This is a genomic window from Brevibacterium aurantiacum (genome assembly GCF_900169065.1).
Classification (GTDB): domain Bacteria; phylum Actinomycetota; class Actinomycetes; order Actinomycetales; family Brevibacteriaceae; genus Brevibacterium; species Brevibacterium aurantiacum.
The window spans coordinates 55,947-113,357 of the sequence record NZ_FXZB01000017.1; the positions used below are offsets into that span (position 1 = coordinate 55,947).

Here is a 57,411-nt window from a genome sequence, read left to right on the forward strand (position 1 = left end):
CGACCTCATGACCGGCCATCAGCCCTTCGTCGACGTCTCCGGCCTGGACAAACGTCGGTTTGCCACCTCGGGACTGCGCAAGGAGCTCAACATCGTCTGACGCCCCGCACCCCCTTCCCATCGACCGTTGCTCACTCCCATCGACCGTGACTTACGCACATCATCAGATTCCCGCTCACCAGGAGCACCAGCGAAAGGACTGCAATGACCGCATTGCCCACCGACCAGACCATCACCGACCTGCTCACCGGCGGCCTCAAGGCCTGCGGGGTCGACGCCACCGTGCTCACCGCCGGGTCCTCCGCCGCGGCGAGTCTGCCGGCCCGCTCCCCCATCACCGGGCAGAGCTTGGGCACGCTGGCCGCGGACACCAAGGAATCCGCCTCGGAGAAGATCGGCGCAGCCGCCGAAGCGTTCGCCGCCTGGCGAGATGTCCCTGCACCCGTGCGCGGTCAGCTGGTCCAGCGCTGGGGACAGCTGCTGGGCGAGCACAAGGAGGACCTCGCGAAGATCATCACGGTCGAGGCGGGCAAGACCCCGTCCGAGGCCGCCGGTGAGGTGCAGGAGATGATCGACATCTGCGAGTTCGCACTCGGCCAGTCCCGTCAGCTGTGGGGCAAGACCATGCCCAGTGAGCGCCCCGGTCACCGACTCATGGAGACCTGGCATCCGCTCGGGGTCGTCGGTGTCATCTCCGCCTTCAACTTCCCCGTCGCCGTGTATTCCTGGAATACGGCCTTGGCCCTGGTCGCCGGGGACGCCGTGGTGTGGAAGCCGTCGGAGAACGCGGTGCTCGCAGCCCTGGGCGCGCAGTCCCTGCTGGCTCGTGCCGCCGCCGAGGTGGGGGCTCCGGAAGGACTCGTCCCTGTCCTCGTCGGCGGCCGGGACATCGGCGATGCCATGGTCCGCGATGAGCGAGTGGCTCTGGTCTCTGCCACCGGTTCGGTGCGCATGGGCCGTGAGGTCGGTCCGGTCGTGGCCGAACGCTTCGGCCGGGTTCTGTTGGAACTCGGCGGCAACAATGGTGCGATCGTGGCCCCGAGTGCCGACATCGACCTGGCGCTGCGGGGCGTAGTCTTCGCGGCTGCGGGTACGGCCGGTCAGCGCTGCACAACCCTGCGCCGCCTCATCGTCCACGAGTCCATCGCCGATGACTTCGTGGACAAGATCGTCGCGGCCTACAAGACGCTGAGCATCGGGTCTCCCACCGAGGACGGCGTGCTGGTGGGACCGCTCATCAATGAGGGCTCCTATGAGGCGATGCAGGCGGCACTCAAGCAGGCCGAGTCCGAGGGCGGCACCGTCCTGACCGGCGGTGCTCGCGTCCTCGACGACGAACGACCCGATGCACACTATGTGGAGCCGGCGGTCGTGCGGATGCCCACCCAAACCTCGGTGATGGAGTCGGAGACCTTCGCTCCGATCCTCTACGTCGTCACCTACTCCGATCTCGACGAAGCACTTGAGATCCACAACGGAGTGCCGCAGGGCCTGTCCTCGGCGATCTTCACCTCGGAGCTTGCCGAGTCCGAGAAGTTCCTGTCCCGCTCCGACTGCGGCATCGCCAACGTCAACATCGGCACCTCAGGTGCAGAGATCGGCGGGGCCTTCGGCGGTGAGAAGGAAACCGGCGGCGGCCGCGAGTCCGGCACCGATTCGTGGAAGGCCTATATGCGCCAGGCGACGAACACGGTCAACTACTCAGGTGAGCTGCCGCTGGCGCAGGGCGTGGAGTTCCTCTGAAGGTCACTTGTCAGATGGGATAGTCTGCTGTCATGTCTGGGAACCCACTGCTGCCTGCCTGGTACGACTTCGCTTGGACTGCGATCGTCATCGTCGTCATCGGTCTGGCTATCTGGTCATTGGTGTCACTGACTCGGTCGAAAGTCGATGCCCCGACCAAATTGGCTTGGGCAGTCTTCATCATCGTCGCGCCAATTCTCGGATCGGTCGTCTGGCTCGTCCATCGCCGCAATCGCCGCGCAGAGTTGGCGCGATAGTCAGCGAGACTGTGCTGGCAGTTGATCAGTGTCGTGAGAATCCGGGCGTCGGCTTTTGGCCGACGCCCGTTTTCTATGCTCCAGCAGCATTGCACCAATTCCAACCAATGCGAAGAGCGGGAAGACGATGAGCTCCAAGATCCACGCCTGCCCACCCTCGCTGAGCGACTCCTCACCCATGAGCAAGGAGTTCGTAAATGCCACGCCCAGGAAGAACGCCATGATGATTTCCCTCATGATGCGGAATCTACCTGCCCACAAGACGCCTTGCAATCATATTCGCTCGCAGCTGTCTGCTTGATCACGGAAGGACAGTGCGACCGCGACGGAAGGGACCAGAACGACTAAAGTTGCGATTGAGACCGTGAATACTGAAGGAGAACACCTGTGATTGAGCTGAAGACACCCGCCGAGATCGACAAGATGGCGGTCACCGGCCGATTCGTCGCGAAGACATTGGCTGAACTGTCTGAGCTCGCAGAACCGGGCATGAACATCATGCAATTGGAGAAGCGGGCACGAAAGCTCATCGAAGAGGCCGGCGCGAAGTCCTGCTACTGGGACTACGCTCCTTCCTTCGGGGAAGGCCCCTTCCGCAACGTCATCTGCCTCTCGGTCAACGACGGAGTCCTCCACGGCAAGCCCCACGACTACGTGATGAAGGACGGCGACCTGCTCACCTTGGACTTTGCTGTGTCCATCGACGGCTGGGTCGCCGATGCCGCACGCTCCGTCATCGTCGGGAACGGCAGCGAAGAGGACCAGCGCCTCATCGACTCCACCTGGTCCGGACTGGAAGCCGGCATCTCCGCTGCGCAGCCAGGCAACCGCCTCGGCGATATCTCGAAGGCCATCGGCGATGTCGCCGATGAACAGCGCATCCCGGTCAACCTCGACTTCGGCGGACACGGCCTGGGCCACACAATGCACGAAGATCCACACGTGGCCAACCGCGGCAAGGGTGGACGCGGCTTGGTGCTCAAGCCCGGTCTGACGCTGGCGATCGAACCGTGGTGGTCATTCACCTCGAAGAAGCTCTCCGTCGACAAGGACGGCTGGACCCTGCGCTTGGCCGACGGTTCGAACGGTGCGCATTCGGAGAACACGATCGCCATCACCGAGGATGGTCCGAGGATCCTCACCACACTGGACTGATGTCTGCGAGCAGTGCAATCGGGCTTCCGGCGAATCGTTCGTCGGAGGCCCGTTTGCGTGTGCGGTGCTGAGTACATAGCTGTGTCAGTGGCCCGTGTCAGAATTGTCCTATGTCTTTCACCTGCACTGAATGCGGCTATTCAACCGTCAAGTGGCTGGGCCGTTGCCCCGAATGCCAGGCCTGGGGAACGCTCGAGGAGAAGGGCGCAGGCAAGTCCTCGGTAAAGACGAAGGTGAAGAAGTCCAGCGGTGCGAAGTCGATCAACCAGATCGATTCCACTCTCGCCCAGGCGAAGACCACCTACGTCAGCGAATTCGACCGTGTCCTCGGCGGCGGCATCGTCCCCGGCGCCGTCGTTCTCCTCTCCGGCGAGCCGGGCGTCGGGAAGTCAACGCTCCTGCTCGATGTCGCCTCCCGTGTCGCGAAGTTCGGAGCCAAGGTTCTCTACGTCACTGGCGAGGAATCAGCCGGGCAGGTGCGGCTGCGGGCCGAACGCATCAATGCCCTTGAAGACACCCTTCTGCTGGCGGCAGAGACCGACCTCGGCGCAGTCCTTGGCATGATCGAGGCAGAAGAGCCTGAAATGCTCATCGTCGACTCCATCCAGACACTCGCCTCTTCCGAGATCGACGGAGTCCCTGGCGGAGTCACCCAGGTCAGAGAGGTGGCTGCGGCCCTGATCCGTGAGGCCAAAGCCCGGTCTCTGCCGACCGTGCTCGTCGGCCATATCACGAAGGACGGCACCATCGCCGGCCCCCGGCTCCTCGAGCACCTCGTCGACGTCGTGTGCAACTTCGAAGGTGAACGGCATTCGCGCCTACGTTTGCTGCGTGCCGTGAAGAACCGATTCGGTCCGACCGATGACGTCGGCTGCTTCGATATGGAGGAAAACGGCATCAAGAGCCTCGAAGACCCATCGGGCCTCTTCCTCTCCCGCAGCGGCAGCAATCCTCCAGGAACCTGTCTGACAGTGACTCAGGAGGGCAAACGTCCGCTTTTGGTCGAGGTGCAGTCGCTGATCACCGAATCCGCTGGCGGACAGTCACGCAGGTCGGTCTCCGGCGTCGATTCCTCCCGCGTGGCCATGATGCTCGCCGTCCTCAGCCAGAAGATCGGGAACATCAGCCTGGCCAAGTCCGATGTCTTCACCGCCACCGTCGGCGGGGCGAAACTGGCGGAACCTGCCAGCGACTTGGCAATCTGTCTCTCGCTGGCCTCAGCCGCGATCGGAAAGCCGATGGCCGCGAAATTCGTAGCGATCGGAGAGATCAGCCTCTCGGGCGAGATTCGCAATGTTCCCAACCTGGGCCAAAGGCTCAATGAGGCCTCTCGTCTGGGAATCACCCATGCGATCGTCGCCCATGGCGCACTGCGCAATGTCTCCACTCCCCAGGGGATGCGAGTCAAAGAATGCGAGCACGTTTCCGAAGCCGTCGAGATCCTTTTGGGAAGCAATCAGTGAAAATTCCGGGACATCTGCGCGAAAATGGCGCATCCTGGAAGCATGACCACGACAGTTTTTCCCGCGATGAGGACCACGGACGCGGCCGCGACGACCGCTCTGCTGGTCACGCTCGGTTTCACCGAGCGGCTCATCATCAGGGACGAGGCTGACCCGGAGATCATCGTCCATGCCGAATACGCTCTGGGCGAGACGGGTGGAATCATGTTGGGCTCCGTCCGCAATGACGGATCGGCCCTCGACAGTGTCGGCGGGAACTCCATCTACGTCGTCGTCGACACCGAACGCGAAGTCGATCGGCTCTACGAAGAGGTCATCGACATGGGCCATGCGATCGTCCGCCCGGTGGCAACACAGCCTCACGGCGGTCGGGAGTTCGACTTCCGCGACCATGACGGCAATTCCTGGGGAGTCGGCTCCTACCGCGGAGCCTGAGAACTCACGAGTTAATCCGCGCGCTGACTTGAGCGTCACGGCGCCGTCAGCAGACCGGCCGTCTCTGGTCAGGCACCAGGCTTCTATTCGTCAGGTGACTTCTCGTCCGAGGGCTTCTCCGTGGGCGCTTCGGACTTCTCGTCTTCTGCCTTCTTGTCCTCGGCTTCTTTCTTCTCTTTGGCCTTAGTGGCAGCGTCCTTCTCAAGTTTGAACTTTGCCGGCTTGCTCTCCTCATCGCCGAGTTTGACGATGAGCTCATAGTCTCCGGCACCGAATTCCTGGTTCGTCCGGTTGCAGTTCTTGTCGACCTGCACCCGGTTCCATTCGAACTGTGCAGTCTTCTCCGATTCGGGCGCGAACTCGGTCGAGACTTCAGCGTTCTCGTCCTCATCGGCGGCGCAGAACTTCGACGACCAGACGACGTCACCGTTCTTCTCGACCAGGAACTCCTGATCCTTGGTGCCCACTTCGATCAGGCAGGTGGCCGTGTGGTTGTTCTCGATGACCATTTCGAACTTGGGTTTGGCGTCTTCTTTGAAGCTCTTCTTGTTGACCTTGGCCTTGAGACCGACCTGCTCCTCGGGGCACTTACCACTTGCGGCCTTCTCATCTGGGACTGGCGCCGCCGTCGTCTCGCTCGCAGACGGAGTCTCCTCGGCAACAGGGTCCTTCTCATCGCCGCCGCCAAGTCCCTTGACGATTCCGACGACCCCGAGCACCAGCAGAGCGATGACCACAAGGCTGGCGACCAGCAGCGCGTAGCGACGCCGACGGTACACGTGCGCTGGCAGCTTCCCGCTAGACTGGCGGGGCTGCCTGGCACCGTTCTTCGGCTGAGAACCACGATTGGAAGGAGTCATCGCTTTGAGCCTAGGCCGAAGCGTTTGAGCATCCAAATGACACACCGAGCCTCTGCCGAATCGAGATCTTCGCGCCCCGATTCCCCGTTCCCCGCAGTTGCGAACACGGACATCCATCGGGTTCGCGAGACGATCATCACCTGGTTCGAATCCGCGGCGCGTCCCCTGCCGTGGAGAGATGCCGACACCACAGCCTGGGCCGTCCTCGTCAGCGAGATCATGTCTCAGCAGACCCCTGTGTCCCGGGTCGAACCCCGTTGGCGGGAGTGGATGCAGAAGTGGCCGACACCCGCAGATCTGGCACAGGCACCCACCGCCGAGGTTCTCCACCGTTGGGACCGTCTCGGTTACCCAAGGAGGGCACTGCGACTCCAGGAAGCCGCACGTGTCATCACTGAGGAGCTCGACGGTCACGTGCCACAGACCGCCAAGGAGCTCGAACGTCTGCCCGGCATCGGCTCCTATACCGCAGCAGCAGTAACATCCTTCGCCCACGGGGAGCGCACCACCGTCCTCGACACGAACGTGCGCCGTGTCCTCATCCGCCTGTTCGCAGGTCGCGATCGCCCCTCCCCTTCACCTGGTCGTGCAGAGACCGAATGGGCCGGCCAGTTCGTTCCGGAGACAGAGCACAAGCAGTGGAACGCCGGGGTCATGGAGTTCGGTGCGCTCGTGTGCACGGCCAGGAACCCTCAGTGCGAGACCTGCCCGCTCAATGACATCTGCGCCTGGCAGAAGGCGGGACGTCCCACCTCGGCGGTGAAGCCGAAGACCCAGAAATGGGCGGGCACAGACAGGCAGCTGCGCGGAGCCATCATGGATGTACTCAAATCCGCGCATGAGAATGCCGACGGTGCTCACACCGGCGGATCGGTTCCCATTGATCTCTTCACTACGACGACTGCCAAGATTGATCCCGACATGCTCGATGAGCTCTCCGGGCACACCGCGACGAAACTCGACCGAGTTCGAGACCTCAGCGCGGATTCACAGAGGATCACACGCCTGATCGATGACCTCGTCTCAGACGGTTTGGCTGCACGAACGAAGAACGTGCTGCAACTCCCCAGCTGATCGTCTCAAGCTGCCTGATCCGCGGCTGCAGGATCCGCGGCTGCAGGATCCGCTGAGCCGCGACGGTGATTCACAGAAACTTGATCATGCGGGCGTTGCCCAAGGTGTTGGGCTTGACTCGGGCCAAGTCCAGGAACTCTGCCACGCCCTCATCGGCGGAGTGCAGAAGCTCGACGTAGACCTCCGGAGAGACGGGGATGCCCTTGATCGGCTCAAATCCGAGCGAACCGAAGAACCCGGTCTCAAAGGTCAGGCAGAAGACCCTGTCGACGCCGATGGCCACAGCATCTGCCAGGAGCTGTCTGATGAGCGCCTTGCCTACTCCGCGGCCCCGATAGGCCGGGGATGTGGCTACCGTGCGTGCTTCTGCAAGATCGGCCCAGATGACGTGCAGTGCCGCGCAACCGGCCAGAATCTCAGTTCCGTCGGGCTGCGGGTCGACCACCAACCAGAACTCCTGCAGAGTTTCGAAGTAGGTGACGGTGTCCTTGGCCAGCAGAATGCGCTCTTCGGCCAGCGGGGCGACCAAGGCCTCGATTCCCTTGACGTCGGATGTGCGAGCCCTGCGCAGGTAGAGCCCACCGGGAAGCGAATGGTTGAAGTGGTGATCCGTGGAGACCTGATCATGGTCGAAGTCGACTGGGGCTGAGCTCATATCCTCATTCAACACCATCGGCCGCAGGCATGAAAAAGCCCGGGGACTCAGCTGCTGCTGTGTCCCCGGGCTCCTTCAGTGCTCCAGGAGAAGATCAGGAAGTAGAGCTTCCCGATCCGCTGCCACCGGACGAACCGGCACCAGCGAGTTCTCCACCGGAACCGGAGTCATCCGGACCGCTGGCGGCAATGCTTTCGGTCTCCACGCCTTCGAACGTGAATTCCGCTTCCTTGCCTTCTCCCTTGACGTCGACCTTGATGGTCTGACCGCTGCCGATCTCCTTGAACAGGATCTTCTCGGACAGGTGGTCTTCGATCTCGAGCTGGATCGTCCGACGCAGCGGACGAGCACCCAAGACCGGATCGTAGCCACGGTCGGCCAGCAGGCTCTTCGCCGCATCGCTGACTTCGACCTTCATGCCCTGATCGGCCAGACGGGCGTCCAGACGTGCCAGGAACTGGTCGACGATCTGCAGAATCTCTTCCTTGTTCAGCTGAGGGAAGACGATCGTGTCATCGACACGGTTGAGGAACTCGGGGCGGAAGTGCTGCTTGAGCTCCTCGTTGACCTTCTGCTTCATGCGCTCGTAATTGTTGTTCGTGTTGCCCTCAACCTGGAAGCCCAGCTGCAGGCCACTCGAGATGTCTCGAGTACCCAGGTTGGTGGTCATGATGATGATGGTGTTCTTGAAGTCCACCTCACGACCCTGCGAGTCGGTCAGACGGCCATCCTCGAGAATCTGCAACAGGGAGTTGAAGATGTCCGAGTGAGCCTTCTCCACCTCGTCGAAGAGGACCACTGAGAAAGGTTTGCGACGGACCTTCTCCGTCAGCTGGCCGCCCTCTTCGTAGCCCACATAGCCGGGCGGAGAACCGAAGAGTCGGGACACGGTGTGCTTCTCCGAGTACTCCGACATGTCCAGGCTGATGAGCGAATCCTCGTCACCGAACAGGAACTCCGACAGAGCCTTCGCCAGCTCGGTCTTGCCGACGCCTGTGGGGCCAGCGAAGATGAACGAGCCGGAGGGGCGCTTCGGATCCTTCAGACCCGCACGGGTCCGCCGGATCGCACGGGAGATCGACTTGACTGCGTCGTCCTGACCGATGATGCGCTTGTGCAGTTCGTCTTCCATCCGCAGCAGACGCGAGGACTCTTCCTCGGTGAGCTTGAAGATCGGAATGCCTGTGGCAGCTGCCAGCACCTCGGCGATCAGTTCCGCGTCAACCACGGCAGAGGTGTCCTTGCCGCTCTTGCGCCAAGCCTCCGTCTGTTCGTCCTTGTCCTGCTGCAGCTTCATCTCGGAGTCACGCTCGGACGCTGCGAGCTCGAAGTCCTGAGCATCGATGGCAGCTTCCTTGCGATGCCGAGCCTCGAGAATCTTCTCCTCCAGGTCACGGATCTCCTGCGGCACCGACAGACGCGAGATGCGCAGTTTGGCACCTGCTTCGTCGATGAGGTCGATCGCCTTGTCCGGCAGGTACCTGTCGTTGACGTAGCGGTCGGACATGTTCACAGCGGCCGAAAGTGCACCCTCGGTGATCGTGACCTTGTGGTGCGCTTCGTACTTGTCGCGCAGTCCCTTGAGGATCTCGATCGAGTGTGCCAACGACGGTTCGGGAACCTGAATCGGCTGGAACCGACGCTCGAGGGCGGCATCCTTCTCGATGTGCTTGCGGTACTCGTCAAGAGTCGTCGCACCGATCGTCTGCAGTTCTCCACGAGCCAGCATGGGTTTGAGGATCGAAGCAGCGTCGATGGCGCCCTCTGCAGCGCCGGCACCCACGAGTGTGTGGATCTCGTCGATGAACAGGATGATGTCGCCGCGTGTGCGAATCTCCTTGAGGACCTTCTTCAGACGTTCCTCGAAGTCACCGCGGTAGCGGGAGCCTGCCACCAGTGAACCGAGGTCCAAGGTGTAGAGCTGCTTGTCCTCAAGGATCTCCGGGACCTCGCCGTTGACGATTGCCAGGGCGAGTCCCTCGACGACTGCGGTCTTGCCGACACCGGGTTCACCGATGAGGACAGGGTTGTTCTTAGTCCGTCGGGACAGAATCTGCATCACGCGCTGCATCTGCTCGTGTCGGCCGATGACCGGGTCGAGAGTGCCCTCGCGTGCGGCTGCAGTCAGGTTCGTTCCGAACTGGTCGAGGACCAGCGAACCGGAGGGGGTTCCCTCCTCGCGTCCGCCCGCAGAGACGGGCTCTTTGCCCTGGTAGCCCGACAGAAGCTTGATGACTTCCTGACGGACACGCCCCAGGTCGGCGCCCAGCTTGACGAGCACCTGTGCGGCAACGCCTTCACCCTCGCGGATCAGACCCAGCAGAATGTGCTCGGTGCCGATGTAGCTGTGTCCCAGCTGCAGAGCCTCACGGAGGCTGAGCTCAAGGACCTTCTTCGCACGCGGAGTGAACGGGATGTGCCCGCTCGGTGCCTGCTGCCCCTGTCCGATGATCTCCTGGACTTGGTCGCGCACCTGCTCGAGAGAGATGTCCATTCCCTCGAGTGCTTTGGCTGCCAGGCCTTCACCCTCGTGGATCAGGCCGAGCAGGATGTGCTCGGTTCCGATGTAGTTATGTTTGAGTAGTTTGGCTTCTTCCTGGGCAAGCACTACCACTCGGCGTGCTCGGTCAGTGAACCGCTCGAACATATTCACCCTCCTCGGTCTTGTTATTCTTTAGAGCCTAACGACCATTGGCCACGATCTATTGCACGTTTCGCCATCAGCCGAAACCGTTTGGCTGTGGGCGAAATTCCGGGTTCGCGCCTTCAGTGCTCGTCTGCCCAACTCACCATCGACCAAACCGGAGTCTCTGTGCTCTTTTCGACTGCGTGACGATGAGGTGGCTCGAGTTGCCTCAGTTCCATTGGAGAACTCCCCCGAGAAATCGAGATACTCCTCGAATACCGAGAGTTGAAATTGAGTATTCAGTCCTATCCGGCAGGCTTCACTCTGGCGACGACCTGAATGGCTGATCCTCTTTATCAATCAGCTGCGCTGAGAATTCTCTGAGAGAGACTGCATTCCTCCGGAACGATTGGAGTCTGCCTTGAAGTGACTTTCCCGGCAGGCAGGAATTGTCGGCGGAAATGCTGAAGGACCAACGGATGAACCGTTGGCCCTTCAGGAAGCGATTAGTGAATCAATGAAGTTCGATTCGCTGTACCGCCTCGTTTATCGGCTGTAACTGAATCCGATCGGTTCAGCTCTCTGCAGCTTCATATGCCTGAACGATTTCAAGCGGAATACGACCGCGATCTCCCAGCTGGTAACCGTTTGCCTGTGCCCATTCGCGAATCTTGGCGGTGTCCCGCTTCGGACCGGCAGCTGAGCTGGATCCTGCGCGACGCCCACGACCACCGGGGTTGGCTACCCGGCGAGCCTTGGCGATGAACGGAGCGAACGTTTCACGGAGCTTTTCGGCATTTTCTGTCGACAGTTCGAGTTCGTAGGTACCTTGGTCGAGGCTGAAACGCACGGTCTCCGACGCCTCCGAGCCATCGAAATCATCCGTGAGAACGAGTCGCATCTCCCTTGCCATGTTCACTCTTTTCATAATCTGATGTATTTGACGAAGTCAGCTTAACATCCGATTCATGATTATCGCCTAATTCGCTAACCTCTTGCTCTGCATAGTATTTATCGATCTGTTCGCGTTCGGTGCGGTCCGCACGCAAGATGTTTCTCATTACGTACCAGAACAGCAATGCTACGCAGATCGACGGCAATAGAGCCTTCAGCAGATCCATCATGTGCTCAACCCTCCTCAGCCATTTCCGTATTACCGGAGGCAATTGGCTTCGTGAATGGGAAGAGAATCGTTTCTCGAATTCCCAGGCCGGTCAAAGCCATGAGCAGGCGATCAAGTCCCATTCCCATACCGCCGGTCGGCGGCATTCCGTGTTCCATGGCTGTGAGGAATTCTTCGTCAAGGCCCATTGCTTCCTCGTCACCCTTGGCCGCGTCGGCTGCCTGTGCTTCGAAGCGTTCACGCTGGATGACCGGATCGACGAGCTCGGAATAGCCGGTGGCCAGTTCGAACCCGCGGACGTAGAGATCCCATTTCTCCACGACGCCCTTCTTGGTCCGGTGCTCGCGGACCAGAGGTGAGGTGTCGACGGGGAAGTCGGTGACGAAGGTCGGTGCCCACAGCTTGTCCTGGTAGAAGTGCTCCCACAGCTCTTCAACGTATTTTCCGTGTGAGCGGAAGACTCCGCCCAGATCGACGTTGTTGTCGGCAGCGATTTTGTCGAGGACGTCGAGTCCGGCCTCCGGAGTGACCTCGACTCCTGATTCTGCCGACAGCGTCTCGTACATGCTGACGACGGGCCAGTCTCCACCGAAGTCGTAGTCCTCACCGTCCTCGAGCTTCACGACGAGGGATCCGGTGGCCTCCTGTGCGGCGTTCTGGACCAGCGTCTTCGTCAGGTCTGCGATCGAGTGGTAGTCGCCGTAGGACTGGTAGGCCTCGAGCATCGCGAACTCAGGTGAGTGAGTGGAGTCGGCACCTTCGTTGCGGAAGTTGCGGTTGATCTCGAAGACGTTCTCGATGCCGCCGACGATTGCACGCTTGAGGAAGAGCTCCGGCGCGATGCGCAGGTACATATCGATGTCGTAGGCGTTCATGTGTGTCTTGAACGGTCGAGCCGCGGCCCCGCCGTGCATGAACTGGAGCATCGGAGTCTCGATCTCGACGAAGTCCTGTCCCGCGAAGGTACGACGCAGGGACGACATGACCTCGGCCCGCGTCAGCATGGTCTTCCGTGCTTCCTCGCGGGTGATCAGATCAAGGTAGCGCTGGCGCACACGAGTGTCCTCGGCGAGCTCGGTGTGCAGGCCCGGCAACGGGCGCAGCGCCTTGCTGGCCATCGACCAGGAATCGGCGAGCACAGAGAGTTCGCCGCGCTTTGACTTGATGACCTTGCCATGGATGAACAGGAAGTCGCCCAGGTCGACGTCGGTCTTGAAGTCGCCGAGGCGCTCCTCCCCCACTTCACGCAGGGACAGCATGCCCTGGAGACGGGTTCCGTCTCCTGCCTGCAGGGTCACGAAGCAGAGCTTGCCGGTGGTCCTCACAAATACGACACGGCCGACGACGCCGACGATGTCCTCGGTTTCGTCCCCGGCTTCCAGCCCGTCGTGGCTGGCATGGACCTCGGCCAGAGTATGCGTGCGCGGAATTCCGACCGGATAGGCTTCGGTGTCGGAGTCCAAGAGCCGCTGGCGCTTTTCCTTTCGGATCCGGATCTGCTCAGGATCGAGATGTTCGGGTGAAAGGTCTGCGTTTTCGGGCGTGTTCGACTCGGTATCTGCCATACCGTCAAGGTTACCGTGAGCGCGGCCCCCGGGGGAATTCGGGCCGAGCACCGACCCCGCCGATGGTCAGTCCGATCCGGCGTTCTGTCCACTCTGGCAGTCAGTCCAGCCGGGACAGGATCTCCTGCGCCTGTGAGTCCGTGATGCGTCCCAGGCCCAGAGCCTTGGCCGTGGTGGATCTGGCCAGAGCAATGTAGCTGTTGCGCGCGGACGGGTTCGACACGTTGAGACTGAACTCACTCAATGCCGCCAGGTGCGCGCTCACTGTGCCCACGTCGCCGCGGCTGACGGGCCCGGTCAGTGCCTTCGACCCGTTCTGCAGGGTGTTCGTCACGCTCGCATCAACGAGGGCTGTGAGCACACGTGAAGGGTCACTCACCCCCGCCTCGGCGAGCATCTCCATGGCTTCGCTGATGATCGTGATCGTGTGATTCGAGGCGTGGGTGATGGCCGCGTGGTACAGGGGCCTGTCTGCCTCGGCCACATCGATGGGTTCGGCTCCCATCTCGACGACCAGTGCCTGTCCGACCGGGCGGATCGGTGCCGGCGCGGTGACGGCAATCGTCGACTGTCGCAGCCGCGCCAAATCGACGGCGGTGCCGGTGAAGGACAGTGATGGGTGCAGGGCGATCGGCAGGGCGCCGAGGCTGGTCCCGGCTTCGAGGACATCGGTTCCATACCGGCCCGAGCAGTGGACGAGGATCTGTCCGGAATGGATCTTGGAGACCTTCACCAGACCGCTGACGAGGGATTCGATCTCATCGTCGGGGACGGCGAAGAGAAGAAGCTCGGCACGGTCTGCGATGTCGTCCGGGGGCAGGACCGGTACGCCTGGGAGCATCTCCTCTGCTCGCTGCAGGCTCGCCGCCGAGGTGGCACTGACACCGATGATCGCGTGACCGGCATCTCGCCAGGCGGCTCCGATGGTCGCCCCGACCTTTCCGCACCCGATGATGCCGATCCCCAGGCGAGGGGCGTCGTCCTGGTTCATTCCCGGGTGGCTCATAGTCTGCCTTCCTTGGCTGTGCGGGCTTCCTCGTCGTAGCGTTGCCGCGCAAGTCGAGTGCGTTCGGAATGTTCGCTGAAGAACTGCTTCGCCTCATCGACGCTCTGGTGGGTGACTCGGGGGTCGATGGGTCCGGCCGTGGAGTGCACGGCGACCGTGCCCAGACCCAACGAGCGCATGAGCGGGCCCTGGTGGTAGCTCATCGATTGCACCCTCACGTGGGGCACGAAGTCGACGCGACGGTCGAGTACTCCCATGCGCAGCACGAGGAGGGAACCGGTCACCGCGTAGGCTCGCCGCTTCCACACCAATGGATCGATGAGTCGTGAGGAACGCGGTTGGCCGTGGAAGAGTTCTTCTGCCCTCCCCGCCTGTGGGTCCTCGGACTTGCGGTCATACATGGCAGAGCGCACCAGGGTCGCTGCGCTGATGTCGTCCGGCAGCTGCGGCTCGGGCAGTGCGAGGCCGACCATGAGCAGTGCCTGGTCGATGTCACCGACGGGCAGGAGGATGTTGGACTCACCGGAACCGCCGGCGCTGGCGATGTTGAATTCGACCTTCCACCATCCGGCCTTCCGCCACAGCAGAGGCTGGTGGAGGCAGACGGCCTGCAGTCGGTCGAGGGGAATGACCTTGCGGGAGGTGGAGACGAGTCCGTGGTTGACGGCCAGTCCGTTCTCTCCCAGCTTGACCACGAAGTTCGCGTTGTCCAGGTTCTTCCTGAAGGCCGAGAACGCCGTGAAGAGGCCGGGGATGACTGCGACGATCATCGGGATGAATGCCTCGGTCAGGCCCAAGACGAGCAAGGCGATCGACACTCCGATGACGAGGAGGACGACGAGGAGCGAGATGATCGTCTCCGACTTCAGCAATGAGGAGACCACGACCCGGTGCACTGGCACCCGGATGATCTCGCCTTCCTCGTTGACGTTGGCAGAGACCTGGTAGGGAGCCAGGAGTTCGTTGATGCTCGACTCTGCCTCGTGTGAAGCGCCATCGGCCAGGGACCCGAGGCGTTTGCTCAGGCGTACGCCGATGCTGTCATCGCGACGTTCGGGCACGGTGCGATCGAGGGCAGGCTCACCGGCGATGCCGGAGACAGCACCCGTCTCACTGGAACCAGCCGAGGGATCTGCCGAGGGATCTACCGCGGGCGCATTGACGATGCCTGGAGCGGACGTTGACGCCACCTCGGCGGACTGTCCCGCGGTTGAGGTTGTCGTACCCTGCTGGGCGCCCTGCTTCTTCGCGCGGACGGCGGAGAGGAGCTCATCGCGCAAGGTTTCCGCACGCTTCTTCGACAGGTACTTCAGGGAGATATTGGAATCGGTTCCACCGGCGACATCGAAGACGAGTTCCGCCATTCCCAGAATCCTGGGCAGAAGCTTCTGCTGCAGGTCGATCGACTGCACCCGGTCGAGTCGGGCCTTACGCAGCTTCTTCGACAGCAGACCGCGCCGATAGTAGATGGCTTCGGAATCGATTCGATAGCCCATGACCTTCCACGCCATCCAGCTGAAGAGCGCGGTGATGAGGAGGATGAGGATGAGTCCACCGACCACGCCGAGGATGACGAGGGGATGGCTGCGCAGCCAACCGGCGAACCCCAGATCCACACCATCGCCCCTGGCCAGGTCCTCGATGGCGGTCTGCATGAAGTTCTGCAGACCGTAGGCGGCGGCGATGAAGATACCCACGAGCACGCCGAGGCTCTCAAGAATCGGCGTCAGCGGATGGACCCGGTGCCACACCTCGGGTGCGGCGGCACCGTGGTCAGCTGTCACACCACCGTGGTCGGGCTCCGCAGCACCGTGGTCAGCTGGTTCGTCGTTCGATCCTTCCTCGGCCATGGTCACAGTCCTGCCAAGTTGGCCTGGCCCAGGCCGGCGAGGCTGTCGCGCAGGCGATCGGCCTCTGCCCGGGGCAGACCCGGAATGGTGGCGTCTGTGGACGCCGAGGCGGTGTGCAGCTTCACGGTGGCCAGGCCGAACATCCGATCGATGGGCCCGGCATCCACGTCGACGAACTGCAGTCGGCCATACGGGACGACCGTGGCTTTGTGGAACATGATTCCTCGCCGGATGAGGAGGTCATCTGCCCTCTCCGCGTAGCCGATGGCCTTGGCCTGGCGGAGGGTGATGACGATGAGGAAGACGGTGAATGCCACGAGCACGGCCCAGATCGCATGCAGCCATGGCACCTCGGAGGTGAAGATGATGGCGAAGACGAGTGCCACGATGATCATCGGAACGAGGATCGTCAGTGTCGCGATCGTCTCCTTTACTCCGTATTTGGGGCTGACCCTGTTGAAGTCGGCATCTGTTCCGGACAGATAGTTGAATTCGCGGCTCATGCTGCTTCAGCTCCTGGTGGGTCTTGAGGGGGCAGTGCGCAGAAGCTCTCGACGATCAGGCCGACGATCATCAACGCTGCGGCTGACACCATAGCGAAAAGCATACCTGCCGCCAAATCATTGCGGATGCCCGGTGCTGACAGGAAATAGTAGGCCGCATTTCCCATATACCATCCGGCTAATCCTGCCCCTGTCAGGGCGCTGGCCTTGGCCATGACAGCTACGCGGGCTGCTTGCAGCGAGTCGATCTCTTTGGTGCGGTCGCCTTCGTTCCACTTCTTGATCGGCCAGCCCAGGACCAGCAGGACCGCAGCGAGAATGAGCATCCCGATGATGGCGAACCAGGGCAGTCCCGGCAGGGAGAACCCTTGGCTTTCGAGCAGAACGTCGACCACCGGCGCCAGCACCGCACCGATGACGGCCCAGATGACGAGAGTGCCCGACGAAGTTCGCTGCATAGCTCCAAGTCTCTCAAACCCTGGGCACTTATGGTGCCGGGATTCGCGTGATTTCCTGGTCTCCCAGCTCGGCGAGGACCGCAGCGATCGGCTGCGGACCGGTGGGCGTGAGAATTTCCACATTCTCGTCGAGTTCGGCCCAGGGGGCGAGGACGAAGGCTCGTTCGTGTGCCCGCGGATGCGGCAGTGTCAGTGCTTCGGTGTCGAGCACGACCTCACCGTTGTCGGTGACGAAGCGAATCAGATCGATGTCGAGGGTCCGCGGCCCCCACCGCAGTTCTCGGGTCCGTCCGCAGGCGACCTCGATTCCCTGCGCCACAGCCAAGAGCTCGGCGGCGGGAAGGCTGGTGGTCACGATGAGTCCCAGGTTGAGGAAGTCGTTCTGTTCGACTCCGCCCCAAGGCGCGGTGCGGTATAGCGACGATCGCCTCCGCACCGCGATCTTGGGGTGCCGGTCGAGCGCGGCAACCGCCTGGTCGAGCGTGTCCGCAGCGTCGCCGAGGTTGGCCCCCAGATTGAGGTATGCCTCGTGCTCGCCCGGTGCGGTTCCACCGACCACTCCCCCTGGTGGGGTGGCACTGACCTCGGCATCGTTGCGGGAGCGGTTGACGGTGACGCTGACGTCGTTGAAGCTGCGTTCAATCGGGGCGCCGGGTTTGTGGACGACGACCTCGACGTATTCGGCAAGGGTCAGACAGTGATCAGCGATCGTCGACCCCAGGGTCTCGATGAGGTCGAAGGTGTTGTCCTCCACGATGTGTGCAACGTCCTCGGCCAGTTCCCCGTAGTGGATCGTGTCCACGATGTCGTCGCTGGCAGCGGCTCGGGACACCGAGGTGTGCAGGGTGACATCGATGACGAAGTCCTGACCCTCACGCTTCTCGAAGTCGAAGACCCCATGGTTGCCGCGCACGGTCAGGCCACGCAGCTCAATTCGATCCCGTTGACCGCTCATGCTCGGCCCTCGTCCAAGGAGGCCTCTGAGGCTTCTGAGGCTTCAGTCGAGGCATGTGAGTTCACGGCGTCGAGGACCTTGGCAGCGATCGCCGAGGTGGTGGGTTCGTGGACCCGTACCGCCCATGCTCCAGCTTTGGCCGACAGCGCCGAGATCGCGGCAGTGGCCTGATCCTTCGCCGATTCCTCGGCGAGTTTCGGATCCTCCGGGGAGAGCAGGGTGGAGATGAATCGTTTGCGGCTGGCCGCGACGAGGAGACGGTGATCCAGGTTCGCGAATTCGTCGAGGGCCGCGAGGATCTGCCAGTTGTGTTCGGCGTTCTTCGAAAACCCCAGGCCGGGATCGAGGATGAGGTTCTCCAGCTTCACCCCGACGGCCACGGCTTCGTCGATTCTCGTCTTCAGCTCCGCGATCACCTCGGCGACGACATCGTCGTAGTGGAAGGACGCCGATGCGCGATCGAGGTACCCGCGCCAGTGCATGAGCACGACGGGGGCAGCTGTCTCCGAGGCAACGGCCAGCATCGTCGGATCGGAGAGTCCGGCTGAGACGTCGTTGATGATGTGGGCGCCGGCATTCAGTGACGCCTCGGCGACCGTGGCTCGCATGGTGTCGACGCTGATGGTCGCCCCCGCTGCTGCCAGCTCACGGATGACGGGAACGACGCGGCGCAGCTCTTCGGCCTCATCGACGCGAACAGAGCCCGGGCGGGTGGACTCGCCGCCGACGTCGATGATGTCGGCGCCGGAATCCAGCAGTTCGAGGCCGTGGGCGATGGCCGAGTCGTGATCGAAGTAGCGACCGCCGTCTGAGAAGGAGTCGGGCGTGACATTGAGTACGCCCATGATCTTGGTACGTTCCGGTGTGGGCATGTGAGACCTCTACCTCCGGAGGATCAGACTCATGGCTTCTGCTCGCGATGCCGTCTCGCGCAGCTGCCCGCGCACCGCCGAGGTGATGGTCGAGGCGCCCGGCTTGCGGACTCCTCGCATGGTCATGCACAGATGTTCTGCCTCGACGACGACGATCGCGCCCTGCGGCTCGAGGTGTTCGACGAGCGCATCGGCGATCTGAGTCGTCAGCCGCTCCTGGACCTGGGGCCGCCGAGCATAGATCTCAACCAGCCGCGCCAGTTTGGACAGCCCGGTGACCTTGCCGTTCTTGCTCGGGATGTAGCCGATGTGAGCGACTCCGTGGAACGGCACCAGGTGGTGTTCGCACGTCGAGTACAGGTCGATGTCGCGCACGAGGACCATCTCCTCGTGACTGATGTCGAAGGTCACGCCCAGCACTTCGGATGGGTCCCGGTGGAGCCCGGCGAAGACCTCTTCATAGGCACGCGCGACCCTGTCTGGGGTTTCGACCAGACCTTCACGGTCAGGATCCTCGCCGACGGCGATGAGGATCTCTCGCACTGCGGCGGCGATCCTCGCCTGATCGACCTTGTTGCCGGTACCGGCAGGAGCCTCACCGAGGATCTCCGGTACCCCTTCGAGCTCAGACATCAGTAGCCGCTCTCCCTGCCGCCGTCGGAATTGTCCGGGCCACCTGGATTCGTCGGACCCTCAGGACCGGTGCCGGGTGCGCCGTGTGGACCGGTCGGTCCGGTCGGATCATTGGGGTTGATCGGACCCGTGGGGTTGTGCGGAACGTGAGGTCCGTTCACACCCGTCGGACCGGCGCCCGGTACGTCGGTGGTGTCGACTTCCGAGTTGCCGTGGCCCTTGCCGCTGCGGTCGCCGCTGAGCGGTGCCGGCGGATCGATCGGGCCGCGTTCGGATACCGGACGTTCATCGTTGGCCAGCCACACATCGCGTGTGGGGCGCTTGACGATGGGGGTGAAGATCTCAGCCAAAGCCGCCTGATCGAGGGTCTCTCGCTCGAGCAGCTGGTAGGCGAGGTCGTCGAGAACGTCGCGGTTGTGCGTCAGCGCCCAGTAGGCGTCGGCGTGGGCTGCGTCGATGATCTCTCGGACCTCACGGTCGATCGAGGACAGCGTTGCGTCACCGTACTCGTCTCCCCCGCCGTAGCCGCGTCCGGCAAATGGTTCGCCCTGGTCATCGCCGATCTTGACCATGCCCAGTTTGTCGCTCATGCCGTATTGGGTGACCATCTTGCGGGCGATGTTCGTCGCCTTCTCGATGTCGTTGCTGGCGCCGGTGGTGGGGTCGTGGAAAACGACTTCCTCGGCGACTCGGCCGCCCATGGCGTAGGCCAGCTGGTCGAGGAGTTCGTTGCGGGTCGTGGAGTACTTGTCCTCGCTCGGCATGACCATTGTGTAGCCCAGGGCTCGACCGCGAGGCAGGATCGTGACCTTGGTGACCGGGTCGGTCTGGTTCATCGCCGCAGCCACCAGGGCGTGTCCGCCCTCGTGGTAGGCGGTGATGAGGCGTTCTTTGTCGTTCATCAGACGGGTCCGCTTCTGCGGTCCGGCGATGACGCGGTCGATGGCCTCATCGAGGATGCGGTTGTCGATGACCTTCGAGTTCTCACGCGCGGTCAGCAGGGCTGCCTCGTTGAGGACGTTGGCCAGGTCAGCACCGGAGAAGCCGGGAGTGCGTTTGGCGATCTGTCCCAGGTCCACATCGTCCGCGAGCGGTTTGCCTTCGGAGTGGACCTCGAGGATGTGCTCACGGCCCTTCATGTCCGGGGCCTCGACAGGGATCTGACGGTCGAAGCGGCCGGGGCGCAGAAGTGCGGGGTCGAGCACGTCGGGACGGTTGGTCGCGGCGATGAGGATGACGTTGGTCTTGACGTCGAAGCCGTCCATTTCGACCAGAAGCTGGTTGAGTGTCTGCTCGCGCTCGTCGTGGCCGCCGCCCATGCCGGCACCGCGCTGGCGGCCGACGGCGTCGATCTCATCGATGAAGATGATGCAGGGGGCGTTGGTCTTGGCCTGCTCGAACAGGTCGCGCACACGTGAGGCGCCGACACCGACGTACATTTCGACGAAGTCCGAACCAGAGATCGAGTAGAAGGGAACGCCTGCTTCACCGGCCACAGCCTTCGCGAGCAGGGTCTTACCGGTACCGGGCTGACCGTAGAGGAGGACACCCTTGGGGATCTTGGCACCGACGGCTTTGAACTTCTCCGGTTCGGCCAGGAACTCCTTGATCTCTTCGAGCTCTTCGAGAGCCTCGTCGACTCCGGCGACGTCCTTGAAGGTGACGTCCGGATTCTCCTTGTTGACCAGCTTCGCCTTCGATTTGCCGAAGTTCATCATCTTCCCGCCCGACATCTGCGAGATGAGGAACCAGAAGACAACGAAGATGATGACGAAGGGGATCAGAGTTCCCAGCAGGGACATGAGCCAGCTCTGCTTGGGCACCTCGTCGGTGTAGCCCTTGCTGGGCTCGGCCGAGTCCACGGCCTTGACGATCTGCTCTCCACGCTGCTCCACGTAGAAGAACTGGACCTTCTTGCCGAAGTCCTGGTCGTCGATGGTGAGGTCGTCCTTGAGGGTCAGGTCGACGCGCTGATCCTTGTCGACGATCTTCGCCTGTTCGACCTTGTCGTCTTGGAGAAGCTCGAGACCTTTCTGGGTGTCGATCTGGCTGAATCCGACTCGGCTGAAGAGCAGAGCACCAATGGACACTACGAGGAGTGCCAGAACGATCCAGACCAATGGGCCTTTCGTCGCCTTGTTGAGCAGTGGGCGACGCTTATTCGACTCGGCCATAAGTCCTCTCAGGAAAAAGATGTGGGCAACCTGTTCAGGCTACCGAGGCTGCCTGGGAACATCCCCCACAGCCTAATACCTCGCACTGACATAGCTCGAATGCACCCGGTTTTGTTCCCGGGTGCAGCGAGCTCTCAGCCAATGCGCGGAACGCTCATGCGTTGGGTTCAGCTGTAGACGTGCTGAGCCAGAGTGGCGACGAACGGAACGTTGCGGTACTTCTCCGCGTAGTCGAGTCCGTAGCCGATGACGAATTCGTTGGGCACATCGAAGCCGATGTACTTGACGTCGATGTCGACCTTGACGGCTTCTGGTTTCCGCAGCATCGTGCAGATCTCGACGGTCGCTGCTCCACGTGAGCGCAGGTTCTGGACCAGCCAGGACAGGGTCAGGCCTGAGTCGATGATGTCCTCGACGATGAGCACGTGGCGATCCGAGAGATCCGTGTCGAGGTCCTTGAGGATGCGCACGACACCGGAGGATTTGGTTCCCGAACCGTAGGAGGAGACGGCCATCCAGTCCATGGTGACCGGCGAGTGGATCGCACGGGCCAGGTCCGCCATGACCATGACGGCACCTTTGAGGACACCGACGAGGAGAATGTCCTTGCCCTTGTAGTCTTCATCGATGGCGGTTGCCAGTTCAACGAGTCGTGCGGCTATCTGTTCTTCCGAGACAAGCACTTTTTCGATGTCATTGCCGAGATCGTTGATGTCCACTGCAGTCGTTTCTCCTCGCTTGGGGTGGGGTGTGTCTCCATTATGATTCACTTCCGCCTCGGCATGCCACCGCGAGGGTCTGTTGTGACTCCGTGGGTGCCTGTCGGGACCAGCTCGTCGTCGACCGTGCCCGGGGATGCGGCGAGGAACCCGGTGATGCCCATAAGCGTGGAGACACCGACCATGAACCACAGCGGCACCGTCCATCCGGCGCTGAGTCCCAGCAGACCGCCGACGGCCAGGGGGCCGATCGCGGCCAGCACGTAGCCCGAGGACTGCACGAATGCCGAGGTCCGCGCCGTGATCGCCACGTCGTGGGTGCGGCCGGTGATGAGGGCGAGTGCGGCGGGGAAGGCGAATCCGCCGTAGCCCAGGAGGATCGCCCACAGGATGGGCATGGTGGTCGGAATGAGGAGCAGCCCGAGGTAGCCGCACACGGCGCTGAGTGCGAAGCTGACGAGGAAGAAGCGCGGGAGGATGCTGCGCATGATGATCTGCGGGGCGAGGAATCCACCGGGGATCCCGCCGAGGGTGACGACCGTGAGCATGAGTCCGGCCAGCACCGGGTCGAGGCCCGCATCACGGTAGATCTGCGGCAGCCACCCGAATTGGACGTAGGCGTTGACCGACTGGAGACCGAAGAACATCGCCATGTACCTGGCCTTGGAAGAGGTGAAGATGTGCCGCCGAGGTGGGGCCGCCTCAGGTGCGTCTCCACCGGGTCGATCGAGGCTGGGCACAGATCGAGCGGCCCGGAGGATGATCCAGGTGACCAGTGCGCAGGCCGGTACGAGGGCCCAGATGCCGAGTCCCACCCGCCAGTTGTCGAAGTGGCCCGTGATGGGGGCGGTGAGGAAGGCGGGGAACATTGCACCCAGCCCCAGGGAGACGGTGAATGCGGTGGCGCCGAGGTTGGTTCGGTCGGGAAAGCGCGTCTTCACATAGACGGGCAGGATGACGTTTCCGATGGACATTCCGGCCAGTGCGACCACGGTCAGCCCGGCAAAGCTGAGCCAGCCGTCGACGAGAGCCCGGGCTCCCACGCCCACTGTGATGAGCACGCACGTCATCACCAGTGATCCGAACAGTCCGACCTTCTTGAGCACGGGCACGGCGATGAATCCGCAGATCGCGAAGATCAGCCCGGGAAGGGCAGTGAGCAGCCCCGTCTGCCATTCAGCCAGAGCGAAGGCACCTTGGACCTCGGAGAGGACGGGGCCCAACGACGAGGCGGCCGGACGCAGGGAGCAGGCGATGAGAATGAGGGCCGCGAGCGCCAGTACATCGAGGCCCCGCCCCGTACGATGACTGTGTTCCGGCTGAGAGGTCATTGCCTCATCCTTTCAGACGCTCGGGGAACTCGGTCTTCGGGTCCGCTGCCGTACTCGGTGGATCGTCGCCCAAGCAGGGTCGGACCAAACAAGAATACGGTATACCATTTGAAGAGCAAGGTTCCCGCCGACTCCGAGGGTTCCCACCGATATGGAAGGACGATGATGACCATTCTGAGAAATGTGCGGCTCTTCCCCCGCACCGCCGATGCCGAAGCCGTCGATGTCGAGATCAAGGACGGGCGCTTCTCCTCGTTCACCCCGCACAGCTCAGGGACCACCTCGGCGGGAGAGATCGACGGTGCCGGCCGGGCGCTGCTGCCCAGCCTCGGCGACGTCCATGCCCATCTCGATTCGAACCGCATGGGTCAGACCTTCCGCCCCCACACGGCGGACGGCACTCTGCACGGCTACATCATGAACGACCGGGAGAACTGGCGCAGCGGCGAGCGCAGCGTCCGCGACCAGGCCGCCTACGTGATCGCGAAGATCGTCGCCTCCGGAGGCACACGCATCCGTTCGCACACTCAGATCGATGCCGACTGCGGGCTCGAGCGCTTCATCGGCGTCCGCGACGCGCTGGCCGATCATGCCACGGTCCTGGACTCGCAGATCGTGGCGTTCCCGCAGGCAGGCATCGTGCGGGAGAAGGGCGTGAGGGATCTTCTCGACGCGGCCTTGAGCGAAGGTGCCGATCTGGTCGGCGGACTCGACCCACTCCAGTACGATCGCGATCCGGTGGCACATCTCGACGTGGTCTTCGGACTTGCCGAGAAGCACGGCAAGGGCATCGACATCCATCTGCATGAGCGCGGCAGTGCGGGCATCTTCACCTTTGAGGAGATCGCCAACCGCACGAAGGCCCTCGGCTTGGCCGGGCAGGTGACCATCTCCCATGCCTTCGCCCTGAGTTCGAATCCCGAGCCGGAGGTCGAACGGATCATCGAGCTGGTCGCCGAGGCAGGCATCTCTCTGACGACAGTGGCACCGCAGGGCGGCGTGCTTCCGCAACACAGCCTGCGGGAGCAGCGGGTAGCGCTCGGCCTCGGCGAGGACGGACAGCGCGACTACTGGAGCCCCTACGGCGACGGCGACCTGCTGCGCCGGACCTGGCAGCTGGCATTCACCAATGGACACCGCCGGGATGAGGACATCGAGGCCTGCCTCGACATCGCCTCACGCGGTGGAGCTCAGGTGATGGCCGGTGCCCGACCGGATGCAACGGCACTGGTCGATGATGCCCGCTTTGGTCTGGGCATCGGTGCGCCGGCGGACTTCATGTTGGTTCCCGCCGACACGGTCACCTCGGCGATCATGGACTGCCCTGCCGATCGTGACGTCTTCAAGGACGGTCGCCTCGTGGCCACCGACGGTCGACTGGTTGGCGCCGAAGCCTGAGGCAGCCGGTCTGTGGCTGGATTCAGGCGGTCTGGAGCTGGGGTCAGTCGGCCTTCGCTTCGCGTCGAAAGCGCAGGACCTGGCCGGTGATGATGACCTCGGTGTCACCGGGCAGCGACAGTCGGGTGTGTGCGCGACCCTGTGATCCGGGATCGCGGATCAGGGCGAGCAGTTCGCTGATGCGGGCGGCACCGAAGCTCTGGGCGGGTACATCGAGGGAGATCAGCCACTCGCGGAGGACGCGGGAGGCCAGCGCATCCTCGAGGTCCGCCACCTCGCTCAACGGCACCTCGGTGCGTCCGCGCACTGCGGCGGCTGAGGGCTCGGCGAGTTCGTCGAGGCAGTCGGCATCGGCGCGGCACAGCTCGGCGGTGCGCGCCAGGTTCGCGGTGATCGGCTGGCCCAGATCGGCCTCCAGGGACTCCAGCAGACTGCGGGCGCGCACCCGGGCGAAGGAGTCATCGACATTCATCGGATCGTGCCAGACCTCGATGTTCTGAGCCCGACACGAGGCGAGGGTGCTCGCTCGGTCGACATCGAGGAGGGGGCGGACCACCCGCCCGGTGCGCAGAGCCATTCCGGCCAGCGACCTCGTGCCCGAACCGCGCATGAGACCCAGCAGCACCGTCTCCGCCTGGTCGCTTCGGGTATGCGCGGTCAGCACCCAATCTGCGCCATCTGCCGACCGTGCGGCCTCAAGAGCGTCGTAGCGGGCCTCCCGGGCGGCAGCCTCGAGACCGTCGACGCCGGCCTCAACGTTCACGCTGGAGACCTCGGCGGGCACACCCCAGGATTCGGCGATCGAGATCACCCGTCGGGCCACCTCGGCGGATGTGGGCTGGAGCCCGTGATCAACGGTCACGGCACGCGCGCGCAGCTCCCCGCGGCGGTGGAGGAAGGCGCAGGCGTGCAGCAGCGCCATCGAGTCAGCTCCCCCGGAGACAGCGACGATGACGCTTGGCTGCTGTGGGGAGTCACCTACTTGGGCCAGGGCCTCACGGACGCAGTTGCGGATTGTGCCGCTGGCCGGATCGAGGCTCGGCCGCCGAGGTGGTCGCCCCTCAGCCGTGGACACGGTCCAGCCACAGGCTCGGGGTGTGGATCTCCTCGCTCTTCGGCAGGTTCTCCGGGCTGTCGTAGATGACGGAGAAGCCGGTCTGTCCGACTTCTTTGCGGATGGCGCGGACGAAGGCGGCACCGTCACGGTACTGGGCGAGTTTGAGGTTCATGCCCAACAGGTTCGACAGGAATCCGCCCTGCCCGGCGTCCCTGCGGGCCTCGAATTTGCGGCGCAGCTTTCGCACGCTGGGGATCACTTCGATGCCGACCTCATCCATGACGACGTCGGCGTGGCCTTCGAGGAGGCTGAGGATCGCCGAGGCCTCGTCGAGGGCGCTGCGCATCCCCTCGTCCTGGATCAGGTCGACCATGCTCGCATCGCCTTTGACGATCTTGCCCACGGTGGAGAACACGTCGGCTAGTCCCCGGATGCCCGGGGCCTTGAGCGGGGTCGCGACGACCTGGGAGAGCAGGGAGCGCATGTGCTCGTGCAGCCAGGGTGCGGTCGCGAACTGCACCTGGTGCGTGGCCTCGTGCAAGGCCACCCACATGCGGAAGTCGCGTGGGTTCACGTTCATGGCCTCTTCGGCAATGAGGACCGCAGGAGCCACGAACATCAGCCTGCCAGTGGACACAGCGAACGGATCGAACTGGCCCAGCACCCGTGTGGACAGGAGCGAGAGCACCCCCGCCAACTCCACGGCGGCGGCCTTCGCCGCTCCCGGGCCGACGGGTGCGGGCAGGGAGTCGACGTCGACCATTCCGTTGAGCGACTGGGCGTTGGCCTTGATCCAGCCGATCTGGTCCAGGACGAGCACGGAGCCGGCGCCCAGGCGTGTGCGCACGTCATCGGCATGGGCCGGGTCGAGGAGGAAGGAGTCGACGACGAGTTCCTGGGCTGTGAGCGCATTGTCTTTGAGCCCGGCGACCAGCTCATCGAGCTCATCGGTGTCGGGCACACGTGCTGCGGGGACGAGTTCGCGGGCTGTGCGGGCGGCGAACTTCTCATCGACGATCATCGGCAGCCGCAAATCGCGAGTGCTGCGACGATGTCGTCCACGGTCTTCCTGGCTTCCAATATTTTGTCCTTGTCCACGTCGTCGATCTGCAGGGTGAAGACGAGATAGCGTCCATCGGCATCAAGCACCCCTCCTGCCAGTGAGGTCACGGTCGACAGTGTTCCCGTCTTCGCGTGCACGGCTCCGGCTGCGTTCCTGTCCTTGGTGAATCTGTCTGTGAGCGTACCGGTCAGCCCGCCCACGGGCATCGCGGCGATGAGGTCTGAGAGCGAATCATCGGCGACGACCGAGGCCTGCAGGATGGTCGTCAGATCATGCGGACTGATCTGGTTGTCATAGGACAGACCCGAGGTGTCTTCGAGGTGCGTCTGGCCCAGGTCCACAGTGTCCGACAGGGCGTCGAGCACAGCCTGCGGGCCGGCTTCGAGGCTGCCCGGTTCGCCCTGAGCGATGGCGACCTCGTTGCCGAGGACCTCGGCGACGACGTTGTCACTGTGCACGAGGGCGTATTCGACGATCTCGGAGATCGTGGCCGACTCCACCTCTGCCAGCTCGGTGGGCTTCGCCTCATCGCCGGTGGCGTCGGTGGCATCGGCAGGCTGCGGATCCTTGGAGACCGTGATTCCGGCCGCCTTGAGTTCCTTGGTGAACACGGCGAAGGCGTCCTTGGCCGGATGCTCGCTGCGCCCGCGCCACTCTTTGTCCTTGCTGCCGACGTAGCCGGTGTCGATCATCAGCGGCTGGATGGGGGTGATCACGCCCTTGGCGATGTCGACGCGCTCCCAGCCGGGACTGAAGTCCTTGCCCGAGTACCGGGACGTATCCAGGTCAAGGGCCACCTCGGCGACGTTGTGGCTCTTCAGCGACTCCGCTGTCTGCTGGGCCAGCGTCGCCAGTCCTGCGTGTCCGTTCACTGCCCCTGGCTGGGACTCCCCCGCGCCCAGCAGCGAGTCACCACCGCCTTGCAGCGTCACCGTCGACGTCGCCGGGTCGAACTGTGTGGTCGTGGACAGTCGCTTCTCGCCGCCGATCGTCAGCAGTGCTGCGGAGCCGGTGAGGACTTTCGTCACCGAGGCAGGGGTGCGCGGTTTGTTCTCGTTCTTCGCGTAGAGAATGTCATCGCTGAGACCGTCGCGGATCTCGATGCCGAAGCCCTTGACCTTGGCGTCGGAGAGGACCTTGTCCACCTCGTCTGGGATCGCCGTGGGCACCGGTGCAGAATCATCGAGCGCCGAGGCGGGTGCGGGCACGTCCTTGCCCTGAGCGTGGGGTGAAAGGACGTCCTGGACCTCGATCGCAGGCTCGGTGGTGAGTATTCCCGGGAGTTCGGGGAAGACGTCGTAGGCGTCGAGTGCCGCGACTCCGGCCAGCAGTACAGCAAGGCTGCCTGCCGTGATTCCGGCGACGGCCTTCTTCGACCGCTTCGACTTCTTCCGCTCCGGGGTCGGGTTCAAGCGCGGGCTCTCATTCTCATTGCTGCCGTCCTCGCCGTAGCCGTTGTGGTTGTCGTTCGTGGGGACTTGTAAGCTCTATTCTAGTGATGCAACCCTAGCTTGAAGGAGCACTATGGAACTCTTGGCCACAATCGAGATCCCGCGCGGATCGCGCAACAAGTACGAGGTCGACCACGAGACCGGTCGGGTCAAGCTCGACCGCTACCTCTACACCTCGATGCAGTACCCCGCTGACTACGGCTTCTTCGAAGACACCCTGGGCAACGACGGTGACCCGCTCGACGTGCTCGTCCTGCTGCCCGAACCGCTGTTCCCCGGCGTCCTCATCGATGTGCGCCCCATCGGCATGTTCAAGATGGAAGACGAAGCAGGCGGCGACGACAAGGTCCTCGGCGTCACCGCTGGCGACCCCCGGTGGGAGAGCTACCAGGACATCGGCGACGTCGACCAGTTCACCCTGGATTCGATCGAGCACTTCTTCACCCGCTACAAGGACCTTGAGCCCGGCAAGTTCGTCAAGGGCTCCAGCTGGGTCGGCCGCGCCGAGGCCGAGGCTGAGGTCGAGGCCTCGATCAAGCGCTTCAAAGAGTCTCACTGAGTTCACCCTCGCCGAGGTGGTGTGAAGCATCCCCTCGTCCCGAGTTCAGAGACCGTCCGGACGTCATCGTCCGGGCGGTCTCTGCATTCACCAGACCCGCGGCTGTCGCACCTGGAGTGACGCACTACTTAGGTGATCCTAATGAGAAGTGTGAGCCAGGTTATGCGATTGTCGAGACATGAAACTCGATCATGTGTCCTTCGCCAGCGAACCAGACGGGTACAAAGCGACTGCCGAGAGAATCTCGGAGAAGCTCGGTGTGGTTCCCTACGACGGTGGCGTGCATCCTCGATTCGGTACCAGAAATCTGATCTTCCCCCTCGCGAACGGTCATTACCTCGAAGTCGTCGAAGCCTTGGAGCACCCGGCCGCGCTGTCAACACCCTTCGGCCAGGCAGTCCGAGCTCGTTCCGAGCTCGGCGGCGGCTGGATGGGCTGGTGCGTCTCGGTCGATGACCTCGCCGGAGTGGAGACCCGTCTCGAACGCAAGGCCGTCGACGGAAACCGCACCCCAGAATCAGGTCTGGAACTCAAGTGGCTGCAGATCGGAATCAAGGGGCTCATCGCCGACCCCCAGCTTCCGTTCTTCATCAAGTGGGCTGCCGACTCGTCCCAGCACCCTTCGTCCTACAAGACCAATGGCGACGTCGCCATCGATACCCTGCAGATCGCCGGGGATCGTGACCGACTGCGCGATTGGCTGGGGACACAGGATCCCAAGCCGATCCCGGAGATCCACATCGACTGGTCGGCGCCGCACGGGACTCCCGGCATCATGTCCATCAGTTTCGAGACCGCCAAGAACGGTCCCGTCATCATCTGAGATGCTGTAGGCCTGACCGTTCGGCACTGTTCGGCATTCGCCGGGCAGCATTCGCGGGACGGAGCCGAACAGCCGCGTCATGACTGACGCCGCACAACGTCGAGGGCAGCGCACCGAATCGGTGTGCTGCCCTCAACGTTTCTGCTTCGCGGCTCCCGAGACAGAGGAGCGGCTCCTAGGGAAGACGAGCGGCTCTCGAGACAGACGAAGAGTGGTCGTTTTGTGCTGAAATCCGAGCTGCTTTCAGCACAAAACGACCACTCAAGCGCCTGGCTTCGTCGGCTCAGACCTCTGCGGACTCCGAGGGGAGGTCGTCCTCGGTGCCCTCAACCGACTTCTTCTTGCGCATATGTGCGGCAGTTGCCATCGCACCACCCGCGGCGAGCAGACCGGCGCCTCCGCCGAGGAGCGGCAGCGTGCTGTCGTTGCCGGTGCGCGGCAGCTCACCGCCACCTCCGGAGCCCGATCCGCCGTTCGCGCCCGAACCGGACCCACCGGATCCTGAACCGCCACCACCGGATCCGCCGGAGCCCGATCCGCCGTTCGAACCGGCATCACTCGCGCCTGCAGCTCCGGCCGCCGCAGCTGCATCCTTGGCACCGTCCTGCGAGCCGCTCTTCGAGCCCTCGGACGAGCCGCCGTCAGACCCGTCGGACGAGCCGTCCTCATTGCCTTCGGCATCCGCGTCCTTGCCCGCGTCCTTCGGATCCTCGGTCGGAGGATCGGTCGGATCCTCGGTCGGAGGATCGGTGGGCTCCTCACCGCTGCCCTTGATCACCTGGACCACAGTCGGGCGGGGAAGCGCGGCCACGCCCTTGTCGACGTCCGTGGCATCAACGTAGTCGGGGAACTGCGAGTGCTGATCCGACCATTCTCCGTCCTCGCCGGGGTGCTGGACGGCCACGAACGCCGAGTTGTAGGAATCGTGGACAAGTGGTCCGCAGACCTCGCCCTCACGCGGGACGGAGAGGAACTGCTCGACGCGGCCCCGCTGTTCGCCTTCGATGGTGACCTTGAACAGTCCATCGCAGTAGCCGATGCCGTCGGGGGCACCATCGGTGGAGATCCACAGGTTGCCGGCCGAATCGAATGTGACGTTGTCGGGGCAGGAGATCGGAGAGACCTGGTCGGCGGGGAAACCTGAGAAGTAGGTCGTGTCTCCCTGTTTCGGATCACCGCACACCAGCAGCAGCGTCCAGTCGAACTCAGTGCCGGTGTGGTCCCCGCCGCGTTCGGTCAGTTCGACGATGTGTCCGTCGCGGTTCTCGGTGCGCGGGTTCGCCTCGTCGGCCACGGCCTTGCCGTCTACACCCCGGTCCGAGTTGTTCGTGCACGCGACGTAGATCTTCCCGTTGACGGGGTTGGGTTCGACGTCCTCGCAGCGGTCCATCTTCGTGGGCCCGACCTTGTCGGCCGCCAGTCGGGTGTTGACCAGCACCTCTTCGATGGCCATGCCTGAGACCTGTGATTTGCCGTCCTTGATCAGCGGCAGCCACTGCCCGCTGCCATCGAACTCACCATCGGCCGGCACCTCACCGCTGCCGTCGATCTCGCCCTTCGGGGAGTTGCCCGTGAACTTCGCGACGAAGAGATCGCCCTCCGTCAGCAGCGTCATGTTGTGGGACAGGTCGCCCTCAATGTACTTGCCCTTGGACACGAACTTGTAGAGGTAGTCGAACTTCTCGTCATCGCCCATGTACGCGACGGCCTGACCCGAATCGGCGATCGTGATGTTCGCACCCTCGTGTTTGAGGCGTCCCAGACTGGTGTGCTTGAGCGGAGTCGATTCGGGATCCCGGGGGTCGACCTCGACGATCCAGCCGAACCGGTTCGCTTCGTTGGCGTAGCCGGGGTTGTTCGTGTCGAAGCGCTTGACATCGGCTTCCCAGCCGTTGGCTGAGGCCTCGCTGGTCAGGCCGTAGCGTTTGTCGGCCGCCGAGGTGCCCTGCGCTTTGAAGTAGGAGTTGAAGTTCTCCTCGCCGGAGACCAGCGTGCCCCACGGGGTCAGACCACCCGAGCAGTTGCCCAGGGTGCCCTGAGCCTTATCGCCGCCTGGGTAGTCCTTCGTGCGCAGCAGATCGGAGCCGGCCGCCGGCCCGGTGAATGCGTATTCGGTGTCGATGAGGAAGCGGCGATTGTTGGCACCGTTGACGTCGACCTTCCACGGAGACCTCTCATCTGACCGGACCAGTTCCGCGACCGTCAGCCCGTGTGCGTCGCGGCTGATGGCCCTCTGGGTGGCCTTGTCCATGCTGTCGGGGTACATGATCGCATCGTTCGTGTACTCCTGGTTGGAGAATAGGAGAGCCCGGTTGCCGTCGCCGCTCTCGTCGACCTGGATCGCGAGGTAGTCGTTGTTGTACCCGAACTGACGGCGCTGGGATTCGACGCTCTGGTTCTCGGGGTCGAACTTCGGTGCGTCCGGGAACAGCCGGTCGCCCCACCGGACGACGGGGTGCCAGGAGTAGCCCTCGGGGACGATGAACTCGTCGACCTCGTGCTGGACCGGCTCGATCGCGGTGAAGTCGAGGGTACCTCCGGTCCCTGCTGCTGCCGCGGCCGCACGTGACGTCGGGCTCGGTGCACTCGTGACTGCGATGGCCAGTGCTCCTGCCGCCGATGCCCCCAGCGCTGCCCGACGGGACAGCTGCGTCCCGACGATGTCGCGGAAGTAGCTGTTGGACGAAGTGTTGCAGATCGCCTTCGTGCACGCGTTGTCGCATTTGAGCGCACAAGTGACGGGGCTGCGCTTGCCACGGACGTGGTCGGCCATAGGCAGAAGTTCACGTAGGGGTGCCATCGGTTCGGTTGTCTCCTCAGATCGGGTCTGTCGGCCCTGCCTCGCGAAGCGGAGTCGGGCTCACCAGGTCGAGACTTTCAGGGTCAGTTGGACCCAGCACTACTGCTCGATGAACTGCGCATGAACCAGTTCAGCCGATGTCGACGAGGGTGAGGATCCCCGGTGCCAGAAATCCGACGGCATCGATGATGAAGTGTGCCCACACCAGCGGCATCAGCCTGCCTCTGCGCATGAAGTACCACCCGAAGATGATGCCCATGGCGACGTTGCCGATGAATGGTCCGATGCCCTGATACAGGTGGTAGCTGGCGCGGAAGACTGCCAGACTGATGATGATCGGCCATGTCCCGCAGCCCAGGCGCTGGAGACGTTCGGCCCCGAAACCGAAGATGATGACCTCTTCGACGATGCCGTTCTTCGCCGCTGCCAGGATGAGCACGGGAATGGTCCACCAATGATCGCCGAGGTTGGCCGGTTGGATCTCGGCCGTGATCCCCAGTGCCCTGCCGCCCGCGTAGACGGCCAAGGTGCCGAGGCCGATGATGGCGAAGATGAGAGTTCCGCGACCGAGGTCCCTCGCCCTCTGGCCGTTCACTCCCAGCCGAATGCTCAGCGGCGGCGCGTCCGCGTCGCGGGTCAGCAGGTAGAGCGCCAGGAGCACCGGCACGAGGGTGAAGCCGATGTCGAGGATCTGGTAGACGAGGTCGAAGCCCGGGCGTGGCGATATCGAGGTGTTGAGCTTCGCCTGGGCTTCGCTGATCGGGCCACGCGTGGTGATGTCGGCCAGTCGCACAATCGCATAGACCGCTGATTGGCCCAGCGAGAGCGCCGCAACGAGAACGAGCTCGCACCACAGGCGCTTCTTGTCCTGTGGTGCGAGCTCGGTCATCATGGATCCCACTGTAATGGGCGAGGTGTCAGTGCTTCGGCTCCTCGCCCGTGTCGGGGCCCTCATCGTGGTCAGGACGCTCAACCGCGGTGTCCGAAGCCGACGATGACGCCTCGCCCCGCTCATCCTGTTCGCCGCCGGCAGTAGGCTCGGCCGTGGCCACTGACCCCGCCTCGGCTGTGGATTCCCTCTCCTTGCCTGAGTCGGCGCGGTGCGTCGTGTCCGTGCGCTCCCCGGCTCTCGCCTCGGCGACGTCGAGCACCTGGCCACGGGCCATGTTCTTCACGTGCTTCTTCTCCGCTCGTCGTTCCTTGGCTCCTTCGAGCAGGAGGTAGAGGACGGGCACGAGGATGAGCGTGAGCAGGGTCGAGCTGATGAGGCCGCCGATGACGACGATCGCCAGCGGCTTCGAGATGAACACTCCCCCGCCGGTCAGACCCAGCGCCATCGGCACGAGCGCGAAGATCGTGGCTGCCGCGGTCATCAGGATCGGACGATAACGCAACCGGGCACCGTGGACGATCGCCGCCCGCAGATCAACGCCTCGAGCCCTGAAGTGGTTGATCAGGTCGATGAGCACGATCGCGTTGGTGACCACGATGCCGATGAGCATCAGCAGACCGATCATCGAGGTCAGACCCAGCGGAGTGTCAGTCAGCAGCGACAGCGCGATGGAGCCGGTGGCCGCGAACGGAATCGAGACCAGCAGGATCAGCGGCTGCAGCAGCGACTTGAACGTGGCGACCATAATGACGAACACGATGAGGATCGCGGCGAGCATCGCAAGTCCCAGCTGGGAGAACGCTTCGTTCTGCTCCTGCGTGGCACCGCCGGTGTCGACGCTGACCGAGTCGGGGATATCAACGTCGTTGAGTGCCGACTGCACATCGGCCGACACCGTTCCCAGGTCATCGCCTGCAGGGGTCACCGATACCGTGGTCGAACGCTGCGAGTCCGTGTGACGGATCGTCGGTGCGGTCTTGACCTCTTTCACCTCGGCGACGTCACTGAGTTCGATGAACCGAGGCTCAGACGTCAGCGCCGGAGCACCTGCCATGGCGCCCGGATCACCGGCCGCGCCAGCGTCACCACCGGCACCGGCTCCACCGGCACCACCAGCACCGCCGGACGCATCCGCGCCGCCTTCGGCTCCACCGGCACCGCCCGCAGCTCCGGCACCACCGTCTGCTCCACCAGCGGCACCGGCAGCGCCACCAGCGGGCGCCGTCTCCTCCGGTTTGCCGGGGATCTTGAGGTCGCGCAGTTCATCGACTGTGTCGGCGTTGCGGTCGAAGAGGAGCACCGAGTGAGAGACGTTGTCGATGACGACTTCGCCGATGTTCTGGCCGTGCATCGCCCGCTGCACGTACTGACCGATCGAGGCCTCCGTGAGGTTCTCCTCGGCGGCCTTCTCATGATCGACCTTGACCTCGATGACGGGCTGGACGGCTTCGAGGTCGCTGGTCACCGACTGAGTCCCGGGAACGCCTTCGAGCTTGTCGGTGACGGTCTTGGTGGCGTCGTCGAGCTCTTTGACATCCGAGGCCGAAAGGGTGACGTCGATCGTCTGGGCTCCGGGCGTCGAGCTCTGGCTCTGCACCTCGACCTGCCCGACGTCGCTGAGATCGTCGAACTCCTTCTGCAGCTCGTCGGAGATCGACTGCGCCGAGACTCCCGACTTGGAGGTGATGATGTAGGTGCCCGTGATCGACGAGTCGTCAGTGAACCCGAAGGTGCTTCCACCGACGGAGAGCTGATAGGACTCGACGTCGCTGTTGTCCTCGAGGATCTTCTCGACCGGCTCGGCCTGCTGCGAGGCCTCATCGAGATCGGTGCCGGGGTCGAAGGTCTGCGAGACCTGCAGACTGTCCTGACCGGTATCGCCGAAGAGCTCGGTCTTCAGCTGCGGGACCATCGCTCCCGTCCCGATGAGGAGGAGGACGGCGACCAGGATCATCACGACAGGATGTTTGGTGGAGAACGAGATGACCGGCATGTAGGTCTTCTGCAGCCGTGTCACCGGAGAATGCATGCCGGCAAGCTCATCGACCTCGCCTGCTTCCTCATCGGTAGCACCGTAGTGGGGCTCCGCCGAGGCGGTGGCGGCACCGGCAGTGGTCGCCTCGGTGCTCGGCTCATCGTGACGGCCGGCGGTGAGGATGTCCTGCTTCTTGGAGGCCTTCTTTGCGGCCTTCTTCTCGCTGCGCCATTCGGAGAGCATCCCCTTGCGGCTGCGCCGGATCTCCTTCTTCTCCGCGCGGGTGAGCTTGACCTTGGCCTCACGTTGCCGCAGGAACCAGTAGGCGAGGACGGGCACAATGGTCAGTGCCACGAACAGGCTCGAGAGCAGGGCGATGGTCGCGGTCAGGGCGAAGGGGCGGAACATCTCGCCGGTCTGGCCGGAGACGAAGGCCAGCGGCAGGAACACGGCAACGGTCGTCAGGGTCGATGCGGTGATGGCGCCGGAGACTTCGGAGACGGCGGCAAGGATGTTCGCGAACTTCTCACCGCCCGAGGCGTGCCGTCGTCGGATGGCTTCGATGACGACGATCGAGTCGTCGACGACGCGTCCGACCGAGATCGTCAGCGCACCCAGGGTCAGCATGTTCAGGGTCTCCCCGCCCATCCACAGACCGACCATGGCGATGAGCAGAGACAGCGGGATCGAGATCGCTGTGATGATGGTGGCGCGGACCGAGAGCAGGAACACGAGGATGACGAGGACCGCGAAGAACAGTCCCAGTCCGCCTTCGACGAGCAGATCGTGGATCGACTGTTCGATGAATGGTGCCTGATCGAAGGCGGAGACGAACTCTGTGTTGTCCCCCATCGACTTCTCGAGTTCGGGCAGCTTCTCGGACACGGCAGCGGAGACGTCGACGGTGTTGGCGTCGGATTCCTTCATGATCGACACCGACAGTGAGGGCTGGCCGTTGGTGCGCGAAATCGATTCGACGGGCTGGTTCTCGATCTTGACGTCGGCGACGTCGGAGAGCTTGATCGGGTCGTCCTTGCCGCTGATGACGAGATCCTTGATGGCATCGACGGAGCGGATGCGGGTTCCGACCTCGACCGGTGCCGTGCCCTCATCGCTCTTCAGCTCGCCCGCCGAGGTGGGGATGCCGTTGGACTGGAGAATGCCGGCGATCTCGTCGAGGTTGGCTCCCTCGTCTTCGAGGTCGTCACGACGGATCGTGACCTCGACCTGTTTGGTCTTCGCACCGGCGATCATGACCTGAGAGACGCCGTCGACCTTCTTCAGCTCGGGTTCGGCGATGTCCTCGAGGTTGGCGGCGAGCTTGTCCTCATCGGCGTCCGAGGTCACGGACAGCGCGAGGACGGGAATGTCATCGGTTCCGGCCGTATTCACGGTGGGTTCGACACCCTCGGGCAGCGTGGCCTGGACCTGCGAAACCGCGCGTTGGAGGGACTTGACGACGTCGTCGGAGTCCTCGCCGTACTTGGTGCTCACGGTGATCGAGGAACTGCCCGCCGAGGACGTCGAAGTCATGTCCTCGACCTCTGGCAGCGCCGTCAGCGCACCTTCCAGGGGGTCGGTGACCTCTTGTTCGACGGCCTCCGGGGTTGCGCCCTCGTACGAGGAGGTGACCGTGGCTTGGGGGTTTTCGAGGGAGGGGAAGAGCTCCTGTTTGAGAGCTCCCGCCCCGATGATGCCGAAGATGATGGCGACGACGGAAATGAGCGCAATGAGCGCACGATTTCGCAGACTCAAACGGGTCAGAAAACTCACGTGGTGACTCTCTAGTCGGTGTGCACCCGCAGAGATCGACTGCAGGGGGATGGTGCTCCGTGAACCAATACTAGTGATTCACACTATCCAAATCACGTGAGCAGACCCTGAGTGCCTGCGTGCCGACGAGCAGCGTGTACCTGTGCAGACGAACTGATTACCCGCGCGCTGATAAGCAGCGTGTACGCGTGCCGTGAGACTCAGCTCAGATCGTCGTCGATCCGCTCGTTCTGCTCTGCTTTGCGCACCACGCGGGGCCGGGTTTCACGACCTGTGAACCAGTAGGCAGCGGCCAAGATACCGAGGATTCCGGTGAGCATGAACGCCCAGGAGTAGTCGAAGTGATCGACGACGACTCCGGCGATGATGGGTCCGAGGATGGCTCCCGCATCGAGGGCCATCTGATACTTCGCCAGGACACGGCCGCCCTTGCGATCGCGGCCGATGACATCGGCGACCGTGGCCTGCTGAGCGGGGTTGGCCAGCCCCGAACCGATGCCGGCGACGACGGAGAGGATGAAGAACAGCCAGATCGAGTCGGTGAACGCCAGGGCGGAGGTGCTCACACCGAGGACGAGCAGCCCCCATTGGATGAAGGGTTTGCGCCCATAGGTGTCGGCGAATCTGCCGACGACGGTGACTGCTGAGGCGTTGCCGATCGCGAACATGGTCAGCGCCAGACCGGCGACCGCGGTGTCTGCCCGCAGCGCTTGGATGGCGAAGAGCGGGTAGATGGCCACACGGATGCCCATGGCCGACCAGCCCTGGACGAACGCGGAGATCAGAGCAGCGCGGTAGGCAGAGTCGGCCCACGCCTGTTTGAACGTCATCACCTCCATCTGCGTCTCGTCCTTCCTCGCCTCCAGGCGAGCGCGACCGAGTTTGGTCGAGGAGCCTTCCGAGGCAGTGGAGGCGAGGAAGATGCGCACCACGATGGCGGCGATGAGGAGACCGACGGCGTAGATGATGAAGGGGATGCGCATGCCCCACCCGGCCATCGCTCCGCCGAGGACGGGGCCGGCGATATTGCCGACGAGGAAGGCCGTGGCATAGGTGCTCGAGGCCTTGGCTCTCGCGTCGATCGGTGCCAACCGGATGATCAGGGCCATGGCGGAGACGGTGAACATCGTGGACCCGATTCCACCCAGTCCGCGGAAGACGAGCAGCTGCCAGTAGCTTTGGGCGAAGGCGACGGCCGCAGTGGAGGCGGCGACGATGAGGAGGCCGGAGATGTAGATGCGGCGTTCTCCGAAGGCGTCGACGAGGCGACCGGAGGAGGGTGAGAAGACGAACCGGAAGAAGGCGAAGGAGGAGACGACGATCGTGGCGGCGGTGACTCCGAAGTTGAAGCTCGCGGCGAACTGCGGAAGCACAGGGGCGATGATGCCGTAGCCCAACGCCACGATGAAGGCCGCGGCGACGAGGACGTAGATCTCCTTCGGGAGTCTGCGTGAGGAAGCAGTCGGTTCTAACTGCGCGTCATCGTTGTCTGTCACAGGGTATCGAGGAACTGCTCGGGGTCCGGCAGCGGCCGAGTGCTGTTGGGCAGACGCTGTCGGTAGCGTTCGGGGACCGCACCGATGTAGAGCCAGCCCATGAGCAGTTCGCTCTCTTTCAGTCGGTGGAGTCTGCGCACGGCAGGTTCGTTGGTGAGGTTTCCGCTGCGCCACATGACGCCCCAGCCGGCCTGCCACAGGGCAAGCTCGAGCAGGTGACCTGCCCCGGCGGCCGTGGCGTGCTGTTCCCATTCGGGGACCTTCGGGTTGTCCTGTGGGGAGGCGACGAGGGCCAAGAGGAGTTCTGCCCGCAGCGGCTTCTCGTTGATCTCACCGGTCTTGCGCTGGACGTTTCCTGCTTCGTCGAGGGCCTCGCCGAGGCGGTTCCGATCGTGTCCGCGGATGATGATGAACCGCCAGGGCTTGAGCCCTTTGTGGTCGGCGACCGAGGAGACTGCATGGATGAGTTCTCGCAGATCGGCGTCGTTGGGAGTCTCCGGACCGAGCTTCGAGATGGACCGACGAGTGGAGATCGCGTGCAGAACGGGGTCAGCGACGATGTCGATCGAACTCGGCACAGAATAGTCCGGGCCCACCGGACGGGACGCCGCCGACGCCGCTGTCTCTGATGAAGAGGATGCCGAAGCCTCAGCGTCGGTCGATGGCGCAGAGTCCGTCGCCGACGGCTCTGCGCCCAGCTTCCTCGCCCAGGGGCCGGTCTGGCCGTCGAGGAAGTGCGCGCGCACGCGATCCCTCGTCACATCACAGGCGCCGACGTCTTTCTGACGCCTCTTCTTGCCCGCCTTCTTCGACATTCAGCTCACCCATTCCGCAAACGCCTCCCGTGCATGGGACAGCTTCGGATCAATGATGACACGGCAGTACCCGTTGTTGCGGTTCTCGGTGTAGAAGTCCTGGTGGACAGCCTCGGCGGTGTGGAAGACACCCAAAGGCTCAAGGGTCGTGACGATCGGAGCCTCGAAGAGTCCCTGTGCCTCGGCGATGGCGGCTTCGAAGCGCGCCTTCTCCTCCTCGTCGGCGTAGAACATGGCCGACCGGTACTGAGTGCCGACGTCATAGCCCTGAGCGTTGAGGCTCGTGGGGTCGTGCCCGGTGAAGAAGAGGCCCAGGATCACGCTTTCGGGCACGATCTCGGGATCGAACGTCACCTGAAGCGCCTCGGCGTGGCCAGACGTGCCGGAACATACTTCGCGGTAGTGCGGGTTCGGCGTATGGCCTCCGGTGTATCCGGAGATCACCGAGGTGACTCCAGTGGTCCGCTGGTAGACGGCGTCGAGGCACCAGAAGCATCCGGCGCCCAGAGTCAGGGTACGAAGTTCACTCATATTCCGTACAACCATGATGTGTGCCAGTTATTCCCGCTTCCGCACCCGGTGCCTGCTGCTGGTGCTCGTGGTGGCAGTTGGTGCGGTCAGCGACGAAGGTCAGCTGATTGGGCTCAGGCCACTGGGCGAGAGTCAGTGGCCCGTCGTCGAATTCCTCATCCTCGACCTCGAAACTGCTCGAATAGCCGACCCCGTCACCGCCGAGACCGAGCGGATGCAGCGTCCCTGACTTCGCCGCAGTCGACAGTTCGGCGGACGTCCGGGGCGGTGAGTCGGCATCGGTGCCGAAGAGATTGAGACTGCTGAGACGACCATCGACGATGTCGAGCGTGAGCTCCAGTCGCGCCGACGCATCTGCGTCCTGGGTGCCGACGACGGGGTAAGTCTGCTGTGCCGGGACGATCAGTGCGGACGACGCCTCTGGGTAGACGTCGATGTTCGAGACATCCTCGTCGCGCAGCAGTTCGGCGAGCTGCCGCGCATCCAGGGTGATGGGTTCATCGCCCGGATGCTGTGTGCGCGAATAGGTCACCCACACGAAGAATCGTGCGGATTTGAACTGTGCTCGCGCCGTATCGGCGGCTTCGGCAGAGACCGGATGCGGCTGTGCGAGCAGCTGATTGACTGCTCCGCGGATATGCTCCGGCAGTTCGATCTCGACCGGAGCGTACTCCAGGTCCTCGATCTGGTCGTGCTCCTCGAACTTGTCGAGGAGGGCCGCACAAGCGGCGACGAACGTGCCGCTGGCCGCTGCGCCCAGTCCTCGCCCGAAACCGGTAGGAAATTTGGCGTCAATCGTATCGGCGAAGTTCTGGGTCGGGTGCCACAGTGCCCAGCTGAAGGCACCGGAGGCAAACGCGGTGGTGAGATTGCGAAAGGACTGAGCCTTCTCCGCCTGCTCCCTCGGGTCCACCGTCGAGTACCGGACGGCTTGTCCTTCGTCCTCCTCGCCAGGCCCCCACACTGCACCCAAGTCGAACTCACCGTCGAGCGGTCCCGCGAAGGCCTTCGTTCCAACGATCCAGGTCAGCCCCGCATTGGCAACCGCATTGCCCAAGCGTGCCGCACGATCGTGTTCAGGCGCGAAGTCACGGCTGCGCACCAGAGCGAGGGCACTGGTTCCGGCAACGGCGATGGCACGGACAAGACTGCGATGACGAGGCGAGATATCGGGAAGATGCATGCGTCAATCGAAACATGGCTGCTTGTGCCGATCATGGGAATCGCCCCGGAAGGCGAGTTCTCCGGTCTCAGAGGAGCATCGAACTGGGCAGAGTGAATCCGAGCTCGCTGGCCGCCTGCTGGGTCGAGGGTTGGTTCCAGAATTTTGCCACCGAGGTGTTCGTCGACAGGGATCGCATCTCTGCTTTGTCGAGGTACATGATGCCGTCGAGGTGATCGGTCTCGTGGGCGACGATGCGTGCCGACCATCCGGCGACCACCTCGGCGATGGGCGTGCCGTTGAGATCAACGCCGGTGAGCTCAATCGAGCGCGGCCGGGCGACGACCGCCTGGTAGCCGGGGATCGACAGGCAGCCTTCGAAGAAGGCGACGTTCTCCGAGGTGGCGGGGGTGTATTCGGCGTTGAGGACGACGCGCAGGGGCATCGGGGACCGCTGTCGCACCTCGGCGGTCTCCGGGTCGAGGCTGCCGGGATCCTCTGCGACGAACATCGACAGACCGATGCCCACCTGCGGCCCGGCCAACCCCACGCCAGGTGCGGCGAGCATGGTTGCCCGCATCACCTCGGCGAGTTGGGCCAGTTCCGCGTCGTCGACCTGCCCGTCGAAGAAACGGGTGGTCTGCCGCAGGATCGGATCGCCGGCTTCGACGATCGGGGCCACTCCCCCGCCTGCTTCAGCGGCGGCGAGGACGGCGCGGATCTGGGCGGCGACGTGGGCATCGGCATCGTTCATGGGCATGACGCTGTCAGCTCAATCAGACGTCGCGGGCGACGATGAGCTCGGCGTGCTTGAGCAGCGGTGCGTCGATCATCTTGCCCTCGTAGGCAAACGCACCCTTCTCGGACTTCGCGAGTTCGAGCACGGCCTTCGCCCAGGTCAGCTGCTCTTCGCTGGGGCGGAAGGCATCGCGGACGACGGGGACGTGGTTGGGGTGGATGGAGACCTTGCCGCTGAAACCGGACTGGACGGCGTCCTCGGTCTCCTCAGCCAGGCCCTCGAGGTTCGGGATGTCGGCCCAGATCGAGTCGAGGGCGAACTTGCCGTGGGCGCGGGCGGCCAAGAGGGTCGAGTTGCGCACGTGTTTGGCCACGTCGCGGTAGCTGCCATCAGCGGTGCGCGAGGATCCCCCGCCGAGGTCGGCGATGAGGTCTTCGGATCCCCACATCAGTGCGTAGGCGTTGGCAGCGGCGGCGATCTCGGCGACGTTGACGGCACCCAGTGCCGTCTCGATCAGGGCGATGACCTGGTAGTCGGCGAGGACCGTGAGGTCGGAGGCGTGCTCGGCCTTCGGCAGCATGACGGCCGTGTAGGCGGTCTTCGCCAGCATCGCCAGATCCTCGCCGAGGTGGTCCGAATCTCGAGCATTGATGCGCACCACCGTACGGGTGGGGTCCAAGGGGTAGTCGATGATCGACTCGCGGGCAGCGGCTTTGTCACCGTCGTTGACGGCGTCCTCGAGATCGAGGATGACGATGTCGGAGCGTTCGGCGGCCTTTGTGTAGCGGTCGGGGCGATCACCTGGGACGAAGAGCCAGGCCGGTTTGAATTCCAATGTCATCGTGGTGCTCACTTTCCTGTCTCGGGCGCTGTGTCTGCGTGGCTGGAGTCGAACATCATGGTCTGGCGCACGGCCTTGGCCACGAGCGTTCCGTCCTGGTTGTAGCCGCGGTGTTCCAAGGTCACGATGCCCTGGCCGGGACGGGACTTCGACGCGCGTTTGTCGAGGATCGTCGTCTCCGCGTACAGGGTGTCGCCATGGAAGAGCGGGGCCGGGAAGGCGACCTCGGAGAAGCCGAGATTGCCGACGATGGTGCCCTGCGTCAGCTGCGTGACCGAGAGGCCGATGAGGGTGGAGAGTGTGAACATCGAGTTGACGAGGCGCTGGCCGAAGGGCTCTGTCGCTGCGAAGGCCGCGTCGAGGTGAAGGGCCTGCGTATTCATGGTCACGGCGGTGAACCAGGTGTTGTCCGCCTCGGTGATGGTCCGGCCCGGTGCATGCTTGTAGATCGCGCCGACTTCCATCTCGTCCAGCCACAGACCTCGTTGTTCGATGACCTTCTGCTCACTCATGCGTCACTCCTCTGTGTCACGTGTGTCTCTGACCACTTGTCGTGATGCGAGCTTATCGTCTGCCGCCCGACGGCAGGCAGTCAGGGTCCCTGCGTGGGATCCTGACTGCCTGCGGCCGGCTTAGCTGCCGATTTCACCCGAGCAGCACGGTTGGCGATCTCAGTTGGCGATCTCGGCCTCGAATACGTTGAAGGCGGAGTTCCAGCCGTCGTAGGCGCTGGCGTCGGAGCCGGAGTCGTTGGGAATGCCGGTCAGAGCGAACGTCATCCGGGTGGTGTTCGCATCGATCTCCTCGAACACGACGCTGACCTGCGGAGCGTCGTCGACATCGTCGGGACTTCCCCAGGTGAAGTCGAGCCGGTGAGGCGCGTCGATTACCAGGTATTTGCCCGCGGTGGGGAATTCCTGTCCTGTCTCCTCGATGCGCATGGTGTAGGTGTAGAGACCGCCGACGCGCAGGTCGACGCTGACGGACTCTCGTGGCGTGACCAATGTTTCCGGATGGAACCAGCGGGCAATGACATCGGGATTGGTCCAGGCTTCCCAGACACGGTCTCGTGGTGCGGCGAAGTCTCTCACGATGGTGAAGCCGGGCTCCTCCGTCGTCGGCTGCGCGGTGTCGGCGGCTGTGCTGTTGTGGTTCATGATGATTCTCCTCCTTGAGTCGATCATTTCTCCTCGGCCAATACCTGGTCGAGGTTGTCGAATCGCTGCTGCCAGTCCTCGTGTGCTGCCATCAGCCACTCGTTTGCGGCCGACAGCGGCCCAGTGTTGAGATGCACGATTCGTCGCTGTGCGCTCTTGACCCGGGTGATCAGCCCCGCGTCCTCGAGCACCTTGAGATGCTGTGAGACCGCCGATCGGCTGATCGGCAGCGGTTCGGCGAGGTCTCCGGCGCTGAGGTCACCGTCGCGCAGACGATCGACCATCGCCCGCCTGGTCGGATCGGCCAGAGCACCGAACAGAGCATTCAAGTTCATTTCAGCACTTCCTTAATTAAGGGATTACTACAATACGCCGGTGTGATGAGCTGTCAAGGGTTTTCGCTCAAACCCGACTAGGCTAGGAGACAGCCGTAAGGGCTCGCCGACTATCTTCAGGAGAGACATGGACCGCGACTCGATCGAATGCTGGTTGACCGACATGGACGGTGTCCTGGTCAAGGAGAACAATCCCCTGCCCGGCGCGGCCGAGCTCCTCGCGCAGTGGCGTCAGGCCGACATTCCCTACCTGGTACTGACGAACAATTCGATCTACACCGCCCGAGACCTCTCTGCTCGGCTCCGCTCGAACGGCCTCGACGTTCCCGAGTCGAAGATCTGGACCTCGGCGATGGCCACCGCAGACTTCCTGTCGAACCAGGTCGAGCACGGCACCGCCTATGTCGTCGGTGAGGCGGGACTGACCACCGCCATCCACGAGGCGGGGTTCATCATGACCGAGAAGGATCCGGACTTCGTCGTCGTCGGCGAAACCCATTCCTACTCCTTCGAGGCGATCACCAAGGCGATCCGCCTCATCCAGGGCGGTTCGCGCTTCATCGTGACCAACCCCGACGCCACCGGCCCCAGCCCTGAAGGTGTCCTCCCTGCCACCGGCGCCATCGCCGCCCTCATCACGAAGGCCACGAACCGTGACCCCTATGTCGTGGGCAAGCCGAACCCGATGATGTTCCGCTCCGCACTCAATCAGATCGGCGCGCACTCGGTGAGCACCGCAATGATCGGCGACCGAATGGACACCGACATCATTGCGGGAATGGAGGCAGGCATGCACACGGTGCTCGTTCTCTCAGGCATCTCCACCGCCGAGGATGTGCGCCATTTCCCCTTCCGCCCCAACGAGATCGTCAACGGAGTCCATGACCTCCTCGACGTCCCCCTCGATCAGCGGGATTCACTGGGACCCGACGCCACCGGCTCCGCCTGAGGCGCCCCGCGGGACACCGAGCCAACTCGCCTCAGCGAACTCGACTCACTGCAGTGACGAAGTCAGGCGCATGACTGACTCCAGGTAGCGGCGGATGTAGGGTCGCTGCTCCCATTCGTCGAGGGAGAGCTCACTGCTCTCGGCCTGGTACTCGGCGACCACCTCGGCGATGTCGTGGACGAGGTCACCGCCTGTCGTGAGCAGGCTGATCTCGTAGTTGAGGCCGAATGAGCGCATGTCCAGGTTCGACGAGCCCATCACCGCGTACTCATCGTCGACGATGAGGCACTTGGTGTGCAGGACCTGCGGCTTCGGGTAGCGGAAGATCCGCACTCCGACTTCCAGCAGCGACCGGTAGTACGAGGCCTGGGCGAAGTCGACCATGAACTGGTCGGCCTGTTCGCTGACGTAGAGTTCGACGTCGACGCCGCGCTCGGCGGCGGTGACGACGGCGGCCAACAGGGACTCGTCGGGCACGAAGTACGGGCTGACGATCGCCAGACGCTTCTGCGCCAGGTATATCAGCGAGGTGAAGACTTTGAGGTTGGGTTCGGTGGTGAAGCCCGGGCCCGAGGGAACGAGCTGCATGGCGCTCGTCTGCCCACCCACGTCCGGTAGGTAGGCATCACGATCATAGGTCCTGATCCCCAAGGCCTCATCGCATTCGGTGTACCAGTCGGTGGCGAACACGGCCTCGACGGCGGCGACGATGGGCCCGGAGAGTTCGACCATGATGTCGTGCCAGGCCCGGCCGATCTTCACGTTCGACTTCTTCAGGTACGAGGAGTCGATCATGTTCTGGGACCCCATCATCGCCTTCTTCCCGTCGACGACGAGGAGCTTGCGGTGGTTGCGCAGGTCAATGCGCCGGGCCTTCCCACGCCAGGGGATGAAGGGAAGCATCAGGTGCCAGTCGATTCCGCCCTTGGTCAGACGCTTGCCGAGGCGGTGGAATCCCGGATACTTCCGCGAGCCGATGTGGTCGAAGAGGACCCTGACCTTCACTCCCCGGTCCGCGGCTCGTTCGAGTGCGCGGAAGAAGACGTCGGTCGTCGAATCCCAGGCCATGATGTAGATCTCGACGTGCACGTATTCGCGCGCCTCATCGACGAGTTCTGACATCCGTTCGATGCTGGCCTCATAGTCGCTGGTGACACCGTGACTGTCGCCGGTGACCATCGGCAGAGCCGTGAGCCTGCGCCCCAGCTGAGCGATTGACACGAACCCGGGGGCAGTCTGCAGCGACGGGGGCACGTCGGGCAGGTCGTCGGCACCTTCGTGCATGAGCTCATCGGCCTGCGCCTGAATGCGTGCCCGACGCCGATTGATGTAGGGGCTGCCGAGCATGAGGAACAGCGGGATCCCGACGATGGGGACGAACAGGATAAGCAGCAGCCAGGCCGAGGACGAGGAGGGCCTGCGGTCCTCGGGGACGACGCCGACGGCGATGATCTTCACCACGTATTCGATGACGATCCAACTCGCGCCCAGGACCGACGCCACGACGCTGTAGTCCACGTATATCCTCCCTGTCCTCGACTGATTCTGTGCTCCACACTAACTGAGCCTGTTCCCAGCAGATGACAGCACCGCCCGCCGAGGTGGCCCTGCACTTCCGTACGGAAGCGTGGAACCACCTCGGCGGGCGGTGTGCTGGTCTCGGTGAGCTCAGATCCCGAGTTCGCGGGCGATGAGCATGAGCTGGACCTCGGTGGTGCCCTCCCCGACCTCGAGGATCTTCGAGTCGCGGTAGTGGCGGGCGACGAGGTATTCGTTCATGAAGCCGTAGCCGCCGTGGATCTGTGTGGCGTCGCGGGCGTTGTCCATGGCTGCTTCGCCGGCGATCATCTTCGCAATGGCGGCTTCCTTCTTGAACGGCAGTCCGGCGAGCATCCGCGAAGCCGCGAGGTAGTACGCCGACCGGGCGGCGACGACGCGGGCTTCCATACGGGCGATCTTGAAGGAGATGCCCTGGAAGTCGGCAATCGGCTTGCCGAAGGCCTGGCGCTCCTTCGCGTACTTCACGGATTCGTCGACACAGCCCTGGGCAGCGCCGACGGACAGGGCGCCGACGGCGATGCGTCCCTCGTCAAGGATGCGCAGGAAGTTCGCGTAGCCGCGTCCGCGTTCACCGAGGAGGTTCTCTTCGGGCACCTGCACGTTGTCGAAGGTGAGCGGGTGCGTGTCCGAGGAGTTCCAGCCGACCTTGTCATAGGCCGGTTCGGCGGTGAAGCCGGGGGTGCCGGTGGGGATCATGATCGTCGAGATCTCTGGAACTTCGCGACCCGACTTCGAGGTCCGGGTTCCGGTCACAGCGGTGGCCGTGACCAGGCGGGTGATGTCGGTGCCGGAGTTCGTGATGAAGCACTTGCTGCCGTTGACCGTCCAGGTGCCGTTCTCCAGCGTGGCCTTGGTCTTCGTTCCCCCGGCGTCCGAGCCTGCCTCGGGTTCGGTCAGACCGAAAGCGCCCAGGCCGGAGGCGTCGGTGAGTTTGGGCAGCCATTCGCGCTTCTGCTCTTCGGTGCCGAAGCGGTAGATCGGCATTGCGCCCAGGGAGACGCCGGCTTCGAGTGTGATGGCCAGCGACTGGTTGACGCGGGCGATCTCCTCGATGGCCAGGGTCAGGGCGAAGTAGTCCCCGCCCATGCCGCCGTACTCTTCGTCGAAGGGCAGGCCGAAGAGTCCCATCTCGCCCATCTTCGCAACGAGGTCGTAGGGGAACTCGTGCTTGGCGTCGAGTTCGGCTGAGACGGGTGCGACCTCTTCGTCGGCGAACTTCGCGACGCCGGCTCGCAGGTCTTCGTATTCTTCGGGCAGCATGCCCGGAACGAAAGCTGTCATGATTTCCTCCCCGCTGAATGCGTGGTCAGTGAGTTTCCAGTGGTCAGTTGATTGCGTGATCAGTTGGCTGTTTGCCTAGTTGGCTGTGTCCGCGGCGGCTGAGTCGGCGGCTTCGGCTGCGGCCTCGTCGACGACGGTGGCGAGCACCTCGTCGAGTCCGACCTGGGCGCCTTGGACGGCGGTGACGGTGACGATGCCTGCCGCAGGTGCGGTGAGCACGTGTTCCATCTTCATCGCCTCGACGACGACGATCGGATCACCCTGGTCGACGTGGTCTCCGGACTCGACCCGAACCGCGACGACGGATCCGGGCATCGGGGCGAGCACCTCGGCGCCGTCGAGACCCGGGGTCAGGGACGTATCGGCCTGGGACCGGGTGAAGACAAAGACCCCTCGGTCGCTGCTGACCCAGATGCTGCGATCGCGGGCATCGGAGAACACCCGGGCGGTGGTCTGGACACCGTCGATGGTCAGGTGCCAGAGGCCGTCGTCATCGATTGTGACGTCATCGACCTGTGCTTCGACGTCGACGTTCTCCCCGCCGGAGGTCAGCGCGACGCTGGGTCGGAAGTCCGGTCGTGAGGTGCGCCAGGCAGAGGGCCTCCCCCACGCCGAGGCGGTGGCCGAGTTCTGCGGCAGGTGTGCTGCCGTGAGTGCTCCGGTCAGTTCGGTTCCAGCACGGCCGCCGGTGACGAGCACGGCCGTGGCAGCCAGCTGACGGTCGAGATCGCCGGGTGCGTGTGCCAGCTGGTCCTCGCCGAGGCGGTCGATGAGTGAGGTATCGAGGTTGCCCGAGACCACCTCGTCGAGGCCCATCAGGGTGCGCAGGAAATCGATGTTCGTCACGATCCCGGGTACAGCCGAAGCCGCAAGTGCGGCATCGAGACGAGCGATCGCCGCGGCACGGTCGGGAGCGTGGACGATGAGTTTGGCGATCATCGGGTCGTAGTCCGAGGCGATGGTCTGCCCGGCGTCGAGTCCGGCGTCGATGCGGATGCCCTCTCCTTCGGGGAAGACGACGTCAAGTGCCCGGCCGCCGGTGGGCAGGAATCCGCGAGAGGGGTCCTCCGCGTAGATGCGGGCCTCGATCGAGTGGCCGGTCATCGTGATGTCGTCCTGGCTCAGCGGCAGTTCCTCGCCGGCGCCGACGCGCAGCTGGAGTTCGACGAGGTCGATGCCGGTGACCTCCTCGGTGACCGGGTGTTCGACCTGGAGCCGGGTGTTCATCTCCATGAAGAAGAACTCGTCGGGGCGGTCGGCGCCGACGATGAATTCGACGGTGCCTGCCCCGCGGTAGCCCACGGACTTCGCGGTCTCGCAGGCTGCCTGGCCGATACGCGCCCTGGTCGCCTCATCGAGCAGCGCCGAGGGTGCTTCCTCGATGACCTTCTGGTGGCGGCGCTGCAGTGAGCACTCTCGTTCGCCGAGGTGGATGACGTTGCCGTGGGCGTCGGCCATGATCTGGACTTCGATGTGTCGCGGGGTCGCGACGAGGCGTTCGAGGAACAGCGTGTCGTCGCCGAAGGAGCTCGCGGCCTCACGGCGGGCCGTGTCCAGAGCAGTGGCCAGCTCAGAGGGTTCGAAGACCGCGTGCATGCCCTTGCCGCCGCCACCGGCGGAGGGTTTGATGAGCACCGGGAAGCCGATGTCATCGGCCGCGGTGACCAGCGATTCGTTCGACATGGCTGCGTCTTTGGTGCCGGGCACCAACGGCACGCCGCGCTGGGAGACCGCGTTCTTGGCGGTGATCTTGTCGCCCATAGTGCGGATCGCCTCGGCACCGGGACCGAGGAACACGATTCCTTCCGACTCGCAGGCAGCGGAGAAGTCGGCATTCTCGGACAGGAATCCGTAGCCGGGGTGGATCGCCTCGGCGCCGGTGGTCTTGGCTGCGGCGATGACTTTGTCGATGCGCAGGTAGGATTCGGAGGCTTGGGCGGGTCCCAGGTGCACGGCGGTGTCGGCGGCCTTGACGTGTGCGGCCTGGGCGTCGGCGTCGGAGTAGACGGCGACTGTTCTGATGCCCAGTCGACGGCAGGTGCGGATGACGCGGAGTGCGATTTCGCCGCGGTTGGCGATGAGTACTGTGTTGAACATGGATGAGCTCACATTCTGAAAACGCCGTAGCCGCTGGCGTTCAGCGGGCGTTCCATAGGTCCGAAGCGGGCGAGTTCGAGGGCCAGGGACAGAACCTGGCGGGTGTCGGTGGGTTCGATGATTCCGTCGTCCCAGAGCCTGGCCGTCGAGTAGTAGGGGTTGCCCTGAGCTTCGTACTGGTCACGCACGGGCTGTTTGAAAGTGTCTTCCTCTTCGGCGCTCCAGGTTTCGCCGCGGCCTTCGATCTGGTCGCGTTTGACCGTCGAGAGGACGCTGGCTGCCTGTTCGCCGCCCATGACTGAGATGCGGGCGTTGGGCCACATCCACAGGAAGCGGGGTGAGTAGGCGCGGCCGCACATGGAGTAGTTGCCGGCGCCGAAGGAGCCGCCGATGACGACGGTGAATTTGGGTACGCGGGCGGTGGCGACGGCGTTGACCATCTTCGCTCCGTGCTTGGCGATGCCGCCTGCTTCGTAGTCTCGTCCGACCATGAAGCCGGAGATGTTCTGCAGGAAGATCAGGGGCACGCTGCGCTGGTCGCAGAGTTCGATGAAGTGGGCGCCCTTCTGCGCGGATTCGCCGAAGAGGATGCCGTTGTTCGCAACGATCCCCACCGGGTGTCCGTCGAGGTGGGCGAAGCCGGTGATGAGGCTGGTGCCGTATTCGGCCTTGAATTCGTGGAATTCCGAACCATCGACGAGGCGGGCGATGACTTCGTGGACATCGTAGGGCGTGCGTGAGTCGACGGGCACGACCGAGGTGAGTTCCTCGGGTGAGTGCAGCGGTTCCCGAGTTTCGACGACGTCCCAGTTGGGCTGGGGCTTGGGCCCGAGAGTGGAGACGATGTCGCGCATGATCTCCAGGGCGTGGGAGTCATTGGCCGCGAGGTGGTCGGTGACTCCGGAGACGCGTGAGTGGAGTGCTCCGCCGCCGAGGTCCTCTGCGCTGACTTCCTCGCCTGTTGCGGCCTTGACCAGGGGTGGGCCGCCGAGGAAGATTGTGCCCTGTTCACTCACTATGATCGACTCATCGGCCATGGCCGGAACGTAGGCGCCTCCGGCGGTGCAGGAGCCCAGCACCGCTGCCAGCTGCGGGATGCCTGCTGCCGAGAGTGTGGCCTGGTTGAAGAAGATGCGGCCGAAGTGCTCACGGTCGGGGAAGACATCGTCCTGGTTGGGCAGGTTGGCGCCTCCCGAGTCGACGAGGTAGATGCAGGGAAGACTGTTCTCCTTCGCGACCTCCTGGGCGCGCAGATGCTTCTTCACCGTGACGGGGTAGTAGGTGCCGCCCTTGACGGTGGCGTCGTTGGCCACGATCACGCATTCGCGTCCGTTGACTCGTCCGATTCCGGTGATGATTCCGGCACCGGGGCTGGCATCGTCGTACATGCCGTTGGCCGCCAGTGGGGACAGTTCGAGGAACGGGGTTCCGGGGTCGAGCAGATGTTCCACACGGTCCCGAGGCAGCAGCTTGCCCCGGTCGATGTGGCGCTGCCTGGACTTCTCGGGTCCACCCAGGGCCGTGACCTGGATCCGTTCCCGGAGTTCAGCGATGAGTTCGGCATGGGCCTCGGCGTTCGCCTGCCCCGTTGCCGGACTGACCGCAGTTCCCACTGCTCTCATTCCACTCCCCATTTCAGTTAATATTGGTTAACTGACTGCTATGATACTGCTCAAAGCCCAATGTCACAATGCGCACGATGGAACGGACTTCGAGCCGGGTGCGAGCCAAGGAGATGAGGTGACGGAGATGGAGCCGAAGGCGCCTGCGCGCTCAACGACGGCTGATTCGGGAACCGCCGGGACCACCCGCGCTGCGGCGAAGGCAGCACGTCGCGAACAGCTGCTGTCGGTGGCGAAGAACCTCTATGCCCGACACGGATTCCATGGTGTTCGCCTCGATGACTTAGGCAAGGGCGCCGGGATCTCCGCACCGGCGGTCTATCGACATTTCGAGTCCAAGGAAGCCGTCCTCGAAGAGCTCCTCGTCGGAATCTCTGAGTATCTGAACTCGGGCGGGGACGCGATCATCACGCGCCACGAGGACGACAGGGCCACCTCGGCGCTCATCGAGCTCATCGACTTCCATGTCGCCTTCGCCATGAGTGAGCCCGAGCTGATTCGGATTCAGGATCGGGACCTTGCGGCACTGCCCGAGGCATCGAGGCGCACTGTGCGTCGCCTGCAGAGAAGCTATGTCAGTCACTGGGCCGAGGTCGTGGCGCAGGCCAATCCGGACTGGTCGCTGGATGCGGCGACGGTGCGTGTGCACGCGGTCTTCGGCATGATCAATTCGACCCCGTACCAGGCCAGGCACTCAAGCGCCGAGGTGGTCGGGGTCGAATTGCGTGCCGCCGCTCGGGCAGCACTGGGGATCGGCTGACGCTTCAGCCAGCCGCACGAAACATCAGGGGACGATGATGAGCTTTCCTCGTGTGTGTCCTGTTGCGCTGGTGTTGAAGGCCTCGGGCACCTCGTCGAGGCTGAAGGTGCGCGCCACCTCGACGGTGAGCTCACCTGAATCGACGAGCTCGGCCACTCGCGCGGTCTGCGAACCGTAGGGGCGCACCCAGATGTAGCGGCCACCGTGCTCGGCCACCGAAGGATCTGCGACCGAGGCATGTGTCCCGCCGTCCCCCAGCACCGCAAGAGTCGTGTCGAGCACCTCTCCGACGAAGTCGACGACGCCATCGACCGGGCCGCCCACGACTTCGAGGACGCGGTCGGCCAGTCCTTCGCCATAGGTCACAGGCTCTGCTCCAAGGCCGCGCAGGTATTCGTGGTTGGCCTCCGAGGCGGTGCCGATGACCCGGGCTCCGAAGGACTTCGCGATCTGCACCGCGAAGCTGCCCACTCCCCCGGATGCTCCGTGGACGAGTACGGTTTTGCCGTTGATGTCGCCCAGTGCCTCGAGGGTGCGCAGCGCGGTGCCACCTGCCAGAGGCAGTCCACCCGCCTGCTCCCAGCTCAGACTCTTAGGCTTCGCGGTCACCGAGTGGACGGGCACGGCCACCTTCTGCGCGAACGTGCCGGCGCCGAGGACGTCTTTGCGGGCGTAGGCGATGACCTCGTCGCCGATCTGGAATTCCGGGGTGTCCGCGCCGAGGCCGATGACGACTCCGGCCACGTCCCAGCCTGGGGTGACGGGGAACTGGACGGGCATGATCGCATCGAGGTGACCGCCCACAAGCTTCCAGTCGACCGGGTTCACTCCGGCGGCACGGACCTCGATGAGCACCGATGCCGGCGGGACCTTCGGATCGTCGACCTCGCGAACGGTGATGTCACCGAAGTCGTCGGTGTACTGGTCATAGACTGCTGCACGCATATCGGCGGCCTTCCGGTAGTCATCAGTGGATAGCTGATGAACACCGAAAGACCGCCGAGCTATTCCTGCGGGCAGGTCCTATTCGTAGGTGTTGTTCCTATTCGTAGGTGTTGTTCGACTTCGCCCGCTCAACGAGTGAGGCCGGCGGAGTGAACCGGTCACCGTAGGTTGCGGCGAGTTCCTTGGCACGTTCGACGAAGCTGGCCAGGCCGCCTTCGTACTGGTTGACGTACTGGAGCACGCCACCGGTCCACGCTGGGAAGCCGATGCCGAAGATCGATCCGATGTTGGCATCCGGCACCGAGGTGAGCACACCCTCGTCGAGGCATTTGATCGTCTCGATCGCCTCGGCGAAGAGCATCCGCTCCTGCAGGTCGGTGAAGGGCTGGGTGGCGGAGCCGGAGTTGTACTTCTCCCGCAGGCCGGGCCACAGCTTGCCGCGTTTGCCGTCCTCGTCGTATTCGTAGAATCCGGCGCCGTCCTTGCGGCCGGTGCGCTTAGCCTCCTCGACCATCCAGTCGAAGACCGCGTCGGAGGGGTGGCTCTCGCGCTGTCCTCCTGCGGCTTCGATGGCCTCTTCGGTTTCCTTCCGGATCTTCTGCGACAGAGTCAGCGTCAGCTCATCGAGCAGCTGCAGTGCACCGGTCGGGTAACCGGCCTGCAGTGCTGCCTGCTCCACGGTTGCCGGCTCCACTCCCTCGCCGACTGCGGCGACCGCCTCGGCGATGAAGGTTCCGATCACACGGGAGGTGAAGAATCCGCGGGAGTCGGTGACGACGATCGGGGTCTTCTTGATCTGCTGGACGAGGTCGAAGGTGCGCGCCAGAGTCTCATCTGAGGTGTTGTCACCACGGATGATCTCGACCAGGGGCATCTTGTCCGCGGGCGAGAAGAAGTGGACGCCGATGAAATCGGAATCGCGCTTGACCCCGGTGGCCAGGTCGGTGATCGGCAGGGTCGAGGTGTTGGAGCCGAGCACTGCGTCGGAGTCGACGACATCCTGGATCTCCTGGAACACCTGCTGCTTCAGCGGCACCGATTCGAAGACGGCTTCGATGACGAAGTCGACTCCGGCGAAGTCATCAGCCGAAGCACTCGGGGTGATCCGGTCGAGGACGGCCTTGCTCTTCTCAGCCGTCGTCTTGCCCTTGGCCAGGGCTGATTCCTCACGCTTGCGCGCATAGGCCTTGCCCTTGTCCGCGGCTTCGATCTTGACGTCCTTGAGGACGACGTCGATGCCGGCTTTGGCTGCGGTGTAGGCGATCGCGGCGCCCATCATTCCGGCACCGAGGACGCCGAGCTTCTTCACCTGACGCGGTTCGATGCCATCGGGTCGCGAGCCGCCGGAGTTGATGTGTCCGAGGTCGAAGAAGAACGCCTTGATCATGTTCTTCGCCACCGGAGTGTGGGTGAGGTGGACGAAGTAGCGGGTTTCGACTGCCAGTGCTGTGTCGATGTCGACGTAGGCACCCTCGACGGCGGCAGCGATCGCCGCGCGCGGAGCGGGCATCGGTGCACCCTTGGTCTGACGACGCAGGAGCGCCGGCAGCGCGGGCAGCATCGCGCCCAGTGACGGTGAGGTGGGTGATCCGCCGGGGATCTTGAAGCCTTTGACGTCCCAGGGCTGAGTCGCCTCGGGGTTGGCCTTGATCCAGTCCTTGGCACGATCTTCGAGCTCGGCCACGGGGGCGAGTTCGTCGATGAGGCCGAGCTTGAGAGCCTCGGCTGCCTTGAACTTCGTCGACGGCAGGATGGCCTTCTGCAGTGCATTCTGGATGCCCATGAGGCGTACAGCTCTGGCGACACCGCCACCGCCGGGCAGGAGGCCCAAGGAGACTTCGGGGAATCCGACCCGCAGGCTGGAGACGTCCTCCGCTGCAATGCGGTGATGTGCGACGAGTGCAACCTCGAGGCCACCTCCGAGTGCGGCGCCGTTGATGGCTGCGACGACGGGCTTGCCCAGCGTCTCGAGGCGGCGCATGACCGCCTTCATGTGGTTGGTCAGTGCGGCTTCGGCTTCCGAGTTCTCATGGTCGGCTGCGCGCAGCTTGTTGAGGTCTCCGCCTGCGAAGAAGGTCTTCTTCGCCGAGGTGAGCACAACGCCGGTGATGTCATCGACGTTTGCTTCGAGCCAGTCCACGATGCCTTCGAAGGCATCCTTGAAATGGTCGTTCATCGTGTTGACTTTGGAATCCGGGTCGTCGAGGACGACGGTGACGATTCCGTCCGAGTCAGTGGACTTGGAGTAAGTCGTTTCAGTGTTCGTCATGTCAGACCCTTTCGATGATCGTCGCAATACCCATTCCGCCGCCGATGCACAACGTGACGAGGCCACGCTTGAGATCGCGACGTTCGAGTTCGTCGAGGACGGTGCCGAGGATCATGGCACCGGTGGCACCCAGGGGGTGGCCCATGGCGATGGCTCCGCCGTTGACGTTGACCTTGTCATGCGGGATGTTGAGGTCCTTCATCCATTTCAGGACCACTGCACCGAAGGCTTCGTTGAGTTCGAACAGGTCGATGTCCTCGACGGTCAGTCCGGCCTTGTCCAGCGCCTTCTGCGTCGCGGGTGTGGGACCGGTGAGCATGATGGTCGGCTCGGATCCTGTGACGGCAGTGGAGACGATGCGAGCGCGCGGCTTCATATTCATCGTCTGACCCACCTCGGCGTCGCCGATGATGACGAGGCTGGCCCCGTCGACGATTCCCGAGGAGTTCGCTGCGGTGTGAACGTGGTCGATCTCCTCGACCCAGTGGTACTTCTGGAGAGCAACCTCGTCGAAGCCTGCCTGCGCTGCGACCTTGGTGAAGGCCGGGGACAGCTTCGCCAGCGACTCGACGGTCGAACCGGGACGCATGTGCTCATCGGTGTCGAGCAGGGTCACACCGTTGATGTCTTTGACGGGGACGATCGACTTCTCGAAGTAGCCGTTCTCCCAGGCGTTGGCGGCGCGCTTCTGCGACTCCTCGGCGAATTCGTCGATATCGGTGCGGCTGAATCCCTCGGTGGTCGCGATGAGATCGGCGCTGATGCCCTGGGGCACGAAGTAGGTGTCGAAGTTCGTCGTCGGGTCCTGTGCCCATGCGCCTCCGTCGGAGCCGAGGGGAACGCGCGACATCGATTCGACGCCGCCGGCGAGGACGAGGTTCTCGAATCCGCTGCCGACCTTCTGTGCGGCGATGTTGACCGCTTCGAGTCCGGAGGCGCAGAAACGGTTGACCTGAACGCCGGCGACGGATTCGTCGAGTCCGGCCACGAGGGCTGCGGTGCGGGCGATGTCGCCGCCCTGTTCGCCCACGGGTGAGACGACGCCGAGGACGAGGTCGTCGATCGCTTTGTCGTCGAGATCGGGATTGCGCTCGCGCAGGGCATCGATGAGCCCTGTCACGAGATCGATTGGCTTGACGCTGTGCAGGGCACCACCGCGGTTCTTCCCGCGCGGTGTGCGCACTGCGTCGTAGATGTACGCTTCGCTCATCTGTTCCTCACAGTCCTAGGGAGCGGCCGACGATCACCCTGGTGACCTCGGCCGTGGCTACGTCAATGACGACCGTTCAACCTCGGCGGCTGATCGATCGTTCAGTAACATTCACGTCACCATTCAATACCAGTTGACTGTGATGGTCAACACGAAAACCAGACCGTGGGACCGGGGAGCCTGATGCGTGCCCACAGGAGGTCGAAACTCCTCGCATTGTTCCTGGGCTTCGGCCTGCCTGTCGGCTCCATTGCGCTCAACGTCGTTCACGCCGAAGAAGAAGTAGGCTGACCTCAACCAGATGAGAATCGTCGGTGGGCAGGAGGAAGAGATATGCGTCGCTTCTTTGCGGTGACCTCGATTCTGTCTCGGGGACGCACCGGCAGAATGTACT

General features: G+C 63.6%; 52 protein-coding genes (2 of these 52 running past the window's edge). 13 read left to right on the plus strand and 39 right to left on the minus strand.

Annotation, left to right across the window (positions count from 1 at the left end; translation table 11 throughout):
- The 3 genes from BAUR9175_RS12645 to BAUR9175_RS12655 form a co-directional block, all read left to right on the plus strand.
- On the plus strand, positions 1-100 hold the 3' portion of the coding sequence (locus BAUR9175_RS12645; protein WP_240516280.1) for an NAD(P)/FAD-dependent oxidoreductase. 1,031 nt of this gene lie to the left of the window's left edge; 100 of the gene's 1,131 nt are visible here — the last part of the coding sequence; the start codon falls outside the window, past its left edge; it ends in the stop codon at positions 98-100.
- Positions 101-204: 104 nt separating this feature from the next.
- A complete protein-coding gene (gene amaB, locus BAUR9175_RS12650; RefSeq protein ID WP_101583983.1) occupies positions 205-1,743 on the plus strand; it encodes an L-piperidine-6-carboxylate dehydrogenase in 1,539 nt (512 codons plus the stop codon).
- Between the two features lie 32 nt (positions 1,744-1,775).
- Positions 1,776-2,000: a PLD nuclease N-terminal domain-containing protein gene (locus BAUR9175_RS12655; protein WP_009884279.1), complete on the plus strand. Its 225-nt coding sequence runs from the start codon at positions 1,776-1,778 to the stop codon at positions 1,998-2,000.
- Here BAUR9175_RS12655 and BAUR9175_RS12660 read toward each other — a convergent pair whose 3' ends face one another.
- The gene (locus BAUR9175_RS12660) at positions 2,001-2,237 is read right to left on the minus strand and encodes a hypothetical protein (protein WP_009884278.1); all 237 of its coding nucleotides are present in this window, start codon (positions 2,235-2,237) and stop codon (positions 2,001-2,003) included.
- Positions 2,238-2,387: 150 nt separating this feature from the next.
- Here BAUR9175_RS12660 and map point away from each other — a divergent pair, with 150 nt between their 5' ends.
- The 3 genes from map to BAUR9175_RS12675 all read left to right on the plus strand — a co-directional run bounded on the left by map (position 2,388) and on the right by BAUR9175_RS12675 (position 5,053).
- On the plus strand, positions 2,388-3,155 hold the full coding sequence (gene map / locus BAUR9175_RS12665) for a type I methionyl aminopeptidase (RefSeq protein WP_009884277.1): 768 nt from the start codon (positions 2,388-2,390) through the stop codon (positions 3,153-3,155).
- Between the two features lie 110 nt (positions 3,156-3,265).
- Positions 3,266-4,618: a DNA repair protein RadA gene (gene radA, locus BAUR9175_RS12670; protein ID WP_009884276.1), complete on the plus strand. Its 1,353-nt coding sequence runs from the start codon at positions 3,266-3,268 to the stop codon at positions 4,616-4,618.
- Between the two features lie 42 nt (positions 4,619-4,660).
- Positions 4,661-5,053 (plus strand): VOC family protein, encoded by a 393-nt coding sequence (locus BAUR9175_RS12675; protein ID WP_226823989.1) that lies wholly within the window; start codon positions 4,661-4,663, stop codon positions 5,051-5,053.
- 83 nt (positions 5,054-5,136) lie between these two features.
- On the opposite strand, the gene BAUR9175_RS12680 is transcribed toward BAUR9175_RS12675, so the two are convergent.
- Positions 5,137-5,913 carry a LytR C-terminal domain-containing protein gene (locus BAUR9175_RS12680; RefSeq protein WP_226823988.1) on the minus strand — a complete coding sequence of 259 codons (777 nt, stop codon included), beginning with the start codon at positions 5,911-5,913 and terminating at the stop codon, positions 5,137-5,139.
- Positions 5,914-5,949: 36 nt separating this feature from the next.
- Between BAUR9175_RS12680 and BAUR9175_RS12685 the strand changes: the two genes are divergently transcribed.
- A complete protein-coding gene (locus BAUR9175_RS12685; protein WP_069599680.1) occupies positions 5,950-6,987 on the plus strand; it encodes an iron-sulfur binding domain-containing protein in 1,038 nt (345 codons plus the stop codon).
- 70 nt (positions 6,988-7,057) lie between these two features.
- Here BAUR9175_RS12685 and BAUR9175_RS12690 read toward each other — a convergent pair whose 3' ends face one another.
- The 15 genes from BAUR9175_RS12690 to BAUR9175_RS12760 form a co-directional block, all read right to left on the minus strand.
- Positions 7,058-7,642, minus strand: a complete 585-nt coding sequence (locus BAUR9175_RS12690; protein WP_009884272.1) for an amino-acid N-acetyltransferase — start codon at positions 7,640-7,642, stop codon at positions 7,058-7,060.
- Between the two features lie 94 nt (positions 7,643-7,736).
- Complete coding sequence (locus BAUR9175_RS12695) at positions 7,737-10,289, minus strand: ATP-dependent Clp protease ATP-binding subunit (protein WP_009884271.1); 2,553 nt, start codon at positions 10,287-10,289, stop codon at positions 7,737-7,739.
- A gap of 553 nt (positions 10,290-10,842) precedes the next feature.
- Positions 10,843-11,181, minus strand: a complete 339-nt coding sequence (locus BAUR9175_RS12700; RefSeq protein WP_029417415.1) for a histone-like nucleoid-structuring protein Lsr2 — start codon at positions 11,179-11,181, stop codon at positions 10,843-10,845.
- On the minus strand, positions 11,147-11,392 hold the full coding sequence (locus tag BAUR9175_RS12705; protein WP_101557271.1) for a hypothetical protein: 246 nt from the start codon (positions 11,390-11,392) through the stop codon (positions 11,147-11,149). Before BAUR9175_RS12705 ends, BAUR9175_RS12700 begins: the two co-directional genes overlap by 35 nt.
- A 4-nt stretch (positions 11,393-11,396) precedes the next feature.
- Positions 11,397-12,956 (minus strand): lysine--tRNA ligase, encoded by a 1,560-nt coding sequence (gene lysS / locus BAUR9175_RS12710; protein ID WP_096158391.1) that lies wholly within the window; start codon positions 12,954-12,956, stop codon positions 11,397-11,399.
- Between the two features lie 100 nt (positions 12,957-13,056).
- Complete coding sequence (locus tag BAUR9175_RS12715) at positions 13,057-13,962, minus strand: Rossmann-like and DUF2520 domain-containing protein (protein ID WP_083248673.1); 906 nt, start codon at positions 13,960-13,962, stop codon at positions 13,057-13,059.
- The gene (locus tag BAUR9175_RS12720; RefSeq protein ID WP_096146640.1) at positions 13,959-15,812 is read right to left on the minus strand and encodes a PH domain-containing protein; all 1,854 of its coding nucleotides are present in this window, start codon (positions 15,810-15,812) and stop codon (positions 13,959-13,961) included. Before BAUR9175_RS12720 ends, BAUR9175_RS12715 begins: the two co-directional genes overlap by 4 nt.
- Positions 15,813-15,814: 2 nt before the next feature.
- Complete coding sequence (locus BAUR9175_RS12725; RefSeq protein ID WP_009884266.1) at positions 15,815-16,315, minus strand: PH domain-containing protein; 501 nt, start codon at positions 16,313-16,315, stop codon at positions 15,815-15,817.
- Positions 16,312-16,773, minus strand: coding sequence for a DUF3180 domain-containing protein (locus BAUR9175_RS12730; RefSeq protein ID WP_069599676.1), 462 nt, complete (start codon positions 16,771-16,773; stop codon positions 16,312-16,314). Before BAUR9175_RS12730 ends, BAUR9175_RS12725 begins: the two co-directional genes overlap by 4 nt.
- Before the next feature lie 28 nt (positions 16,774-16,801).
- Positions 16,802-17,728 (minus strand): 2-amino-4-hydroxy-6-hydroxymethyldihydropteridine diphosphokinase, encoded by a 927-nt coding sequence (folK, locus tag BAUR9175_RS12735; RefSeq protein ID WP_096167103.1) that lies wholly within the window; start codon positions 17,726-17,728, stop codon positions 16,802-16,804.
- Complete coding sequence (gene folP, locus BAUR9175_RS12740) at positions 17,725-18,600, minus strand: dihydropteroate synthase (RefSeq protein ID WP_101583985.1); 876 nt, start codon at positions 18,598-18,600, stop codon at positions 17,725-17,727. Before folP ends, folK begins: the two co-directional genes overlap by 4 nt.
- 9 nt (positions 18,601-18,609) lie before the next feature.
- On the minus strand, positions 18,610-19,233 hold the full coding sequence (gene folE, locus BAUR9175_RS12745; RefSeq protein WP_101557268.1) for a GTP cyclohydrolase I FolE: 624 nt from the start codon (positions 19,231-19,233) through the stop codon (positions 18,610-18,612).
- Entirely contained in the window at positions 19,233-21,407 is a 2,175-nt protein-coding gene (ftsH, locus tag BAUR9175_RS12750; protein WP_069599674.1) for an ATP-dependent zinc metalloprotease FtsH, read from the minus strand. Before ftsH ends, folE begins: the two co-directional genes overlap by 1 nt.
- A gap of 167 nt (positions 21,408-21,574) precedes the next feature.
- A complete protein-coding gene (gene hpt, locus BAUR9175_RS12755; protein WP_009883401.1) occupies positions 21,575-22,126 on the minus strand; it encodes a hypoxanthine phosphoribosyltransferase in 552 nt (183 codons plus the stop codon).
- A gap of 47 nt (positions 22,127-22,173) precedes the next feature.
- Positions 22,174-23,457, minus strand: coding sequence for an MFS transporter (locus BAUR9175_RS12760; protein ID WP_009883400.1), 1,284 nt, complete (start codon positions 23,455-23,457; stop codon positions 22,174-22,176).
- A 162-nt stretch (positions 23,458-23,619) separates the two neighbouring features.
- On the opposite strand from BAUR9175_RS12760, the gene BAUR9175_RS12765 reads away from it, so the two are divergent.
- A complete protein-coding gene (locus BAUR9175_RS12765) occupies positions 23,620-24,855 on the plus strand; it encodes an amidohydrolase family protein (RefSeq protein WP_226825674.1) in 1,236 nt (411 codons plus the stop codon).
- A 43-nt stretch (positions 24,856-24,898) separates the two neighbouring features.
- Here the strand turns inward: BAUR9175_RS12765 and tilS are convergent, their stop codons facing one another.
- From tilS to dacB, 3 genes are read right to left on the minus strand one after another with little or no spacing between them, the layout of a single operon-like run.
- Positions 24,899-25,930, minus strand: coding sequence for a tRNA lysidine(34) synthetase TilS (gene tilS, locus BAUR9175_RS12770; RefSeq protein ID WP_029417078.1), 1,032 nt, complete (start codon positions 25,928-25,930; stop codon positions 24,899-24,901).
- A complete protein-coding gene (locus tag BAUR9175_RS12775; protein ID WP_240519890.1) occupies positions 25,917-26,945 on the minus strand; it encodes an Rv3626c family coenzyme F420 biosynthesis-associated protein in 1,029 nt (342 codons plus the stop codon). Before BAUR9175_RS12775 ends, tilS begins: the two co-directional genes overlap by 14 nt.
- Positions 26,930-28,387, minus strand: a complete 1,458-nt coding sequence (dacB, locus tag BAUR9175_RS12780; protein ID WP_101583986.1) for a D-alanyl-D-alanine carboxypeptidase/D-alanyl-D-alanine endopeptidase — start codon at positions 28,385-28,387, stop codon at positions 26,930-26,932. The genes BAUR9175_RS12775 and dacB overlap by 16 nt, the downstream gene beginning before the upstream one ends.
- A 112-nt stretch (positions 28,388-28,499) precedes the next feature.
- On the opposite strand from dacB, the gene BAUR9175_RS12785 reads away from it, so the two are divergent.
- Together BAUR9175_RS12785 and BAUR9175_RS12790 are read left to right on the plus strand one after the other, a co-directional pair.
- On the plus strand, positions 28,500-28,985 hold the full coding sequence (locus tag BAUR9175_RS12785) for an inorganic diphosphatase (RefSeq protein WP_009883395.1): 486 nt from the start codon (positions 28,500-28,502) through the stop codon (positions 28,983-28,985).
- 178 nt (positions 28,986-29,163) lie between these two features.
- Positions 29,164-29,808: a VOC family protein gene (locus BAUR9175_RS12790; protein WP_009883394.1), complete on the plus strand. Its 645-nt coding sequence runs from the start codon at positions 29,164-29,166 to the stop codon at positions 29,806-29,808.
- Between the two features lie 283 nt (positions 29,809-30,091).
- Here BAUR9175_RS12790 and BAUR9175_RS12795 read toward each other — a convergent pair whose 3' ends face one another.
- From BAUR9175_RS12795 to BAUR9175_RS12850, 12 genes are all read right to left on the minus strand, one after another.
- Positions 30,092-32,608, minus strand: a complete 2,517-nt coding sequence (locus BAUR9175_RS12795; RefSeq protein ID WP_101583988.1) for a PhoX family protein — start codon at positions 32,606-32,608, stop codon at positions 30,092-30,094.
- Positions 32,609-32,738: 130 nt separating this feature from the next.
- Positions 32,739-33,500: a CPBP family intramembrane glutamic endopeptidase gene (locus BAUR9175_RS12800; RefSeq protein WP_069601289.1), complete on the minus strand. Its 762-nt coding sequence runs from the start codon at positions 33,498-33,500 to the stop codon at positions 32,739-32,741.
- Positions 33,501-33,525: 25 nt separating this feature from the next.
- Positions 33,526-37,248: an efflux RND transporter permease subunit gene (locus BAUR9175_RS12805; RefSeq protein WP_236850659.1), complete on the minus strand. Its 3,723-nt coding sequence runs from the start codon at positions 37,246-37,248 to the stop codon at positions 33,526-33,528.
- Positions 37,249-37,448: 200 nt separating this feature from the next.
- Positions 37,449-38,744 (minus strand): MFS transporter, encoded by a 1,296-nt coding sequence (locus BAUR9175_RS12810; RefSeq protein WP_101583990.1) that lies wholly within the window; start codon positions 38,742-38,744, stop codon positions 37,449-37,451.
- Positions 38,741-39,559 (minus strand): nitroreductase family protein, encoded by an 819-nt coding sequence (locus BAUR9175_RS12815; protein WP_180959243.1) that lies wholly within the window; start codon positions 39,557-39,559, stop codon positions 38,741-38,743. Before BAUR9175_RS12815 ends, BAUR9175_RS12810 begins: the two co-directional genes overlap by 4 nt.
- Entirely contained in the window at positions 39,560-40,090 is a 531-nt protein-coding gene (gene msrA / locus BAUR9175_RS12820) for a peptide-methionine (S)-S-oxide reductase MsrA (protein ID WP_009883388.1), read from the minus strand.
- Entirely contained in the window at positions 40,083-41,273 is a 1,191-nt protein-coding gene (locus BAUR9175_RS12825; protein ID WP_069599670.1) for a hypothetical protein, read from the minus strand. Before BAUR9175_RS12825 ends, msrA begins: the two co-directional genes overlap by 8 nt.
- A 67-nt stretch (positions 41,274-41,340) precedes the next feature.
- Positions 41,341-42,006: a peptide deformylase gene (locus BAUR9175_RS12830; protein ID WP_101584006.1), complete on the minus strand. Its 666-nt coding sequence runs from the start codon at positions 42,004-42,006 to the stop codon at positions 41,341-41,343.
- Positions 42,007-42,028: 22 nt separating this feature from the next.
- Positions 42,029-42,832 carry an HpcH/HpaI aldolase/citrate lyase family protein gene (locus tag BAUR9175_RS12835; RefSeq protein WP_069601287.1) on the minus strand — a complete coding sequence of 268 codons (804 nt, stop codon included), beginning with the start codon at positions 42,830-42,832 and terminating at the stop codon, positions 42,029-42,031.
- Positions 42,833-42,840: 8 nt separating this feature from the next.
- Positions 42,841-43,344: a MaoC family dehydratase gene (locus BAUR9175_RS12840; protein ID WP_009883384.1), complete on the minus strand. Its 504-nt coding sequence runs from the start codon at positions 43,342-43,344 to the stop codon at positions 42,841-42,843.
- 159 nt (positions 43,345-43,503) lie between these two features.
- Entirely contained in the window at positions 43,504-43,989 is a 486-nt protein-coding gene (locus BAUR9175_RS12845) for an SRPBCC family protein (RefSeq protein ID WP_069601286.1), read from the minus strand.
- A gap of 23 nt (positions 43,990-44,012) precedes the next feature.
- Complete coding sequence (locus BAUR9175_RS12850; protein WP_009883382.1) at positions 44,013-44,324, minus strand: ArsR/SmtB family transcription factor; 312 nt, start codon at positions 44,322-44,324, stop codon at positions 44,013-44,015.
- Positions 44,325-44,451: 127 nt separating this feature from the next.
- Here BAUR9175_RS12850 and BAUR9175_RS12855 point away from each other — a divergent pair, with 127 nt between their 5' ends.
- Positions 44,452-45,273 carry an HAD-IIA family hydrolase gene (locus BAUR9175_RS12855; RefSeq protein ID WP_009883381.1) on the plus strand — a complete coding sequence of 274 codons (822 nt, stop codon included), beginning with the start codon at positions 44,452-44,454 and terminating at the stop codon, positions 45,271-45,273.
- Between the two features lie 45 nt (positions 45,274-45,318).
- Here BAUR9175_RS12855 and cls read toward each other — a convergent pair whose 3' ends face one another.
- From cls to BAUR9175_RS12875, 4 genes are all read right to left on the minus strand, one after another.
- Positions 45,319-46,791 carry a cardiolipin synthase gene (gene cls / locus BAUR9175_RS12860; protein ID WP_307722851.1) on the minus strand — a complete coding sequence of 491 codons (1,473 nt, stop codon included), beginning with the start codon at positions 46,789-46,791 and terminating at the stop codon, positions 45,319-45,321.
- A gap of 150 nt (positions 46,792-46,941) precedes the next feature.
- Positions 46,942-48,114 (minus strand): acyl-CoA dehydrogenase family protein, encoded by a 1,173-nt coding sequence (locus BAUR9175_RS12865; RefSeq protein WP_101583994.1) that lies wholly within the window; start codon positions 48,112-48,114, stop codon positions 46,942-46,944.
- Between the two features lie 75 nt (positions 48,115-48,189).
- Positions 48,190-50,211: an acetyl-CoA carboxylase biotin carboxylase subunit gene (locus BAUR9175_RS12870; protein WP_101583996.1), complete on the minus strand. Its 2,022-nt coding sequence runs from the start codon at positions 50,209-50,211 to the stop codon at positions 48,190-48,192.
- Positions 50,212-50,219: 8 nt separating this feature from the next.
- Positions 50,220-51,833: a carboxyl transferase domain-containing protein gene (locus BAUR9175_RS12875; RefSeq protein ID WP_101583997.1), complete on the minus strand. Its 1,614-nt coding sequence runs from the start codon at positions 51,831-51,833 to the stop codon at positions 50,220-50,222.
- A gap of 127 nt (positions 51,834-51,960) precedes the next feature.
- Between BAUR9175_RS12875 and BAUR9175_RS12880 the strand changes: the two genes are divergently transcribed.
- Positions 51,961-52,593, plus strand: a complete 633-nt coding sequence (locus BAUR9175_RS12880) for a TetR/AcrR family transcriptional regulator (protein WP_009883376.1) — start codon at positions 51,961-51,963, stop codon at positions 52,591-52,593.
- Positions 52,594-52,617: 24 nt separating this feature from the next.
- On the opposite strand, the gene BAUR9175_RS12885 is transcribed toward BAUR9175_RS12880, so the two are convergent.
- From BAUR9175_RS12885 to BAUR9175_RS12895, 3 genes are all read right to left on the minus strand, one after another.
- Positions 52,618-53,538: an NADP-dependent oxidoreductase gene (locus BAUR9175_RS12885; RefSeq protein WP_009883375.1), complete on the minus strand. Its 921-nt coding sequence runs from the start codon at positions 53,536-53,538 to the stop codon at positions 52,618-52,620.
- A 97-nt stretch (positions 53,539-53,635) separates the two neighbouring features.
- Positions 53,636-55,807 (minus strand): 3-hydroxyacyl-CoA dehydrogenase NAD-binding domain-containing protein, encoded by a 2,172-nt coding sequence (locus BAUR9175_RS12890; RefSeq protein ID WP_096146636.1) that lies wholly within the window; start codon positions 55,805-55,807, stop codon positions 53,636-53,638.
- Between the two features lies 1 nt (position 55,808).
- Positions 55,809-57,017 (minus strand): acetyl-CoA C-acetyltransferase, encoded by a 1,209-nt coding sequence (locus tag BAUR9175_RS12895; RefSeq protein WP_069599665.1) that lies wholly within the window; start codon positions 57,015-57,017, stop codon positions 55,809-55,811.
- A gap of 333 nt (positions 57,018-57,350) precedes the next feature.
- On the opposite strand from BAUR9175_RS12895, the gene BAUR9175_RS12900 reads away from it, so the two are divergent.
- Positions 57,351-57,411, plus strand: partial view of a hypothetical protein gene (locus BAUR9175_RS12900; RefSeq protein WP_096146635.1) — the beginning only. 1,445 nt of this gene lie beyond the right edge of the window; the window shows 61 of its 1,506 coding nt (coding positions 1-61); the start codon lies at positions 57,351-57,353; the stop codon falls past the right edge of the window.

Coding starts and splice junctions, on each gene's coding strand:
- BAUR9175_RS12715 (WP_083248673.1), bottom strand. CDS start 13,962: ATGAGCCACCCGGGAATGAACCAGGACGACGCCCCTCGCCTGGGGATC.
- BAUR9175_RS12850 (WP_009883382.1), bottom strand. CDS start 44,324: ATGAACTTGAATGCTCTGTTCGGTGCTCTGGCCGATCCGACCAGGCGG.
- BAUR9175_RS12890 (WP_096146636.1), bottom strand. CDS start 55,807: ATGACGAACACTGAAACGACTTACTCCAAGTCCACTGACTCGGACGGA.
- BAUR9175_RS12760 (WP_009883400.1), bottom strand. CDS start 23,457: ATGACCTCTCAGCCGGAACACAGTCATCGTACGGGGCGGGGCCTCGAT.
- BAUR9175_RS12765 (WP_226825674.1), top strand. CDS start 23,620: ATGATGACCATTCTGAGAAATGTGCGGCTCTTCCCCCGCACCGCCGAT.
- lysS (WP_096158391.1), bottom strand. CDS start 12,956: ATGGCAGATACCGAGTCGAACACGCCCGAAAACGCAGACCTTTCACCC.
- BAUR9175_RS12680 (WP_226823988.1), bottom strand. CDS start 5,913: ATGACTCCTTCCAATCGTGGTTCTCAGCCGAAGAACGGTGCCAGGCAG.
- BAUR9175_RS12720 (WP_096146640.1), bottom strand. CDS start 15,812: ATGGCCGAGGAAGGATCGAACGACGAACCAGCTGACCACGGTGCTGCG.
- BAUR9175_RS12690 (WP_009884272.1), bottom strand. CDS start 7,642: ATGAGCTCAGCCCCAGTCGACTTCGACCATGATCAGGTCTCCACGGAT.
- radA (WP_009884276.1), top strand. CDS start 3,266: ATGTCTTTCACCTGCACTGAATGCGGCTATTCAACCGTCAAGTGGCTG.
- BAUR9175_RS12895 (WP_069599665.1), bottom strand. CDS start 57,017: ATGAGCGAAGCGTACATCTACGACGCAGTGCGCACACCGCGCGGGAAG.
- BAUR9175_RS12730 (WP_069599676.1), bottom strand. CDS start 16,773: ATGCAGCGAACTTCGTCGGGCACTCTCGTCATCTGGGCCGTCATCGGT.
- BAUR9175_RS12840 (WP_009883384.1), bottom strand. CDS start 43,344: ATGAGTGAGCAGAAGGTCATCGAACAACGAGGTCTGTGGCTGGACGAG.
- BAUR9175_RS12825 (WP_069599670.1), bottom strand. CDS start 41,273: ATGCATCTTCCCGATATCTCGCCTCGTCATCGCAGTCTTGTCCGTGCC.
- amaB (WP_101583983.1), top strand. CDS start 205: ATGACCGCATTGCCCACCGACCAGACCATCACCGACCTGCTCACCGGC.
- BAUR9175_RS12725 (WP_009884266.1), bottom strand. CDS start 16,315: ATGAGCCGCGAATTCAACTATCTGTCCGGAACAGATGCCGACTTCAAC.
- folE (WP_101557268.1), bottom strand. CDS start 19,233: ATGTCTGAGCTCGAAGGGGTACCGGAGATCCTCGGTGAGGCTCCTGCC.
- folP (WP_101583985.1), bottom strand. CDS start 18,600: ATGCCCACACCGGAACGTACCAAGATCATGGGCGTACTCAATGTCACG.
- BAUR9175_RS12790 (WP_009883394.1), top strand. CDS start 29,164: ATGAAACTCGATCATGTGTCCTTCGCCAGCGAACCAGACGGGTACAAA.
- BAUR9175_RS12695 (WP_009884271.1), bottom strand. CDS start 10,289: ATGTTCGAGCGGTTCACTGACCGAGCACGCCGAGTGGTAGTGCTTGCC.
- BAUR9175_RS12785 (WP_009883395.1), top strand. CDS start 28,500: ATGGAACTCTTGGCCACAATCGAGATCCCGCGCGGATCGCGCAACAAG.
- BAUR9175_RS12795 (WP_101583988.1), bottom strand. CDS start 32,608: ATGGCACCCCTACGTGAACTTCTGCCTATGGCCGACCACGTCCGTGGC.
- BAUR9175_RS12655 (WP_009884279.1), top strand. CDS start 1,776: ATGTCTGGGAACCCACTGCTGCCTGCCTGGTACGACTTCGCTTGGACT.
- BAUR9175_RS12870 (WP_101583996.1), bottom strand. CDS start 50,211: ATGTTCAACACAGTACTCATCGCCAACCGCGGCGAAATCGCACTCCGC.
- BAUR9175_RS12685 (WP_069599680.1), top strand. CDS start 5,950: ATGACACACCGAGCCTCTGCCGAATCGAGATCTTCGCGCCCCGATTCC.
- BAUR9175_RS12885 (WP_009883375.1), bottom strand. CDS start 53,538: ATGCGTGCAGCAGTCTATGACCAGTACACCGACGACTTCGGTGACATC.
- BAUR9175_RS12855 (WP_009883381.1), top strand. CDS start 44,452: ATGGACCGCGACTCGATCGAATGCTGGTTGACCGACATGGACGGTGTC.
- BAUR9175_RS12800 (WP_069601289.1), bottom strand. CDS start 33,500: ATGATGACCGAGCTCGCACCACAGGACAAGAAGCGCCTGTGGTGCGAG.
- BAUR9175_RS12705 (WP_101557271.1), bottom strand. CDS start 11,392: ATGATGGATCTGCTGAAGGCTCTATTGCCGTCGATCTGCGTAGCATTG.
- BAUR9175_RS12830 (WP_101584006.1), bottom strand. CDS start 42,006: ATGAACGATGCCGATGCCCACGTCGCCGCCCAGATCCGCGCCGTCCTC.
- msrA (WP_009883388.1), bottom strand. CDS start 40,090: ATGAGTGAACTTCGTACCCTGACTCTGGGCGCCGGATGCTTCTGGTGC.
- BAUR9175_RS12675 (WP_226823989.1), top strand. CDS start 4,661: ATGACCACGACAGTTTTTCCCGCGATGAGGACCACGGACGCGGCCGCG.
- BAUR9175_RS12660 (WP_009884278.1), bottom strand. CDS start 2,237: ATGAGGGAAATCATCATGGCGTTCTTCCTGGGCGTGGCATTTACGAAC.
- BAUR9175_RS12880 (WP_009883376.1), top strand. CDS start 51,961: ATGGAGCCGAAGGCGCCTGCGCGCTCAACGACGGCTGATTCGGGAACC.
- BAUR9175_RS12700 (WP_029417415.1), bottom strand. CDS start 11,181: ATGGCAAGGGAGATGCGACTCGTTCTCACGGATGATTTCGATGGCTCG.
- BAUR9175_RS12835 (WP_069601287.1), bottom strand. CDS start 42,832: ATGACATTGGAATTCAAACCGGCCTGGCTCTTCGTCCCAGGTGATCGC.
- BAUR9175_RS12865 (WP_101583994.1), bottom strand. CDS start 48,114: ATGACAGCTTTCGTTCCGGGCATGCTGCCCGAAGAATACGAAGACCTG.
- BAUR9175_RS12875 (WP_101583997.1), bottom strand. CDS start 51,833: ATGAGAGCAGTGGGAACTGCGGTCAGTCCGGCAACGGGGCAGGCGAAC.
- ftsH (WP_069599674.1), bottom strand. CDS start 21,407: ATGGCCGAGTCGAATAAGCGTCGCCCACTGCTCAACAAGGCGACGAAA.
- folK (WP_096167103.1), bottom strand. CDS start 17,728: ATGAGCGGTCAACGGGATCGAATTGAGCTGCGTGGCCTGACCGTGCGC.
- BAUR9175_RS12845 (WP_069601286.1), bottom strand. CDS start 43,989: ATGAACCACAACAGCACAGCCGCCGACACCGCGCAGCCGACGACGGAG.
- BAUR9175_RS12815 (WP_180959243.1), bottom strand. CDS start 39,559: ATGTCGAAGAAGGCGGGCAAGAAGAGGCGTCAGAAAGACGTCGGCGCC.